The organism is Arthrobacter sp. P1_D12 (assembly GCF_056406175.1).
The window spans coordinates 1-56,215 of the sequence record NZ_JBFUAR010000004.1 but is presented as its reverse complement, the minus strand read 5'-3'; the positions used below and the strand labels follow the sequence as shown (position 1 = coordinate 56,215).

Here is a 56,215-nt window from a genome sequence, read left to right as displayed (position 1 = left end):
GCCAGGATGGACCTGGCCGCCTCCTTGGGCGGGACGTTGAGCTGGCCGGAGACAGCCGCCTTGTTCAGCATTTCCTCCATGAGGGCCTCGGCATCGGCGACGATGGCCGGGCGGCTCTCAGGGCGGATGTTGCCGAACATGACGAGGTACAGTTCCGGCTGTTTCAGCCCGAACTGGACATGGTTGTCCCACATCCTCCGGATGTCCTCCAGAGGCTGGCCAGAGGGCGCGAAGTCCCGTTCGCCCGCGACATATTCGTCGAAACCTGCTGCGACGACGGCGTCGAACAGCCCTTCTTTGTCACCAAAGTGGTGGTAGAGGGTCGGTGCCGTGACACCGGCCAGCTGCGTGATCTGGCGGGTCGAGACTGCGGATCCGCCGGAGTTGGCCAGCAGCTCGGCGGCCGCACGCAGCAGCCGGGCTTTGGGTGGTAGCTGGCCATCGATACTCATAACCGCTACCCTAGCACCTATAGCAACGCTATATGAACTGCATCACATACAATTTTTTCAGGTGCCGTGACCCGCCCGCTGCCGTAGCCGTCAGCCGCGGGCGCAAATGATCAGCAGGGTCGCTGCGGCACCTGGTTTACCGGCTTGATGGCCACTGGCCTACGACAGAATATGAGGACCTTCAGTGCAGAACTTCCCAGGAGTAGGCGTTAGCCCCGGCCGCATCATCGGCACCGTCCGGCAGATGCCCAAACCGATCAGCGAACCGCCTGCCGGAGAGCAGCTTCCCGCCGGCGTCACGGCGGAGGACGCGACGGCGGCGCTGAAGGCCGCGGCGAAATCCGTCCACGACGAACTGAAGGCCCGCTCCGAGACCGTCTCGGGCGACGGCAAGGCCGTTCTCGAGGCCACGGCCCTCATGGCCACTGACACCATGCTGCTCAAATCCGCCGCAAAACTGATCGGCCGCGGCACCTCCGGGCAGCGTGCAATCTGGGAAGCCGGCGCCTCGGTCTCGGAGATGCTGCACAACCTGGGCGGCTACATGGCCGAGCGCGCCACGGACGTCCTGGATGTCCGCTCCCGGATCGTGGCGGAACTGCGCGGAGTCTCCGCGCCGGGCATTCCCGTGTCCTCCACCCCGTTCATCCTCATCGCAGAGGACCTGGCCCCGGCCGATACCGCCACCCTGGATCCGGAAAAGGTCCTGGCCCTCGTCACCGCCGGCGGCGGCCCGCAGTCCCACACCGCGATCATCGCCCGGTCACTGGGTCTGCCCGCCGTGGTCGCCGCAGTCGGGGTCGACGAACTCGCCGACGGCACCGAGGTGTACGTGGACGGCGCGGCCGGGCTCATCACCGCGAACCCCGACGAGTCCCAGCGCGCGGCCGCAGCCCACTGGGCCGCCACCGCCTCACTGCTCGCCGCCTTCGACGGGACCGGCACGACGGCGGACGGCCACCTCGTGCCGCTCCTGGCCAACGTCGGCGGCGCCAAGGACGCCGTGGCCGCGGCCGGCCTGAACGCCCAGGGCGTGGGACTGTTCCGGACCGAATTCTGCTTCCTGGAGCGGGACACCGAACCGACCGTGGAGGAGCAGGCCGCCGCCTACCAGGGCGTCTTCGACGCCTTCCCGGGCAAGAAAGTGGTGCTCCGCACGCTCGACGCCGGCGCGGACAAGCCGCTGCCGTTCCTGACCGACGCCACCGAGCCCAACCCCGCCCTGGGCGTCCGCGGCTACCGGACCGATTTCACCACGCCGGGGGTCCTGGAGCGCCAGCTGCAGGCCATTGCCTTAGCGGAGAAAGCATCCGAGGCCGACGTCTGGGTGATGGCCCCGATGATTTCCACCGCTGAGGAAGCGGCCCGCTTTGCCTCGCTGTGCACTGCGGCAGGGATCAAGACGCCCGGCGTCATGGTGGAGGTCCCGTCGGCGGCGCTGACGGCCGAGGCCATCCTCCGCGAGGTTGGCTTCGCCAGCCTGGGCACCAATGACCTCACCCAGTACGCCATGGCAGCCGACCGCCAGCTCGGCCCGCTGGCCGCCCTGAACACCCCCTGGCAGCCGGCCGTACTGCGGCTCGTGGGCCTGACCGTGGAAGGTTCCGCGGCCGAGGGCCACAACAAGCCGGTGGGCGTGTGCGGTGAGGCCGCGGCGGACCCTGCCCTCGCCGTCGTCCTCACGGGGCTGGGCGTCACCACGCTGTCCATGACGGCGCGTTCCATCGCGGCCGTCGCCGCCGTGCTGAAGACCGTCACCCTGGCTGAAGCGCAGGAGCTGGCCAAGCTGGCCTTGTCCGCGCCGAGCGCTACGGAGGCCCGGGCGTGGGTGCGGGCAAAACTGCCGGTCCTGGAGGACCTTGGGCTGTAGCGGCTGCCGCTAGGATGCACTCATGGCACTGATAGCCCCCCGGGTGACGGCCGGCCTCCCGGCCGAGGATGCGCAGAACCTCAGGTACGCCCTCGACGGCAGCCACGACATTACGGTGTTCGTGGACGGCACCGTCCACCGGCTGCCGCCCGCGGCGCGGGACGCCGTCGTCGATCTGCTGGGCCGCTTCAGCCGCGGCGAGGCGGTGACGGTCAGCAGCGTCGAGGAAATGCTGACGACGTCCCGGGCCGCGGAGCTTGCGGGAATCTCGCACACATATCTGCGGAACATGACCGACCGCGGCGAGATCCCGGTGGAATACCGCGGAACGCACCGCCGGATCCGGCTGGCCGACATCATGGCGTGGCTTGAAACGCAGAAGAAGAATGGTGCGGGCGCCGGCACGCCGGCCGGCCAGGATGACGAGACTGCCGGTGCTTCATGAAGCAGTGATAAGGATCAAGCAACGATCCCTGTCCGGCGCGGAAGCACTGATATCCCGCGGGTTAAGCTTGGAATGTGGGTAAATTCAGAGGGTGGCACATCGTGGCAGGGATCGCCGCCATGCTGCTCGCTGGCATCTTCGGAACCGCGATGGGCCTGAACAACACCGCCACGTATTTGGCCAGCGGCGTCGCTTTCGTAGCGGTGTCGCTCTGGGTGGACAGCCGGATTTCCCGCCGCCGGAGTGCCGCCGGCATCGCCGGCCCCGGCCAGGACCTTGGCCAGGACGCTGGCCACGACGCGAAGCCGGCGCTCGACGCCGACACCTCCAAGCGCGAGGGCTAAGCGCGCCGCTAGATTCTGGGCCGGCCAGCCCAGCGCCGCGCCTTGAGCCCGGCATGCAGTTCCAGCCGCACCATTCCCTTCAACGGGTCCACGCCCAGCAGCTGGCGGATCCGGCCGAGCCGGTTGTAGATGCTGCTCCGGTGCAGGTGCAGTTTGGCCGCGACCTCCTGGACCGAGCCGTCGTTGTCGTAGAACAGCTCCAGCACGGGCAGCAGCTCGTGGTTGCGGTCATGGTCCTCGAGGAGGCGGAAATACACGGAACCCGCGTCTGCCCAGGCTCCCGCGCCGCCGCCGGCCGAGGCCAGGAGCTGGTAGACGCCGGTGGCCCGGCAGTCGACGAGCTCGCCCAGCTGGGGATCCACCGCCGCGGCCTGGGCCGCCTGCCGTGACTGCCGGTAGGCCTCGGCCAGTTCCCGCGGCTTGGCGAATCCCTCGGACGTGCCCAGGATGATCCGCCGGACCGTGCGCCCGGAGCGTTTGGCGAGTTCGAGCTGGTAGTGGACCAGCACCTGGGCGTGGTCGGCGCGTCCCGTGGATTCCTTGAAGAGCACCACCGCATGGGTCTCCGTGCCGGCGCTGAATAGTGCGGCGTCCACCCCGATGGTCGCCTGCAGCGCCGCGGAGCGGTGAATGAGCGTGTCGGCGATGGGATCCGAGCCCCCGGCCCAGCCATCCGCGTCCAGTACGGTCACCAGCTGCCAGGGCCCCTTGCCCTGGACCTCTTTCCAGCCCGCGACGGCCGCCGCCGCGTTGGCCTCCCCGGCGCACGCGGCCAGGAACTCCTGCTCGCGCCGGCGCCGGAACTCGGACTCCGCCGTGTTGGAATCCAGCAGCAGGGAGGACAGCTGCTCCAGCTCCGGCGCCACGTCCGGCAGCTGACCCAGGACGGTCGCGGCGCTGGGCTCCCCGGCGTCGAGCTGGACCCACAGGTACCCCACCCGGAAGCCCCGCACCAACAGCGGCACGCACACGCGCCCGAGCATGCCGAGGTCCGCGTTGGCCGGCACGACGACCGGCCGGACCGCCGTCGCGATCCCGTGGGAGAGCTGCCACGCGATGACATCCACGGGGACCCGCTTGCTGAGCAGGAAGTTCACCCGGACGCGGTCCGCGTGGGATTGGTTGGAGCTGTAGGCGAGGAGCAGACCGTCGAGGTCCTCGAGGGAGAGGCCGCGGCCCAGCCGCTGCGCCACCTGCTCCACGAGCTGCTCCACGTCCTGCTGCTGCATCCTGCCAGACTACTGCCCCCGCCCGCCGCACTGCGAATGCATCCGGGACGGACACGAGCCGACACCTGACGTCCGCGCCCTCGACAAATGTCTATTCCAGGTTTTGAAAAACCCCGGAATGACGCGGCGGGCGCCCGATGCCCGGCGGCGGCACCTGTCGCGTGCCTCACAGCGGGATTTATTCTGGAAGAACGAATCCCCCGCTCATCCAGGCCCACGAGGCCACCAGCTACTGGAGCTAACAAATGATCATCGGCGTACCCAAAGAGATCAAGAACAACGAGTTCCGCGTCGCCATCACGGCGGCCGGCGTCCATGAATTCCGCACCCACGGCCACGTCGTCCTCGTCGAGCGCGGCGCGGGCCGGGGCTCCGGCATCACGGATGAGGAATACGCGATCGCCGGCGCCGAGATCGTCGCCGAAGCCGACGACGTCTGGGGCCGCGCGGACATGGTGCTGAAGGTCAAGGAACCGGTCAAGGCCGAATACCACCGCTTCCGCAAGGGCCTGATCCTCTTCACTTACCTGCACCTGGCCGCCGAACCGGAACTGACCCAGGCACTGATCAACTCCGGCGTCACCGCCATCGCGTACGAGACCGTCCAGGAGGGCAGGTCCCTGCCGCTGCTGGCCCCGATGTCCGAGGTTGCCGGCCGGCTGTCCGTGCAGGTCGGCGCCACGTCCCTGATGGCCCCGGCAGGCGGCAAGGGTGTGCTGCTCGGCGGCGTCCCGGGCGTCCGTCCGGCCAAGGTCGTTGTTCTCGGCGCCGGTGTTGCCGGCACCAACGCAGCCGCCATGGCCCTGGGCCTGGGCGCCGACGTCACCATCCTGGACATCAACATCAACCGCCTGCGCGAACTGGACGCCCAGTACCAGGGCCGCCTGAAGACCGTCGCGTCCAACAAGTACGAGATCGAGAAGTCCGTGGTCGACGCCGACCTCGTGATCGGTTCGGTCCTGATCCCGGGCGCCAAGGCACCGAAGCTCGTCACCAACGAGCTCGTGTCCCGGATGAAGCCCGGCTCCGTGCTGGTGGACATCGCCGTGGACCAGGGCGGCTGCTTCGAGGACACGCACCCCACCACGCACCAGGAACCGACGTACAAGGTCCACAACACGATCTTCTACTGCGTCGCCAACATGCCCGGCGCCGTCCCGAACACCTCCACGTACGCGCTGACCAACGTCACCCTGCGCTACGCCGTCTCACTGGCGAACCTGGGCGTCAAGGCTGCGTTTGAGCGCGACGCCGCCCTGGCCGCCGGCCTGAACATCGCCGGCGGCAAGGTTGCCCACCGCTCGGTCTCCGAGGCGCACAACCTGCCCCTCATCGCCGACTGGCACGAGCTGGTCTCCGCGTAGCCAGCACCGTGTAACCAACACATCTCCGCGTAGCGGCACTTCATCGGCTGCTCGGCAACCGCCCTTTTGGACCCCCAGAACGGCAGTTGCAGAGCAGCCGATGGCTGTTTAAGCCCGCACCGTGCCGAGAACCTAGGCGAGGGACCGTGCCTGCTCGATCAGCTGCAGCACCTGGAGCGGGCCCGCGGGGTCGACGGGGACTGGCAGCGCCGAGCCGGCGCCGCCGTCGGCGATCTTGGCGGCCAGGATCCGGTAGAACTCGGGGTAGGCGCCGCGTTCGGTGGGCAGCCGGTCCAGGTGCCCGTCGCGCCCCAGCAGCCCGGCCCAGTCCGGATCTTCCACGCCGTAGTCGGCATCCAGCGGGCTTCCGCCGGCCAGGATGTACGGCTCCTGCGGGTCCACGCCGTGCTTGGTGAAACCGCCCTCGCTGCCCAGGATGCGGTAGCGCGGGCCCTGCTGGGCGCACAGCATGTTCATCCACAGGTGGCTGGTCACCCCGGAGCTGTGCCGCAGGACCACGAAAACGTCGTCGTCCGCCTTGGCTCCGGGCCGCCGGGCCGCCAGTTCCGCGTGAATGACCGTGGCCGGCCCAAAAAGCTGTACGGCCTGGTCCAGCAGGTGGGTGCCGAGGTCAAACAGCACCCCGCCGCCGTCGTCCGCCGTTGCGGCCGCCTTCCATGCTTTGGGGACGTCGGGCGACCACCGCTCGAAGCGGGACTCAAAGCGGCTCACGGTGCCGAAGGCTCCGGTGTCCATGAGGGCCTTAACGGTGAGGAAGTCGCCGTCCCAGCGCCGGTTCTGGAAAACCGTGAGCACCCGGCCCAGCCGCCCGGCCAGGTCGATGAGCTCCTGCCCCTCGGCGCTGCTGGCAGCGAAAGGCTTGTCGACGACGACGTCGAGTCCGGCTTCCAGCGCCGCTTTCGCGAGTGGGTAGTGGGTGGCGGGCGGCGTGCCGAGCACCAGCAGGTCCAGTTCGCCGGCGAGCTCCAGGATATCGGCCGGGGTGTCCACAATCCGGGCGCCGGGGTACCGGGCGGACGCGGCGGACTGCCGGCCGGCGTCGGACGTGGAGATCATGTCCAGGGAAAAGGCGGGGTCGGCGGCGAGCAAGGGCGCGTGGAAGACGCTGCCCGAGAGGCCAAAGCCGGCGACGGCCGTGCGGACAGGCCGGGTTGAATCGTTGCTCATGGTGCCAAGGCTACCGGCTGGGCATGCACCGGGGCGCCTGTCCATCAGGGCCTAATCGAACGAGGCCGGTGCCGCCCGGATGGTTCCGGGGGCACCGGCCTCGGCCGTGCTGCTTGTTAGTGCGTGGTGCTTGTCAGAACTAGCTCTTCTGCCAGCCGACGACGCTCCAGTCCGGGGTCTGGAACAGGGCTGCACCGTAGTTGGCCAGGCCGGTGCGGGCGAAGTAGATCTGCGGGCCGTTCATGATGACGCCCATCGAGAAGTACTTCTCCATGTGCTTCTTCTCGACGTCCATGGCGGCCTTGTTGCGCTGGGCGTCATCCTGGATGGACGCGAGGTCCTTGATGGCCTTGTCCAGTTCGGCGTCGCCGAGTTCGTTCTCGTTGGTCTTGGAATCGTAGAACTGCTTCACGCCGGAGGTGGCGTCGGCGCCTACCGTGTAGCCGCTGATGGTGAGCTGGAAGTCGCGGCTGCCAACCACCTTGCCGAAGTCGGCGTCACCGCGCTGGTCGATGCCAACGTCCATGCCGGCCGCCTGAAGCTGCTTCTGCAGCGTCTGCACGGTGGCGAGGCCGGTGGGGTCGTCACCGAAGTTGGTGATCTTGAACGACGCCGGGACGCCGTCCTTTTCCATGATGCCCTTGGCGTTGGCCTTGTAGCCGGCCTCGGTCAGGACCTTCTTGGCCGCGTCGGCGCCGGTTTCCTTGACCGGGTAGTTGTCCTGGTAGTACTTCGAGAACGGCATCAGCATCATCGAGCCCGAGCTGTTCTCTTCCCAGTTCAGTCCGCCAAAGCGGACGGCGCGGATGGCAGGACGGTCCACGGCGGTGAAAATTGCCTTGCGGACTGCGACGTCGGTGAGCGGGGCCTTGAGGGCGTTGAGGTTCAGGCCGCCAGCGAAGAGGCGCTGACCGCGGCGGACCTCGGAGTTCTTCGTGCCTTCGAGCTGCTTGTACTTCGTCAGCGTGCGGCCGTCGGCCATGTCGATCTCGCCGTTCTTGAAGGCGGCGATCTCGGCGCTGGCCTCCAGCTGGCGGAAGATCACCTTGTCCAGGACCGGCTTCTCGCCCCACCACTTGTCATTCGGCACGAGGGAGACAGTCTTCGCGGCGGAGTCAAACTTGTCGACCTTGAACGGGCCTGCCATCCACTCGGGGTGCAGTTCGCCCGTGAAGCCGGTGTTGAAGATTTCGGGAGTGTTCACAGTCTGCGGGATGAAGCCGCCGAACATGTCACTGAGCGGGTACACCGGCTGTGTGGTGGTGACAACGACTTCCTTGTCGCTGCTGCCCGCCTTGACGGAGTCGATGAACTCGTAGGCGCCGGAGCTGACGATGTCGATGTCCTTGTTCTGGCCATTGAGCATCTTCCACGTGTTCTCGAACGTGGCGGCGTTGATCGGGGTGCCGTCGTTGTAGGCGGCCTTCGGGTTGATCTTGATGGTGATGGTCTGCTTGCCACCTTTGACCTCGCTCTTGAAGTCTTCGCAGAAGTTCTTGTTGAGGTTAGCGGTGCCGTCGAAGTCCAGCTTCCAGCAGCCCACGTAGCCGGCCTCGTCGATCGGGTAGTGCAGTTCAGTGTTGTCCGCTGAGTTGCCCGCGTTGGAGAAGCCGTTGAAGTCCGGTCCGATGTTGCCCAGGGGCAGTGTTACGGTACCGCCCTGCTGCAGGTCGGCGGCCTTCTTGGCGTTGACGCTGACCAGCTTGCTCAGGTCGCCGGAGGCATCCTGTGCCTTGGCGCTCTGGGCGGTGGTTGAGGCGCCACCGCTGCCGCAAGCGGTCAGCGCGAGGGCCGCCACGACGGCCGTGAGGCCGCCGATCCTGGTCCGATTTTTCATGTGATCCCCTTCATTTTTTTCATGCGAGTGTGATGCGTGGGTTCTCGGGTGGTGTGCTGGTCCGGTGATTCAGTGGTTTTCGTGGACAACGACCATGTCCGCGTCCAGTTCGCCGTCCGGGTAGAAGCAGGCGAACTGCTGGTCGGTGGCGGACGCTTCGAGGGCCGGCTCCAGGGTCAGGCACTTCTCCTGCCTGGCCGGCGGCAGGGCCGCGAACACGGGACAGCGGGTGGCGAAGTTGCAGCCTGCCGGCGCTTCCAGCGGCGAGGGCAGGTCGCCCTGGAGGATGATCCGCTCGCGGGTCCGCTCCAGCTCCGGATCCGGTACCGGGATCGCGGAGAGCAGGGCACGGGTATAGGGATGGCGGGGGTTGTCGAAGACGGCATCGACGTCGCCGATCTCCACGATCTTGCCCAGGTACATGACGGCAACGCGGTTGGAGATGTGCCGGACCACGGAGAGGTCATGGGCCACCATGAGGTAGCTGAGGCCGAGTTCGGCACGGAGCTTGTCCAGGAGGTTGATGACGCCGGCCTGCACCGATACGTCGAGGGCGGAGACGGGCTCATCCAGGACCACCAGCCGGGGGTTCACCGCGAGGGCGCGGGCAATGCCGATGCGCTGGCGCTGGCCGCCGGAGAACTGGTTGGGGAACCGGTTGACGTGGTCCGCCTGCAGGCCCACCAGCTCCATGAGCTCCATGATCCGCTTCCGGATGGCAGCCTTGGGCATGCCCAGGTTTTCCATCGGCTCGGCCAGGACCTCGTAGACGGTGAAGCGCGGATCCAGTGCCCCGGTGGGATCCTGGAACACCATCTGCAGTTCCTTGCGCATGGCGCTCTTGGCCCGGGCGTCCGCGGCCTGCTTGTTGCTCAGCCCGCCGATCACCACCTCGCCGTCCTGGTCCTTGTGGAATTCCATGATTTCCAGCAGGGTGGTGGTCTTTCCGCAGCCCGACTCCCCCACGATCGAGAAGCACTCGCCCTCGCGGATATCGAAGCTCAGCCCGTCCACGGCCTTCACCGTGCCGATCCTGCGCTTGATCAGGGCGCCCTTCATCAGCGGAAAGTGCTTCCTGACGTCGCGGAGTTCCAGGACAGTCTTGCGTTCGTGCCGGGGAAGGCTGTCAAAGCGGGATACCGGCACGGCCGGGACGGCGAAGACCGTATGGACATCGACGTCGGCGAGGGCCTCGCTCTTGATGCACGCGGCGCTGTGCCCGGTGCCGGGCGCCACCGCCCGAAGGTCCGGTTCGCCGTCGAGGCAGGCCTCGCTGGCCAGCGGGCACCGCGGCGCGAACGAACAGCCTGTGGGCGGCTGAGTGAGGTTCGGGGGGATGCCGTCGATCGGCACCAGCGACGATTTTTCCGCGACGTCCACGCGCGGGACCGCACCGAGCAGGCCCATCGTGTAGGGCATCCGCGGGCTGTAGTAGATGTCATCGACGCTGCCGGTCTCCACCGGCCTGCCGGCGTACATCACCATGATGTCGTCCGCCATGCCGGCGACCACGCCGAGGTCGTGCGTGATCATGACGACGGCGGCGCCGGTCTCCTCCTGGGCGGCGTGGAGCACCTCGAGGACCTGCGCCTGGATCGTGACGTCCAGCGCCGTCGTCGGCTCATCGGCGATCAGAACCCGCGGGTTGTTGGCGATCGCGATGGCGATCATGACGCGCTGGCGCATGCCGCCGGAGAACTCGTGCGGGAAGGCCTTGAGCCGGTCCTTCGGGCTGGGGATGCCGACCAACCCCAGGAGTTCGACGGCGCGGGTCTCCTTGGCCTGCTTGCTCATGGTCGGGTTGTGGACGGTCAGGGCCTCGATGATCTGGGTGCCGACCGTGTAGACCGGGGTCAGGGAGGACAGCGGGTCCTGGAACACCATGGCGAGGTCGCTGCCGCGGTGGCGGCACATGGCCTTGTCGCTGAGCCCCAGGAGCTCCTTGCCCTGCAGCCGGACGGAACCGGTGATTTCCGCCGTCGGGGGCAGCAGGCCCATGATCGCCATGGACGTGACCGATTTGCCGGAGCCGGACTCGCCCACGATGCCCAGCGTCTTGCCGGGCATCACGTCGAAGTCGACGCCGCGGACCGCGTGCACCACGCCGTTTTCCGTGTTGAAGCGGACGTTGAGGTCCCGGACGGAGAGGACCGCGCTGGCGGGGGCGTGCAGCCCGGCGGCGTGGAGGCGCTCGGCGGTGCCTTGGGCGGTGTCCCGTGCAGTGGTGTTGCTGGTCATTTGCTCTTCTTCTGTTTCTTGCCGGTGGCGCCGCCGGTGGCGTTGCCGGTGGCGCTGCCAGTGGCCTTGCTCCTCTTGGCGCGGCCAACGGAGCTGGAGCTGGGGTCGAACGCGTCGCGGAGGCCGTCGTTCATCATGGCGAGCGAGCCGGTCAGCAGGAACATTACGATCAGGGGCGCCCAGAACATCCACGGAAAGGTGGAAACCTGGGAGGTCGACTGGCCGATCAGGACGCCCAGGCTCACGTCGGGGACCTTGATGCCGATGCCGATGAAGGAGAACGCGACCTCGGCGAGGATGGCGCCGGTGACGCCGCGGGTGACTTCCAGGACCAGCAGGGAGCCGATGTTCGGCACGAGGTGGCGCCAGACGATCCGGTGCGGCGGGATGCCCATGTACTGGGAGGCTTTGACGAAGTCACGCTGCATGAGGGAAAGCGACAGGGACCTGATGAGGCGTGCGGTCCCCATCCAGCTGAAGACCAGCAGCACGATGATGAGCAGCAGCCAGCTTGGGATGGTGTTCTTCAGGCCGTTGGCGCCGCCGCTCGTGGCCACCGCGACGACCAGCAGGGCGGGCATCATGATCAGGGCTTCGAGGATGAACAGCATGACCTTGTCCACCTTGCGGCCGAAGAACGCCATGGTGCAGCCGTAGACGGCGGCGATCAGCACCGAGACGAGGCCGACGACGACGCCGATCAGGATGGAGACCCTGGTGCCCTCGACGGTCAGGGCGTAGAGGTCGATCCCGGCCTGGGAGGTGCCCAGGAGGTGCTCCGCGGAGGGCGGCATGCCGATGTTGAAGGGGTCGATGGTCTCCTTGTCCCAGCTGCCGAAGAAGCCGCCGATGAAGGAGAAGAGGGTCAGGGCCAGGAAGATGGCGAGGCCGGCGACGGCTGTCCGGTTGCGCAGGAAGCGCCGCAGGATGATGCGCGACTTGCCGATCACGACCTCGTCGTCGCCGAACTTTCCTTCGTCCAGGACGGCGGCCGGGTCAATCGTGTTGAGGTTGGTCATGATTACTGCACCCGCACTCTCGGGTCCACGAGCGTGGTGGCGAAGTCGGCGAGGATCGCTCCGACCGCGAAGATGACGGAGCCGTAGGCGAGGGTCGCGGTGGCCGCGTTGACGTCCTGCAGGGCGATCGAGTCGATGGACCAGGACCCGACGCCGTGCCAGGCGAAGATTTTCTCGGCGAAGAAGCCGCCGGCGAAGATGGCCGGGATGGTGAACGCAATGCTCTGCGCCACGGGGATGAAGGACACCCGCAGGGCGTGCCGGCTGATGGCCTGGTTGCGGGTCAGGCCCTTGGCCCGCGCCGTCCTGACGAAGTCGGCGTTGACGTTGTCCAGCAGATACTGGCGCTGGGCGATCTGGTACGCGCCCCAGCCCACAATTGTGATGGCGAACGTGGGCACGGCGTAGTGGGCGAGCATGTCGACGAACTGGGCCCAGCCGTCGCCGTCCAGGCCCGGGGTGGAGATGCCGGTGACAAAGAAGACCCGCTCCCCGACCGACTCGTTGATGTTGATGGCGCCCAGCTGCACCAGGAAGTAGGCGATCGGGGCGGGGACGATGTACATGAGGTAGCTGTACGAGGTGATGGCCCGGTCCGAGGCCTTGTACTGGCGGGCTGCGGTGAAGACGCCGAGGGCGACGCCGATCACGAGGGTCAGGATGATCGAGGCCAGGAAGAGCCGGGTTGAGATCCAGACCCGGTCGCCGAACTCGGCGTTGATGAAGGCGCCGTTGGGGCTCCGTCCCCAGTCCCAGCGGGTGAGAATGGCGGTGAGCCAGTCGACGTAGCGCTCCCACGGGTTGAGGGTGGGATCGAGCCCCTTGAGCCGGAAGGAATTGACCACCTGCTCGGGCGTGGGCCGCGGAATCCGCTCCTGCTCCAGCAGCGCCGGCTGCAGCGTGCTCACGGCCAGGAGATAGCCGGCGCTGGTGGTCAGGAAGATCATGAAGACGTACGTGAGCGCGCGTTTGGCGAGATATCGAAGCATGGAGCGGCTAGTTCTGGATCGCCGTTGCCTGAGCAGATCCGGGCGTCACGGCTGCGGCCGCACGGGCGGGCCCGCTTGTGCCGGGGGCAAGATTATTCACAACGTCGATCCTTCCGTCGTCCCCATCCGGCAGCGGGTTCCGCGGCCGGTTCGGGAGTATGGGCCAGCTGGTTTCCGGCCGCCCGCATGCCTTGCGGCTGAGCCCTTGTGGGCTATGTTGCGGGTCACATTCCAGAGGAAGCTATCACATTAGCCGGGCTCCGCCGGGCTCTCACGGGCCGCGACACGGCGGCTTCGCTGCAGATCGTTATGAATAACTCCGTGGAATGGATTTGACCCACGGAACCGGCTGCGCCGCTAGGGACCGCACACTACGCGCGTGACAAGCTCCCGCCAGGTGTCCGCAAGGCGCTCCGGCGCAATCCCGTGCACGCCGACGGAGTGGAGCAACAGTTCCGGCTCCAGAGACGCCCCGAGGGCCGACGCCATGACCCACGGGTCCGCCGTCACGCCGGCTTCGCGCAGCAGCATCTCGAGATGACGGCGCCAGAGGACGGCCGGCGGGACATCGAACCTGTTGTAGACCGAGGCGTCGGCGGCCCGCGCGAGCTCCCCGAATTCCAGGATCCAGTCAATGCGGGCGGCGCCCACGGCGATCAGCCGCTCCAGGGGCGGCGCGCCGGGACCTACCGGGGGCGGACCGAACATGAACCGGCCCTGGAATTCGGCCTCGGCGTCGCTAAGGAGCGCCATCATCAGCCCGGCACGGCTGCCGAACCGCCGGAAGACCGTCCCTTTTCCAACTCCGGCGCGCTGCGCCAGCCGGTCCATGGTGAGAGCGTCGACGCTGGATTCCTCAACGATTTCCCGGGCGGCGCAGAGCAGGAGCTCCCTGTTGCGCATCGCGTCGCTGCGCGCTGATTCTGCGGCGGGCGCGGCGGGGCGCCCTGCCCCGGACTGGGCACCGGGACGGATCGGGATGAGGCTCACACCGCTGATTCTAGCGCCCCGGAAAGTGGCTCTGGAATATAACCGGACCGCAGTCCGTTTAGCATGGGTGAAGGCCCCCAAAGCCTCACGATCCACCAGCCGCCGGAATCACTCCGCGGCGTGATGCACAGGAGTACACATGTCCAAGAAGACCATCCTCACTCTCGTCGGCAGCCTTCGCGCCGGCTCCACCAACCTGCAGCTGGCCGAGGCCATCGCGCTCAACGCCCCGGAACAGGTGGACGTGGTCATTCACGAGAGCCTGGGCAACATCCCCTTCTACAACGAGGACATCGACGTCGAAGGCCAGGTGCCCGCGGCCGCCGCCGCCCTGCGGGCCGCCGCCAACGAGGCCGACACCATCCTGCTGGTGACGCCGGAGCATAACGGCACCGTCCCGGCATCGCTGAAGAACGCCATCGACTGGCTGTCCCGCCCCTTCGGCGCAGGCGCCCTGTCCGGCAAGCCCACCGCGGTTGTCGGAACCGCCTTTGGCCAGTTCGGCGGCGTATGGGCCCAGGACGAGGCCCGCAAGGCCGTCGGCATCGCCGGCGCCCAGGTCCTCGAAAACGTCAAGCTGGCAGTCCCGGGCTCGATGGTCCGCTTCGCCGAGGTCCACCCCAAGGACGACGCCGAAGTTGTCGAGCAGATCAAGGGCGTGTTCGACGCACTGGCCGAGGCTCCCGCTGCGGAAGCGGCGTAAGCTACCGCACCCCGCGCTCCGCGCCAGATACCTCCCGGGCCGCGCGGAGCATCCCGCCGATTTCAGCCCTGGCATTGTCTGGAAACAATCGTTTCCCCCAAGACAACACGGGTAGTATCCTTGGGTTTGTGACCCACGAAACACTTGATGCCGCCGCAGCAGTACTTCCGGCCGAGGCCATTGACGCAATCGAACGTGCGGCTACGTCCGCCCACCGCCACGAGATCCTGTTCTCGGAGCGCGCAGCAAATATCAAGCAGTCGGCGGTCCGGGATGTCTTCGACATCTCGATGCGCCCCGGCCTCGTCTCCCTCGCCGGGGGCAGCCCCTACCTGCAGTCCCTGCCGCTGGAACGCCTGGGCCAGACCGCCGCGAGGATCATCGCCGAGCAGGGGATGACCGCCCTGCAGTACGGCGGCGGCCAAGGCACTGAAGAGCTCCGCATCCAGATCTGCGAGGTCATGGCGGCCGAGGGGATCCTGGACGCCGACCCCGCGAACATCGTCATCACGGCCGGCTCGCAGTCCGCGCAGGATGTGGCCACCAAGGTTTTCTGCAATCCGGGCGACGTGGTCCTCGTCGAGGACCCCACCTATGTCGGGGCCCTCAACACCTTCGAGGCCTACCAGGTGGAGGTCGAAACGGTGCCGATGGACGGTGACGGCATCATCCCTGATCTGCTGGAGGCAAAGATCGCGGCCCTCCAGACCGCGGGCAAAAACGTCAAATTCCTCTACACCATTCCCAGCTTCAACAACCCGTCCGGCATCACCCTGTCCGCGGAACGCCGGCAATCCGTGGTGGATATATGCCGTCGCGCGAATATTCTGGTGCTGGAGGACAACCCCTACGGCCTGCTCCGCTTCGACGGCAAGCCGCTCACCCCCCTGCGGGCGGCCAACCCGGATGACGTCATCTACATGGGGTCCTTTTCCAAGATCTTCGCCCCGGGCCTGCGGATCGGCTGGGCCCTGGTCCCGGCCCACCTGCAGCGCAGGTACTACCTGGCGTCGGAGGCCGTCACCCTGTGCCCGCCGACGCTGAACCAGATGCTGGTGTCGGCCTATCTGCGCGACTACGACTGGCGCGGCCAGATCGAGACGTACCGTGGGCTGTACCAGGAACGCTGCGAGGCAATGCTGGCCGCCCTGGCAGAATACATGCCGGAGGGACTGACCTGGACGCGCCCCGAGGGCGGCTTCTTCGTGTGGGTCACGCTGCCCGACGGCGTGGATACTTACCCGCTGCTGAGGAAGGCCATCGACGCCGGCGTCGTCTTCATTCCGGGAGCGGCCTTTACGAACTCGGACGACTCGTCGAACAAGATCCGGCTGGCGTTCAGCGCGGTTCCGCCCGAATCGATCCGCGAGGGTGTGCGGCGGCTCGCGCCGGTCCTGCGGGAAGCCCTGACCGCCCTGTAGCGTGAACAGCGGCAGGATCCACGCGGGGCCTCGACTGGGGCGCGCTGGGGCCAGCTGATCGGCCAGGCACACTAAACAGCATTACTCGTTGAAAGAGGAGCGGTCCATGACCGGAATAATCGTTGTCGGCGTCGACGGCAGTGAAACTGCACTGCGGGCGGCGCACACCGCGCGCGACCTCGCAGTTTCCGTGGGGGCGACACTTCATGTGGTCAGCGCCTTTGACAGCGACAAGACACAGGTCTTCGGCAGCGGCAGTGACCAGTGGATCGTTTCCGACGCCGGCAACGCGGAAACGGTTGCGCGCTCGGTCGCGGAAGGCCTGCGCCGCCCGGACATCACCGTCACGTACGCGGCCGCGCGGGGCAAGCCGGCCGAGGCCCTGATCCGGGAAGCCGAACGGACCAGTGCTTTGATGATTGTGGTCGGCAACCGGCGCATGAGCGGAATCGGCCGGGTCTTGGGGAGCGTTGCGAACAGCGTGGCCCACAACGCCCCCTGTGACGTCTACATCGCCAAAACCGACGCCGACTGAGGCGCTACTGCTTCTTCGGTGCCGCTGCCGGCACGCCGGCTTGGCCGGTGTCTGAGCCTGCAGACCCAAGCATCCGCCGCAGGATTTTTCCTGAGGCGGATTTCGGCACGGCCTCGATGAACTCGACCTGTCGGACTTTCTTGAACGGCGCCACCCGGCCCGCCACGAAGTCCATGACGCCCGCCACGTCCAAGGCATCGCCGTCCGCGCCCGGCTGGCGGACCACGAACGCCTTGGGCACCTCCTGGCCGTCGGCGTCGAGGGAGCCGACCACCGCGGAGTCGGCGATGCCGGGGTGGGTGAGGAGCAGCGCCTCCAGTTCCGCCGGTGCGATCTGGTAGCCGTTGTACTTGATCAGTTCCTTGAGCCGGTCCACGACCGTCACCACCCCGTCCGCCCGCACCGTGGCGATGTCCCCCGTGCGCAGGAAGCCGTCCGCGTCCAGGGTGTCCGCGGTTTCCTGGGGCCGGTTGAGGTAGCCGAGCATCACGTTCGGCCCGCGGCACAACAGGTGCCCCGGCGCGCTGGTCCCTTCCGCGGGAACCGGGATCTCCTCCCCCGTGGCCGGGTCCACGAGGCGGCACTGCATGTTCGGCACCGTGTACCCCACGGAACTGACGGGGACCCTGAGCCCATCGCGACTTTGGCGCGGAATGAGGTGCGATACCGGGCTCATCTCGGTCATGCCGTAGCCCTGCAGGACCTGGCAGCCGAGGCGTTCGGCCAGGCGCTTGCCAAGTTCGCCGTCCAGCGGCGCCGCGCCGGAAAGGGTGGTGTGCACCGAGCCGAGGTCGTACTCGGCAACGAGCGGGTGCTTGGACAGCGCCACGGCCACGGGAGGCGCGATGAACAGGTAGCTGCACCGGTGGTCCTGGATGATCCGCAGGAACTCGGGCAGGTCGAACCGGGGCATGGTCACAAGCCTGGCCCGCTGGCGCAGCGCGAGGTTCAGCAGCACGGTCAGCCCGTAAATGTGAAAAAACGGGAGCAGCGCCAGGACCCGGTCTTCGGGGCCGACGTCGAGCAGACCCCTGGCCTGTTCCACGTTGGCGACGAGGTTTCGGTGGCTGAGCATGACCCCCTTCGGCCGGCCGGTGGTGCCGGAAGAGTAGGGCAGCACGGCCACATGCGTGGCGGGATCGAACGAGACGCGAGGTGCCGGTGCGCCCATTGCGAGCAAGTCGGCCAGCGAGGGGTGGCCGTCGGCGCCGTCGAGCACCACGAGCCGTGAGGCAGGGATCCCCGTCCTTTCGGCGGCCTCACGGGCGGCCGGAAGCAGCGCCGATACGGTGAAGAGCCAGTCCGCGCCGGCGTCGGTGAGCTGGGTGGCGATCTCGTCCGCCGTGTACTGGGCGTTGATGGTGGTGACCGTTGCGCCTGCCCGGAGCAGGCCGTGGAAGACGGTGGCAAAGGCGGGGACGTTGGGACACAGGAGGGCGGCCACGCCCTGCACGCCCAGGCCCTGGGCGGCGACGGCACCGGCGAGGGCGTCGATCTGCCCGCGCAGCGCCCGGTAGGTGGTCTCCGCACCGCTGGCGCCATCGACGACGGCGACCCGGTCCAGGTCCTCCTCTGCCAGAGCGCCGAAGAGATAGTCGTAAATGCCGAGGTTGGGAACATCGACGTCGGGGTACGGGCTTGAAAACACGCAACATCTCCTTTGATCCGCTTCCGCCCGGGCTGTCGGCGGCTGGTGCCACTCTAGTGCCGGGCGTAGCCGCGGGACAGGAGGGCGCGGACTTGGCTGTGTCCGGTCGTGGCCGTGTTCGGACTTGATGAGGATCACGCTCTGTCGTGGGCAGCCTCACCGCCCAGCGGGCCGCCCGGCGCGGACCGGCTCAGTAAAATGGGAGGTGCCCTGCGATGGTGCGGACGTCCGAGAACCCACCTACCAAGGGAGCCCCATGATCACTCTTCAGCGCCGCCAGCTGGTTGGCCACGACATCCTGCTGGCCCGGCACGGCAACCACATCAGCGCCATGCGCGTGGACCGCGGCGCCGGTCGCGTTGTCGCATTCCTGGACGACGGATCGACGGACAGCGCACCCAACCTGATTGCCCCGGGACTGCGCATGCCCGACACCGTGCGCAGCGTGTTGCGGGAGGACTGGAAGTTCCTGACGGGAATCAGCGCGTGCTGCGCGGGGCTCGCGGGTCTGATGTTTGCCGCCTCGGTCGCCCTCGCCGGCATGAGCGGCGATCCCGCGCTGGTCCAGATCCTGACCGCATACTCGGGAAACTGAGCGGCCCGGGCCAGGCTGCCCGCCACTGAGAAACCGCAACGCTGAGAAACCCCAACACTGACAAACCCCGCCGCTGAAAAGGTTCAGCGGCGGGGTTCTGCGGTTTCATGGCCGGTTTCGCCGGCTAGTCCAGCAGCAAGGCCGGCTCTTCCAGGATGGCGGCGACATCGGCCATGAAGCGGGCCGAAAGGTCGCCGTCCACCACGCGGTGGTCGAAGGAGCCGCCGAGGGTGGTGATCCAGCGCGGAATAACTTCGCCGTCCAGGACCCAGGGCTTTTGCTTGATGGTGCCGAACGCCACGATCGCGACCTCGCCCGGGTTGATGATCGGCGTTCCGGTGTCGATCCCGAGGGCGCCGATGTTGGTCACGGTGAGCGTGCCGCCGCGCATCTGGGCAGGCTGGGTCTTGCCGGCCCGCGCCGTCGTGGCGAGCTCGTTCAGGGCAAGGGCCAACTGCTTGAGCGAGAGGTCCTGGGCGTTCTTGATGTTCGGCACCATCAGCCCGCGGGGCGTGGCGGCGGCGATGCCCAGGTTCATGAAGTGCTTGACGTGGATCTCCGCGGAATCGCTGCCGTCCGGGTTGTCCACCCACGTTGCGTTGACACTCGGGTTTCGCGCCGCGGCCCAAATGACCGCCTTGGCCAGGATCAGCAGCGGGGAGACCTTGATGCCTTCGAAGTCGCGGGAGGCCTTGAGGCGCTTGACGAATTCCATGGTGCGGCTGGCATCGACGTCGACAAAGATGCTGACGTGCGGCGCGGCAAACGCGGATTCGACCATGGCCTTCGCGGTGGCTTTGCGGACTCCCTTGACCGGGATCCGCTCGATCCGCTGGTCCTGCGGGCGGCCGGACTTGCCCCAGAACGAGTCCGCCTTGTCCACCTCGGCGTCCCGCTGGGCCTGGTAGCTCACGAGGTCCTCGCGGGTCACTTCACCGCGGGCGCCGGTAGGCACGACGTCGGCCAGGTTGATCCCGAGGTCCCGGGCGATCTTGCGGACCGGCGGCTTGGCCAGCACCTTGCCGACCAGGCCGCTGATGGCACCGCCGAAGGTGGGGCGCGCCTCAACGGAGCCGGCGGGGCCTGTGGCCGCGTCGGCAGGACTGCTGGCCGCGTCCGGGTTGATCCATATGTCGTGGGCCTCCACCCCCGCCCGCTCCACCATCGGGGCGGCAGCGCCGGTGGCTGGCGCCGCGGACGGGGCTTCGTGGCCGGCGGCCGCAGGGGCGGAAATCCGCCGCCGGCGCTTGACGGCGTCTGCCTTGGGACCGGAGCCCACCAGCGGACCGCCGGCCGGACGCCCGGCTGGTTCGCCGGCGTCGGAGTCATCAGCCGGAAGCGTGCCGTACATGGGCGCGGCGGAAGCCTGTTCCTGGCCGGCAGCCTGCTCCTGTGCCACAGGCGCCGGGGCGGGTGCCGCGGCGGCAGGCGCCGGGGCGTCGACAGCGTCGCTCACGCTGATGATCGGCGTGCCGACATCCACCGTGACTCCCTCGGGCACCAGCAGTTCCGTGACGGTTCCGGCGAACGGTGAGGGCAGTTCCACCAGGGATTTGGCCGTCTCGATCTCGCACAAGACGTCGTTGACGGCCACGGTATCGCCGGCCTTGACTTTCCAGGCGACGATTTCGGCCTCCGTCAGCCCTTCGCCGACGTCGGGAAGGTTGAACTTGTTGAGCGTCATGGGTCCTCGTCAGTACGCCAGGGCGCGGTCCAGCGCCTCAAGGATGCGGTCGATGTCCGGCAGGTAGTCTTCTTCGACCTTGGCCACGGGATAGGGCATGTGGAATCCCCCGACGCGGATGACGGGGGCCTCCAGTGAATGGAACGCCCGCTCGCTGATCCGCGCGGCGATTTCGCCGCCGATGCCGCCGAACGTCGGGGCCTCATGAGCCACGACCAGCCGGCCGGTTTTCCGGACCGAGGCCGTGACGGTGTCGAAGTCGATCGGCGAGATCGAACGGAGATCGATCACCTCGACGCTGTGGCCGTCCTCGGCGGCGGCCTCGGCGGCGGCGAGGGCCACGGGCACCAGCGGGCCGTAGACGACGACCGTCGCGTCGGTGCCCTCGCGGAGCACATGCGCCTTGAAGGGGTCGGCGGACGCGCCCGGGGTCTCGGTGTCGACCTCACCCTTGAGCCAGTAGCGGCGCTTGGGCTCGAAGACGATGACGGGATCCTGGCAGTCGACGGCCTGCTGGATCATCCAGTAGGCATCGTGCGGATTGGAGGGGGTGATGATGCGCAGCCCGGCGGTGTGGGCGAACAGTGCCTCCGGCGATTCGGAGTGGTGTTCAATGGAGCCGATGCCGCCGCCATACGGGATCCGGATGACGACGGGAACGGTCAGGTTGCCGTTGCTGCGCGAGTGCATCTTGGCCAGCTGGGTGGTGATCTGGTTGAACCCCGGGAACACGAAACCGTCGAACTGGATCTCGCAGACCGGCTGGTAGCCGCGCAGGGAGAGGCCGATCGCGGTGCCGATAATGCCGGATTCGGCCAGCGGGGTATCCACCACGCGGTCGGCGCCGAATTCGGCGATCAGCCCGTCGGTGACGCGGTAGACGCCGCCAAGGGCCCCGATGTCCTCGCCCATCAGCAGCGAGCGGGGGTTGTTGTTCAACGTGGCCCGCAGGCCCTCATTGATGGCTTTCGCAATGGTCATGGTGGTCATCAGCGGGCCGCCCTGTCTGTCTGGACTGCATGTGCCTCATCGGCGGACGCCTCATCGGCGAACCCCGCGCTGTATTCCTCGAACCAGGCCAGTTCCTCGGCTACCAGTGGGTGGGCCTCCACATAGGTGTTGGCGAAGGCGGTCCGGATGTCCGGGGTTTCGAGGTCGTGGGTGGTCTTGCGGACATAGGCGGCGAGCTCGTCGCCGTCGGCCTTGACCTGCTCGAAGAAGCTGTCATCCGCGAGGCCCTGGGCCCGGAGATACTTCTCCAGCCGCGCCAGCGGGTCCTTGGCACGCCACAGGCTTTCTTCGGCGGATTCGCGGTATTTGGTGGGGTCATCGGCCGTGGTGTGCGCCCCGACCCGGTAGGTGAACGCCTCGATGAGTACAGGACCATGGCCCTCGCGGGCCCGCTCCAGCGCCCATTCCGTGACGGCGTGGACGGCGATCACGTCATTGCCGTCCACCCTGATGCCGGGGAAGCCGTAGCCTTTGGCGCGGTTGGCGAGCGGGATGCGGGTCTGCACGGAGCTTGGCACGGAGATGGCCCAGTGGTTGTTCTGGCAGAAGAAGACCACGGGCGCCTGGTAGGAAGCGGCGAACACCATGGATTCATGGACGTCCCCTTCGGAGCTGGCGCCGTCGCCGAAGTACACCATGACAGCGGCGTTCGGCTCCACGGCCTGTCCCGCTTCCACGCTGGCGACGGCGTTGGCGGCCGCCAGTTTCTGGTCCCGCTGGATGCCCATGGCGTACCCGACGGCGTGCGGGGTCTGGGCGGCCAGGACCAGCGTGTAGAGGTGGAAGTTCGTGTCCTTAGGGTTCCAGCCGCCGTTGGAGACGCCCCGGAACTGGCGCAGCAGCTCGGCCAGGTCCACGTTCCGCGTCAGGGCCACGCCGTGCTCGCGGTAGGTGGGGAAGATGTAGTCCTGCGGCTGGCTGGCCCGTCCGGAGCCGATCTGGGCGGCTTCCTGCCCGGTGAGCGGGACCCACAGGGCCAGCTGGCCCTGCCGCTGCAAAGCGGTGGCTTCCACGTCGAAGCGGCGGATCTTGGCCATATCCGCGTAGAAGCCGCGCAGGGTGTCCGGGTCCAGCTTCTCGGCGTATTTTGAGAAAACCGGGTCCGAGCCCAGGGTGCCGTCCGGGTCCAGCAACTGCACCATCGGCTCGGCCGGGGCACCTAGTTGGGCCTCGGCCTCCGCTTCGAGCTGGTCATCCATCCCGGTTCCGTCGAACTCGGTAGAGGGCAGATGTGTGGCGCCCATACCGTCTCCTTGCTTGCCGCATCCGAATGCGCCGCAATCGCTGGGATATATGCCGGACCAGGAATACATTCCAGGTCCGGCATATATTTTGGCTTACTGGTCCTTACTTTATCCGCACGGGGCGGCCTGAGCGCGCAGTGTTAAGCGCTAGGAACGCCGAGGCGGTTTTGTATAGATCGCACAGAGCTCCAGGAAACGGGTGTTGGCTTCCGTTTCGCCGATGCTTACCCTGACACCCTCGTTGCCGAAGGCCCGTACGGACAGCGCCCGTTCCGCCGCGAGGGCGGCAAATTCCGCGCTGTTTTCGCCCAGATTGAGCCAGACAAAGTTGCCCTGGGCCTCCGGGACGAACCACCCGAGCTCACGCAGTCCCGCCGTGACCCGGTCCCGTTCGTCCACCAGGCTTTGTACCCTTTCTACAACATCGGCGAAGTGCTCGAGCGACGTGACGGCCGCCGTTTCCGCGATCTGGGACACGGCGAAGGGGGTAGCACTGACGCGCAGGTGCTGCGTCAGTTCGGGCCGGGAGACGCTGTAGCCCACGCGGAGTCCGGCGAGGCCGTGCGCTTTTGAGAAGGTCCGCAGGACGACGACGTTGGGGTACTTGCGGTACATGGCGATGCCGTCCACGGCGTCGCCGGCGCGCACGAATTCCTGGTAGGCCTCGTCAATGACCACCACGACGTCGGCCGGAACGGCGTGGATGAAGCGCTCCGTTTCCTCGGCCGTCAGGATGGGTCCGGTGGGGTTGTTGGGCGTGCACAGCAGGATCATCCGGGTCCGCGCAGTCACCGCGGCGGCCATGGCGTCCAGGTCATGCCGCCCGTCGGATGTCAGCGGGATCCGGACGCTCTCGGCGCCGGCCAGTCCGACGCAGATTGGGTAGGCCTCGAACGAGCGCCAGGCGTAGATGACCTCGTCGGCCTTGCCGTCGTCGTTCTGGCCGGCGAAGGTGGTCAGCAGCTGGTTCAGGGCGCCCAGGCTGCCGGCGCCCGTGACGATGTCCTCGGCGGGCACATCCAGGAAGCGGGCGAGCGCTTCACGCAGCCTGCTGCTGAGCGGATCGGGGTAGCGGTTGAAATCGGTCTGCGCCGCGATGGCCTGCTGCACTGCAGGGATCGGGGGCAACGGGTTCTCGTTGGAGGACAGCTTGTAGCTGGTCAGGCCTTCCACGGGGACGGGGGGTTTTCCGGCCGCGTAGCGGGGGAGGAGGTCTACCACCGGACGGGGCCTGATGCCCCCGGCCGGATTCTCTGATGAAGTCATGCCAACTAGCCTACTTCGGGTCGCTGCCGCAGTTGCGGGAGCTGATTGCTGTCCGTAGGGGATAGCCGTTGCGGACATGGGGAATATGGTCCCTGCCGTCGCCGCCGGGCATATGACAGCATGGGGCCATGCGCTCAATCATCGTACGAGTCATCATCAACGGGCTGGCCCTTGCAATCGCCTGCTGGATCCTCACCGGGCTGGATATTTCCACCCAGAGTGACGGCACCATCAGCATCATCTTGGGCTACCTGTTCATCGGCCTGATCTTCGGCCTGGTCAATGCCTTAGTCAAGCCAATCGTCAGCCTCCTGTCGCTGCCGATCACTATCCTCACCCTGGGCCTGTTCACCGTGGTCATCAACGCGGCGATGCTCTACCTGACGTCCTGGATCAGCAGCTACACCACTGTGCACTTCACCATCGACTCGTTCTTCTGGACCGCCGTGTTTGCCGCCATCATCATCAGCCTGGTGTCCCTCGTGGCGAGCTTCCTTCCCGCCCTCGATCGCTAGGGGCGCCCGGGCTGCGCTGCGGTCCCGGAGGGGTTGCGGGGGTTGCCCGCGGTGCCGGCCGGGCCTCGCGCCGGAGCGAGAACCGGGTCACCGTCGCCGCCCCGCCGGTCCCCACCACTGCGGCCAGGGCGGCCGTGGAGTCCTGCAGGGTGTTGTCCCGGCTCGCGGAGACGAGCGCGGCCCCGTCGGCGTAATTCTCCAGCCGGTGCCCGGGACCCAGGCCGAAGTCCTGTGGTGGCGGCACCGCCAGCGGGTTGGTGAGGGTCACGGTCACCCGGTCCCTGGTGTCCGGGTTCGCCAGTCCGTCCGCCCCCGGCACCCAGTCCTGCTCATGTTCCAGGTGCAGGCTGCGGATCCCCGGCGCGGGGCTGATCCCGCCCACCGGGGAGCCCGCGGTCAGCACGAACTTGAGGTCATACTCGGCCAGGACAGCGCGGTCCTTGCTGAGATTCATCGCGTGGATCCCGCCCTGGCTGTAGCCGACGGCCACGAGCTGATCGCCGGCCTCGGCCCCGGCCTGCCGCAGCGCCTGCCTGATGGCCTGCGCCGTCGACGCCGAGTCATAGCCCAGGGCCTCGGCGATTCCGGCGGGGTCGAAGGGGTTGATTCCTTCCGGCAGGGCGCCCTGCTGGGTTCCGGGGATGATCACCACCCACGCGGGCCGGGATCCGCCGTCCACCTCGATAACCTCGATCCGGCCGCCCTGCTCTCCCACTGCCCCGGCCCGCCGCAGCAGCCCGGCCGGTGAGAGGTCGACGTCGGCCGTAAACCTCTCCCGGCCCACGATGCTGACGGGGCGGGGCTTGAGAAACACGAGCCCCGGCGCTTCCGAGGCGTCCCGCACCAGGCGGCGGATGTCAGTGGGCCCGGCCAGGGCGCTGGCTACGGCGGCCAGGGGCCAGGGCAGGCCAAGCAGCACGGCGAGATTCCGGGGCGCCATGGCGACCCAGCCTTCAACAGTGCCGCGCACCCCGGGCAGGGCGAAGGGCTCCGGTGCTGCGCCGTACTCGGAGCCGTGCAGTCCCATCCGCAGCAGCAGGGCATTCCGGGCTTCGGCATATTCATATTCGCCGTGACTGGCGCGGACGTCGTCGCCGATCCGCTGAAGCTGGGACCGGACGCGTCCGACGTCCCGGCCGGCCTCCCCCACAGCGATGATGGCGTTGCTGCCGCTGGTGTAGGAGTCGGACTGATAGGGAAAGAGTGCGCGCCGGACGGTGTCGGTCTCCACCTCAACCATTTGCAGCTGCCGGACCAGCCCGTCCAGTGCCGCGGCACCCGCCAGCAGCTCCTCGAACTGGAAGCTCACCCCGCCGATTCCGCCCCGGATGAGCAGGCTGCCGTCGCGCGGCGGCGCGGAAACCCCGGGGCTGCCGCCGGAGCCCGCCGGACTCGATTCGGCCATCAGGGTCCCATCCGGTCCGCGGGCTGCGCCACGTTCCGGGCGTGCCGGAGCACCACGGCAACAGCATCGAGCAGCGCGTCCCGGCTCCGGTGCAGCGCGGCCGCGTGCAGGGACAAGGCCACACGGTAGGCGCGGCCGGCCGGTGACTGCCACGACTGCAGCTCAAGGCGGGCGAGGGCGGAGAGCACCGCATCAGCCTCATCGGCGCACCGCGCAACGCGCGCAGCGAACTGCTGGACTTCATAACTGCGCGAAGCGCACTCGAGGGCGTCGGCGGCCGTCACGCCAAGAACCGCCATGTCCTGCACCGCCATGTCCTGCACCGCCACACTGCCCCCAGGTCCCGGTGGCATCCCGCTGCTGACCGGCCTCACCCCGGCCTCATCCCGGCCTCATCCCAGTGCCCTGCCTCATCCAGCTGCCCATGAACCGACGCTAGCGGGGCCGCCCGCGCCCGTGAAGAGAGCCGCCCGGCTATGTGGACAACGTCCCGGACCGCCAGGCACTGCCAGCCGGCCATGTCATCCGGCAATGTCACAAGGACGGGGGCGCTTAAGGCCCGGCGGCACTTCGTGAAAGAATCGCCATATGCCTGAAACTGCCGCCACAGCTGATACCCGCACGCCGTCCGGACGCCTGGCCCTCGCCGCGTCCGACCACCAGATCGCGCTCGGCCCGCTGGATGGCCGCTACCAGTCCGCCGTCGCACCGCTGGTCGACTACCTTTCCGAGGCCGCCCTGAACCGCGACCGCGTGGCCGTTGAGGTCGAGTGGCTGATCCACCTGACCGGCAACAGCGTCCTGCCCGGCGCCGGGCCGCTCACGGCGGAACAACAGGAGCAACTGCGTGCGATCGTCACCGAGTTCGACGCCGCCTCCGTCACCGAACTGGCCGAGATTGAGGCCGTTACGGTCCACGACGTCAAGGCCGTGGAGTACTACATCGGCCGCCGCCTGCCCGGCATCGGAATCGACCGGCTGACCGCCATGGTGCACTTCGGCTGCACCTCGGAAGACGTCAACAACCTCTCCTACGCCCTGGGCATCAAGGGGGCCGTGGAGGATGTGTGGCTGCCTGCGGCCCGCGCCCTCGTCGCCCAGATCAGCGCCATGGCCGGGGACAACCGCGCCGTGCCGATGCTCTCCCGCACGCACGGCCAGCCCGCCACGCCCACCACGCTGGGCAAGGAACTGGCCGTCATCGCGCACCGGCTCAACCGGCAGCTTGACCGGATCGCCCGCACCGAATACCTCGGCAAGATCAACGGCGCCACCGGCACCTACGCCGCCCACGTCGCCTCCGTCCCGGGCGCCGACTGGGAGCAGGTCGCCAAGGGCTTCGTCGAAGGCCTGGGCCTGACCTGGAACCCGCTGACCACCCAGATCGAAAGCCACGACTGGCAGGCCGAACTTTATGCCGACGTCGCGCGTTTCAACCGCATCCTGCACAACGTCTGCACCGACATCTGGAGCTACATCTCGATCGGGTACTTCGTGCAGATCCCGGTGGCAGGCGCCACGGGCTCCTCAACCATGCCGCACAAAGTGAACCCGATCCGTTTCGAAAACGCCGAGGCCAACCTTGAGATCTCCTCCGGCCTGCTGGACGTCCTCGGCTCCACCCTGGTCACCTCCCGCTGGCAGCGGGATCTCACCGACTCCTCCTCGCAGCGCAACATCGGTGTGGCGTTCGGCCACTCGCTGCTCGCCATCTCGAACGTTGCCAAGGGCCTGGACCGGCTCAAGGTTGCCGAGGACGTGCTGGCCGCGGACCTTGACACCAACTGGGAAGTCCTCGGCGAGGCCATCCAGATGGTCATGCGCGCCGAGGCCATCGCCGGCGTCGACGGCATGGAAAACCCGTACGAGCGGCTCAAGGACCTGACCCGCGGACAGCGTGTGGATGCCGCCCGGATGCAGGAATTCGTCCAGAGCCTCGGCCTGTCCGCCGACGCTGAAGCCCGCCTGCTGGCGCTGACCCCGGGCAAGTACACGGGCATCGCGGACCAGCTGGTGGACCACCTCAAATGAGGCTTCTGCTCATCCGGCACGGCCAGACGCCCGGCAATGTGCTGGGCCAGCTGGACACGGCGCACCCGGGTCCCGGGCTGACCGAACTCGGCCAGCGTCAGGCCGAGACGTTGTCCCGCGCCTTGGCGAATGAGCGGATCCTTGCCCTGTACGCCTCCACCCTGGTGCGGACGCAGATCACAGCGGCACCGCTCGCCCGGGTGCACGGGCTGGAAACCGAGGTGCTGGAGGGCCTTCACGAGATCGAGGCCGGGTCGCTGGAAAAGCGCACGGACCACGAATCGCACAAGCGGTACATCGGCACCATTTTTTCGTGGGCGGACGGCGAGCTGGACCGCCGGATGCCTGCCGGTCCAAGCGGCCGGGACTTCTTTGAGCGCTACGACGCCGCGATCGCCAAAATAGCGGGACGGACAAACGGGGCGGGGGGCTCAGGATCCGTGGCCGTGGTCAGCCACGGCGCAGCCATCCGGGTGTGGGCCGGCCTGCGGGCGGACAACATCGAACCGGACTTTGCCATCAGGCACGTGCTGGACAACACCGGAATCGTGGCGCTGGAAGGCGATCCCGCCAACGGCTGGGAACTCATCCACTGGGACGACAGTCCCGTGGGCGGACTGGCACTGGCGGATCCGACGGCGGAGGATCCCACCGGCCATCCGGCGTAGGGGTGCCGGTCCGTCCCCAGCGGGCGTACAGGCCGTCCCGGCGGGGCGTACCGGGTCTGGACTGCTCACGGGAACGCGGCGATGATGAAAACAGGCGTGGGGACAGGATGGTCGGCCGCTGCATGCGGTTGAGCCCGCGCAGTGGAGGCGCAGGGGCATGTCACGCAAATCGGTACACCGGGGGCATGCGCCCGGCCGCGTTTTCCCCGGCTTCGATGAACAGTTCCTCGCGGCGTACTACGAGCACGCTGCGCCGGAGGACCTCCAGGGCTACAGTCCCGAAAACCTGGAGCAGCGCGCCAGGTACCACGCGGAACTGGCGGACGGCCGTCCGGCAGGCACGGCGGCCGTCGACATCCTGAACGAAAGCGACGCCAGCGTCCTGCTGGTGGTTGCCGACGCCATCCCGCACCTGATCCATTCGCTTACTGCGGAGCTGGCCCGCCAAAACGAGTCCATTCGGTTACTGGTGCATCCCAATTTTCTGGTGCGGCGGGATCCCCGGACTGATCGGCTGGTGGAAGTACGGCATGGGTCCTCGCAGTCCGGACCGACGGGCCGAATTGCTGGTGTCCCGGGCGCCGCGGCGACCGGCACAGTCCAGGACCCGCCGGGGTGGAGATCCGAAACGTGGGTGGCGGCAGAGATAGGCCGCCTGCCGGGGACACGGGCCATCGCGGAGCTCACCGCCAACGTGCGGCGTGTCCTGGCGGACGTCCAGTTGGTCGCTGATGACACCCCAGCCATCCACGCCCGTCTCGCCCGCACCATCAACTCCCTGGACCTGCTGCCCGCCGGCACGGTTCCGACTCCGGAGCAGCTCGGTGAGCTCCTGGGCTGGCTGGACCGCGGCAACTTCATGTTTCTGGGATACAGCGAATATGAATACTCGACGGCGGAGGGCCCGGATGTTGCGTCGTTGCTGCCCGGCGCGGGGCTGGGCCTGCTCAGGGACGGGCGGCCGGAGGCCCGCCAGCCTGTTACGGGGCTACCTCATTCGCAGGTCCTCACCATCTCCATTTCGGATCTGAGATCATCCGTCCCCCGTCCGGCTTACTTGGATGAAATCCTCGTCCGGACCTTCGGTAGCGCCGGGAAGGCCACGGGAGAAGTCAGGTTTGTGGGCCTTTTCGCCCCGGGCGCCACGGGCCGGTCCGTGCGGCGCATCCCGCTCATCCGGGACAAGGTACGCGCCATCCAGGAGCGCTTCGGCTTCACCGAGGCCTCCCACCCTGGCAAGCAGCTCCTCACCGTCCTCGAGTCCTTCCCCCTGGACGAGCTGTTCCACCGGGACCTGGATGACCTTTCCGGGCTTGCCCGGGAGATTCTGCGCCTGCAGGCCCACCACCAGACACGGGTGTTCCTGCGCGCTGACAGCTACGGGCGCTTCATGACCGCGCTGGTGTTCCTCCCCCGGGCCAGGTACAGCACGGCCGTCCGCCTCCGGATTGAACACGAGCTTAAACAGGCTTTCGGGTCCTCCTCGCTCGAGTTCGAAGTCAGGCTTAGCGAATCCCCGATGGCCCGCGTGTTCTTCCGGATACTGTTGCCCGCCGGCGGGATGCCCGACGTCGATCCCGCTGAAGTGGAGCGGAGCATTGTCAGCGCAACGCGGACCTGGGCCCAGGGCCTGGACGAAGCACTCCGGGACAGGTTGCCGTCGGCGGAGGCCAGCCGGTTGTCGGCGCTGTGGTCCGCCGCCTTCCCGGCCAGCTACCGGGCTGATTTCGAGGTCGAGGACGCGGTCGAGGACATCACTACGTTTGAGCGGTTCGATCTCGACGGCACGGGCGGGCGACCGCTGAACGATCCTCAGCTGGCCGTTTATGTCCGCACCGATGCCTCCCCGACGCTGGCCGAAGACGCCCGGATCCGGCTTTACCTGACCACCGCCCACAGCCTGACGCGGATCCTGCCGTTCTTCCACAACCTCGGACTGGAGGTGCTGAACCAACGGCCCTTCGATGTGGTGCGCGGGAGGGACCGGGCCTTGTTCCTCTATGACCTTGGCGTCCGCTACCCGGCCGGCGTGGATCCGTCCCGCACCAGCGGGCTGCTGGGGGATGCCTTCGGAGCTGCCATGCGTGGGGACTCAGAATCGGACCGCTTTGACGGCCTCGTCCTCCGGGAGGGCATCGAATGGCGCCAGGCGGCAATCCTGCGCAGCTATGCCAAGTACCTGCAGCAATTGGGCACAACGACCTCCTACGGCTTCATGGCCGATACCCTGCTGGTCAATGTCCGGGCAACCCACGCGCTCCTGGCACTGTTCAGGGCCAAGTTCGATCCCGAGCTGGAGGCGGCACGCCGGTTCGGGGACACCGACGCGGCCCGGAGGGATCTGCTGGCGGCGATCGACGACATTCCCGTCCTCGACGCCGACCGGCTGCTGCGCACCTTCATGAACCTGGTGGAATCCACGCTCCGCACTAACTACTTCCAGGCGAAGCCCCACCTGAGTTTCAAACTGAACCCTTCCGCGATCGCGGGTGCCCCGCTTCCCCGTCCCAAATACGAAATCTGGGTGTACTCGCCCCGCGTGGAAGGCGTCCACCTGCGCTTCGGGGCACTGGCCAGGGGCGGGCTGCGCTGGTCCGACCGGAGCGAGGATTTCCGCACCGAGGTCCTTGGCCTGGTCAAGGCGCAGAACGTGAAGAACTCGGTGATAGTGCCAACCGGCGCCAAGGGCGGCTTCTATCCCAAACAGTTGCCGGACCCGGCCATAGACCGCGACGCCTGGCTGACGGAGGGCCTGGAATGCTACCGGACCTTCGTCCGCGGGCTGCTGGACATCACCGACAACCTGGTCACCACCGCCCACGGCGAAACAGTGGTGCCTCCGGCGCGACTGGTGCGGCACGACGTCGACGACTATTACCTCGTGGTGGCGGCGGACAAGGGAACAGCGTCATTTTCCGACGCTGCGAACGCGGTGGCCGCGGAGTACGGCTTCTGGCTGGGCGATGCCTTCGCGTCCGGCGGGACCGTGGGCTATGACCATAAGCAGATGGGCATCACGGCCCGCGGGGCCTGGGAATCGGTGAAACAGCATTTCCGCGAACTCGGAATGGACTGCCAGGTGGAGGACTTCACAGTTGCCGGCATCGGCGATATGGGCGGCGACGTCTTTGGGAACGGGATGCTCCTCTCCCGGCACATCCGGCTGGTGGCGGCTTTCGATCACCGCCACATCTTTCTTGACCCGGCGCCGGACGCGGGGGCCTCGTTCGAGGAACGGCGGCGGCTCTTTGCCCTCCCGCGCTCATCTTGGGCGGACTACGATCCAGCACTGATCAGCGAGGGTGGTGGTGTCCACTCCCGCCGGGCCAAGTCCATCAGCATCACGGACCAGGTCAGGAGCTCTCTGGGCCTGGAACCGGGAACCGTGTCCCTGCCGCCACACGCTCTGCTTCAGGCCATCCTCCGGGCGCCCGTGGACCTGCTGTACAACGGCGGCATCGGAACTTACATCAAGGCGTCATCAGAGGCCAACACCGGGGTTGGCGACAAGGCGAACGACCCCGTCAGGGTCAACGGCAATGAAGTGCGGGCGAAGATCATCGCCGAGGGCGGGAACCTCGGAATCACGCAGCTCGGGCGGATCGAGGCCGCCCTGTCCGGCGTCCTGCTCAATACCGACGCCATCGATAATTCAGCCGGCGTGGACTGCTCGGATCATGAAGTAAACATCAAGATCTTCGTGGACCGGATGATCGCGGCAGGAAAGATGCCGTCGCCGGAACGCGCCGGCTTCCTGCATTCCCTCACCGACGAGGTGGCCCGCCTTGTGCTGGCCAATAACGCGGACCAGAATGTCCTGCTCTTCAACGACCGGCACCTGGTGCGGGAATGGAGCCCGGGCTTCGAACGGACCATGGACTGGCTCGAGAACGCCACGGACCTTGACCGCAAGCTGGAGGGCCTGCCAAGCAACGAACAACTCAGGGAACGGCTGCGGTCAGGTGAGGGGCTGACCGCGCCGGAACTGTCGGTGCTGGCCGCCTACGCAAAGATCGAACTGGCAGCGGAGCTCAACGCCAGTGACCTTGCCGATGACCCGTGGTTCCGGCGCGTGCTCCGCGGCTATTTTCCACGCCAGCTGTCCGAACGCTTTGAAGCAGAGCTGGCGGACCACCCGCTGCGCCGCCAGATCGTGTGCACAGTGGTGGCCAACGACATGATCAATCTCGGCGGAATCACCTTCGCCTTCCGTGCCATCGAGGAAACCACTGCCACCGCCGCCGCTGTTGCCAGGGCCTTTGTGGTGGCGCGCGAGGCCTACGACCTGCCGTGGATCGTCACCCGGCTGGCCGCACTCCCCGCCGGATATCCCACCGAACACGTCGCCGAGGCGACGCTGCACATGCGCCGGATCCTCGACCGGGCCACGCGATGGTACGTGACGCACGACCATCGCGACCAGCCCGTGGCCGCGGCCTTGGACAGGATCATGCCCGCCCTGGAACTGCTGCGGACCCAAACATTGGACTACCTCCGCGGCTCCGACCTGGACCGCGCGGAAGACAGACTCGCGCACTGGGCCGCCGTGGGGATGCCCCGGGAGCTGGGCCTGCGCGCCTCGGACCTGTTGGAGAGTTTCGGGTTGCTGGACATCTCCCTGATCTACGAACAGGTGCGCGAACCCATCCCCACTATTGCTGACCTGTACTACGCGGTGTTCCAGCGCATTGGCGCCGCGAACCTGCTGCTCAGCATCACCGACCTGCCCCGGCAGAGCCGCTGGGAGTCTCTCGCGCGGGCAGCCCTGCGCGACGATGTGTATTCCGCCGTAGCCGACATGACCGTCTCGGTCATGGCGACAACCCAGGGCCTGAATGCCACCGACGCCGGCACATCCGATGCCGTGGAGCGCATCGTGGCCTGGGAACGCGGGCACCAGGAGCAGCTGGCACGGATCAAGGACACCTTCGCGGAAGTGACCAAACCGGGCCAGGTGGATATCGCCTCGATCTCCGTGGCGCTGAAACTCCTGCGGACACTGGTGCGCCGCTAGGCTGTGGCCGTCGCCGCGTCGACCCGGAAAGTCGAGCCGGAAGCCGCAACTGCACTGCCATCCATCCACAGTTCTCGCGACGCTTACCGGCAGGAAACACAGCCGAAACCGCTGGTGCCTAGCCTTGGACTGCATAACACTTCGGCGAATCGAGGCAGTGATGCAGACCAACCCGCGGCTCGACATCCGTCAGGTCACTTGGGCAAACCCCGTCGGAGCGGACCTGAGGGCAGCCCAACAGGCGGAACTCGAGGCCCGCTTCGGCCGGCCCGACCACGAACCCGGGCCGCCGCCGTCGGAAGCTGACACGGCGGTGTTCCTGGTGGCGCACGACAAGGCCTCGGGCCAGCCGGTGGGCTGCGGCGGCCTTCGCATGCTGGACGCCACCACCGCTGAAATCAAACGCCTCTACGTACTGCCCTACACCCGTGGCTCAGGGGTGGCGAGCTCCATCCTCGCGGCCCTCGAAGCCCACGCCCACGCGCTGGGAATCACCACCCTGACTGCGGAGGCCGGCTCGGTGCAGACCGACGGCCGGCAGTTCTACGAGAACTCGGGCTTCGTGTCTGTGCCGAACTTCGGGCCTTATGTCGGCCTGGTGCACTCGTACTGCTACGCGAAGCCGATCGATTCGCACAGCGCCGCGCACACCGCCATGGCGTGAGGCCGCGCGCCGCCCCGGGCCGGCTGCGTCACACAACGCCGCCGGTCACGGAGTCGGCTAACCTCGCACTATGGAATCGGCCGACATCACCTTCCGCACCCGCAAATGGGTGCGGCCCGAGGACCTCAACGCCAACGGCACCCTGTTCGGCGGGAGCCTGCTGAAGTGGATCGACGAGGAGGCGGCCATCTACGCTATCCTGCAGCTGGGCAACGGCCGGGCCGTCACCAAGTACATCTCCGAAATCAACTTCGTCAGCTCCGCGGTCCAGGGCGACCTGATCGAAATGGGCCTGACCGCGACCCGTTTCGGCCGGACATCGCTGACGATGCGGGCCGAAGTCCGGAACATGATCACGCGCCGCAGCATCCTCACCATTGATGAGATCGTCTTCGTGAACCTGAGCCCGTCCGGGAAGCCGGAGCCGCACGGCTATACCGAGATCACCTACGACCGGGACCGGATTCCGACGCACCATCTGACCGAGACCCTGGACCAGGACTAGCCAGGCCCAGCAGCGCGTCCCGCACAGGCTGGCCCCGCTCCGCCAGGGCCAGCCGCATCACGGCCGACGACGCCCACCGCAACGCCTGCGTGCGGAGATGGCGCGCCCGGTTGTAGGCGCTCAGCGCCTCGTCCACGGGCCGGGTATTGAGCAGCGCCGCGAGGGTCACGGCGTCGACCAGCGCCTCGCAGGCACCCCGGCCAAGGTTGGGTGTCATCGCGTGGGCGGCATCGCCGAGCAGTGCCACCCGGGCGCGGACATAGCGACCAAGCGGCGGCGTCGTCCAGATCCGCTGCACCAGGGTCGTTTCCGGTACCGCAGCGGCCAGGACGTCGCGGATGCCCGGGGCGTAGCCTGCGTAGCGGGCGCGGGTCTCCGCCAGGACCGCGGCGACGTCGAGGCTTCCCTGTCCCGCCCCGGGGCGGAACGCCGCGTACCAGTTGGTCCCGGCCGCCGCGGGACCAATCCCGAAGAGCTGCCCGCGGCCCCAGTATTCGCCCGTGAGCCCACGCCACAGCGATCCGGGAACCACGCCGCGGACCGCGAGGTAGCGGGTGGGCCGGGCACCGGAGCGGGCACCCCAGCAGCTGCGGCGCACCGCGCTGTGGACACCGTCGGCGCCCACCACGAGGCCGGCAGGACCAGGCCGGACGACGTCGAGGCGGCCGGACACCCGGCGCACGCTGCCCGGGACTGCACCGTCGAGGAGCCGGATGAGATCAACCCGGGAGACGCCGATCAGCCCCGTCGCCTGCGCTGATGTCCATGCCCTGCCGGAGGCCGCCCGGACGGTCATGCCGTCGATCACCGGGCTGGCCTCCCTGACGGCGTCCAGGATGCCCAAATCGCCCAGGGCGCGCTGGGCCGCGGGCCACATGGCCAAGGATGTCCCCACGGTCGGGAGCCCATACCGCTGTTCGGTGACGGTGACCTCGAAACGCGCGGGATCCAGCCGGGCTGCAAGAGCCAGCCCGGCGATGCCGCCACCGATGATGGAAACAGCCTGCGGGCGGGGCCGACCATGCGGTTCTTCGGTCAGGTCCAGAAGTCGTCTGCCTTGGCCGTGTCCTCGAAGAACTCCCGCCCTTCCGCGATCTGTCCGTCGCGGACCACGAACGTGATGACGGTCGGCATGTCCAGGGTTTTGCCGTTGGCTTCCCCGTGGGTTTGCTGGATCGCGACCGTGTGGTTTTCCCCGCCGACGATGTCCTCGACGTTGGCTTGGAAGTGACCTTGGGTGCGCGCTCCCAGTTCACCGAAGTACGCCAGGATCGCGTCGCGGCCCTGTTTGGTTCCGGATAGCACGCCGCTTCCGGCAACGTGCCAGACTGCGTCCTCCGCGAACAGGGCGCTGAGGGTCGCCATATCCCCTGCGTTGAAGGCCGTGTAACCCCGCCGGACCAGTTCAACATTCTCTGCGGTTCCCATGATCGGACACCTCTCCATCGTCCTTGTCGGGTCATGCTGGGACGGTTATAGGCTAGTCCTGGCCCCTAGGCCTGTCGATGGAAATATCAATCCCCTGCCGGGATTCCGGCCGGTGCTCTAGCGGGCGCCCGGCCAGCCGGTGTAGGCCTCCGCGAGGTAGGCGCTGCCGTGGCGGGAGGACACCACGGACTGGAGCTCGCCAAGCTGGCGGGCGCGGGAGAAATCATCGGCGCCGGCCGGGGTGTGCAGCATGGAAGTCATCCAGTAGGAGAACTGCTGGGCTTTCCACACCCTGTTCAGGGCGCGGTCGCTGTAGGCGTCCAGGAGCGCGGTGGAGCCGCTGGCATAGAAGCTGTCGAATCCCTCGAAGAGGACCTTGACGTCATGCAGCGCCAGGTTCAGGCCCTTGGCCCCGGTGGGCGGCACCGTGTGCGCGGCGTCCCCGGCGAGGAACAGGTTGCCGTGCCGCATGGGGGCGTGGACGAAGCTGCGGAATTTCAGGACCGTCTTGTCGATCACGGGCCCTTCCTTGACCTCGAAGCCGTTGCCGTTGACGCGGCTGCGGAAGGCGTCCCAGATGCGGTCCTCATCCCAGTTGTTGACGTCCTCGTTGGGGTCGCACTGGAAGTACATCCGCTGGACCATCTCCGTGCGCTGGCTGATCAGGGCGAAGCCGTTCTCCGAGTTGGCGTAGATCAGCTCGTCGGAGCTGCGCGGTGCCTCGGCCAGGATGCCGAACCAGGCGAAGGGGTACTCGTGGAAGTACCATTTGCGGTGCGCCTCGGGAATCTGGAACCGGCAGTGGCTGCGCGAGCCGTCCGCGCCGGCGATGAAGTCGGCCTGGACCTCGTACTCGACGCCGTCCGCATCGGTAAACCAGACCTTGGGCTTGGCTTCGATGTCGTGGATGGTGGTGTCAGTGACGCTGTAGCGGACATCGCCGCCGTCGGCCTTCCGGCGTGCTGCGAGGTCCAGGAACACGTCCGTCTGCGGGTACAGCCACACCGATTCCCCGACGAGGTCCTGGAAGTCGAGCCGGTGGCTTTCGCCGTTGAAACGCAGTTCGATTCCGTCGTGCCGGTCGCCGTCACGCAGCACTCGGTCGGAGACACCGCTGTCGACGAGCATGTTGACCGAGCCGTGCTCAAGGATGCCGGCACGGACCGTCTCGGAGATCTCCTGGTGGCTGCGGATCTCCAGGACGGTGGATTCGATGCCGGCCTTGGCCAGCAGGTGGGACAGCATGAGTCCGGCCGGGCCGGCGCCGATGATGGCTACCTGGGTGGTGATGACTTTTCGCTGTGCCATGTGCGTCTCGCTTCGTTGCGGGGTCCGGGCGGTCGGGGCCGGGGCCGTTTTCGTCTTCCGGCTAACAGTGTGCTCCCCCGAGGGTGATGCGCGTTACATGGATTCCGCTGAATGGAATGCGGGATTCTCGCGGGGCTCTCCCAGCCGCCGCCCGATCCCCCGCGCCGCCGTCTGGAGGGCCGGAACAAGCGCCTGCAGGCGCACCTCGCGAAGGGGAACAACGACGCCGAGGGCCGCCACGGCGTGCTTCCTGCGGTCCAGCACCGGAACCGCGATCCCCCACGTGTCAGGGTCCACGACGCCGGCCAGCTGGGCATAGCCCCGATGGGCGGCCTCGCCAAGGAGGGCGCGGAGATCCTCCAGGGGCAGCCGGCCGGTCGGATCACTGAATCCCTCGAGGTACTCGGCCTGGACGGGGCGGGGCTGGTTGGCCATGAGCACCAGCCCGGCGGAGGACACGTGCACAGGCATCCGGCCGGCCACCTGCGCCCGGTTGGCGACGGAGCCGCGGCGGGACAGCCGCTCCACAAAGAGCGCTTCCCGCCCGTCCAGCACGGCGAGGTTCACGTTTTGATGCAGCACCTGCTGGATGTCCTCCATGAACGGCAGGGCCGCCTGTCGGAGTTCGAGCGTGGGGGAATTGCGGTTGGCGAGCTCCCAGAGCCGCAGGCCCAGGCTGACGGAGCCGCCTGGGCCGACGTCGAGCAGGCCATGTCCGGCCAACTGTCGGACGAGCCTGTGCGCGGTGGTCAGGGGGAGCTCCGCCCTCGCGGCAAGCTCCGAGAGCGGCAGCGCCGTGACGCCTTCAGGGAACGCGGCAATCAACCGCAGGACCCGGTCCACCACCGAGTCGCCGGAGTTCGAATTGGCCACCATATCCCTTCCGTTGAATGGTTTTAAGTGTCCCATGCAACACGGTGCGGTGATACAACTCTCACAATGGAAAGAGGCCCCGCGAACACCGGCCGGGGCACGGAATCACCTAAACACTAGCGCTGAGGTAACAATGTCAACGTCGTCATTGGACAGGTCGTCGTCATCGGGAGAGAAATCACGGTGGCCCGTGTGGCTCTGCTGGCTGGCCATGGTGCTGGACGGCTTTGACCTGGTGGTGCTCGGCACGGTCATCCCGACCCTCATCAAGTCCCAGGAACTCGGCTTCGACGCCGTTGGGGCGACGTTCGCGGCAACCGTCTCCCTGGTGGGCGTGGGGCTCGGCGCGCTCTTCATCGCCCCGCTCTCGGACCGCTTCGGCCGGCGGAACCTGCTGGTGGCCTGCGTGGCGTGGTTCTCCCTCTTTACGATCGCCGTCGTCTTCGCACCCAACGTGGCGTGGTTCAGCACGTTCCGGCTGCTGGCGGGGCTCGGCCTGGGCGCCTGCCTGCCCGCCGCCCTGGCGTACATGAACGACTACGCACCCGCCGGAACGGCCGGAAAGTCCACCACCCGGACCATGACCGGGTACCACGTCGGCGCCGTGGCCACCGCGTTCCTGGCCCTCATGGTCATTCCAAGCTGGCGGACCATGTTCGTGGCCGGCGGCCTGGCCGGCTTCGCCCTGGTCCCCTTCCTTTGGTTCAAGCTTCCGGAGACCCTCCCGCCGGTCCACCACATCCCTGCGGCCGCCAAGTCCCCGGCGGGCGCTTCCCCGGCCGGCAGCCAGGCCCGCGCGCAGGCCGCGGCCGCGCCCGCGGAAGAACGCGCCAGCTTCCGGGATCTGGGCCGCAAGCCCTACCCGCTGATTGCGGCCGGTGTGGCTGTGGCGTCCTTCATGGGGTTGCTGCTGGTCTACGGCCTGAACACCTGGCTGCCGCAGCTCATGGCCTCCGCCGGCTACAGCCTGAACGCCGGCCTCGCCTTGCTCCTGGTCCTGAACGTGGGGGCCGTGGTGGGCCTGCTGATCGCCGGGGTCCTGGCCGACCGGCACGGGACCAAGAAGATCGTCCTGCTCTGGTTTGGCCTCTCCGCCGTGTTCCTGGCCGCGCTCAGCATCCAGATCCAGAACGAAGTGGTGCTCTATGCCGCCGTCTTCGTCACCGGTGTGTTCGTCTTCAGCTCCCAGGTTCTGGTCTACGCCTGGGTCACCCAGCTCTTCCCCGTCCGCCTGCGCGGCACCGCTTTGGGCTTTGCCGCCGGCGTGGGCCGGCTGGGGGCAATTATGGGCCCGGCCGTCACCGGCGCGCTGGTGGCCGCCGGCATCGCCTATCCGTGGGGCTTCTATGTTTTCGCCGCCGCCGCGGTCCTGGCGGTCCTCGCCCTCGCCTTTGTCCCGCAAACCGTCCCGGCAGTGTCCCGCGCCGGCGCCAGCGTCGGGCACTCGTAGCCGTGAGGCGCTCCTAGGAGAAGTGCTCCGGGGTCCGCGCCGCGCGGCGGCCCCCGAGTTTGCGCCACGTGCCAGGCGCCAGCACGACGGCGATGCCGACGGCGGCACCGATGATGGTCTCCACGATTCTGTCGCGGAGCAGGATGCCGGGCGGCACGGGTGCCACGAGAAGCGTGGAGATCAGCGCCAGCGGCGTGACGAAAACCTGCGCCAGCATGTACTGGCGCGCGATGAACATCTCGGCGCCGAACTGGCACGCGGCAATGACCAGCACCGTCTGCCAGGGCGTCGGCTGCAGGAGCAGGATGCCGGCGAGCAGCACCAGCCCCAGGGCTGTGCCCGCGATTCGTTGCAGGCCGCGGCTGACGCGGTGCCGGGTGGTGTGGCCCACCAGCGGAACGACGGCGGCCACCATCGCCCAGTAGTTGTGGCCAATGCCCAGCCATTCCCCGGCCAGGGTCCCCAGCGTTCCCGCCAGGCCCGCCGCCACGAGGTAACCCCAGCTTTCGTGCCACGCGGTGCGTTTCTCCCGCGGAGTGAGGGCCGCCGGTCTCGGATTTACCCACGGGGTCCGGTGGCTCCGGGCCACCCGCGAGGACAGGCCGAGCAGCAGGGAGAAAGCCACCGTGAGGACCGCCACCAGCATGGCCTGCCACAGCGGCGGCTGGTTGGGGATTGACGCGATGGCCGCGAACGCGAAGATGTGGAACAGCGAACCGGCGGGGCGCAGGCGCCACCAGGCGACAACCAGGGAGCATCCCCACGCGATCACGGTCGTGGCCACTACCAGGACCCAGGTGGTGCCTGCCGCCGACAGCCCGGCCAGGGCGTCCACCCGCGCGGTGAGGGCGGCCAGGAACATCACCAGCAGCATCAGCCCGCCGCCCCGGACCTGAAGGGTCAGGCGCCTGGCGTGCGGCTCGTTGCGGCCGTAGATGCCGGTGAAGGCGCCGAAGGAAGCGAAGATTGCCAGATCCAGGCGGTCCAGCAGCACCAGCGTGATCAGCGGAACAAAGACTCCCACGGCGCAGCGGAAGGCAACCTGGTGGTCCTTGTTGCCCGGCGCGATGGTGAACATCTCGGCGAACACTTTCACAGCGCCGGCCTTACAGCGAAAAAGCTCTTCATGGGCGGATTCTCACGGGTCGGGTTGCCTTTCGTTGCAGCCGGAGTGTTACGACGGCGGCGCTGGCATCCAAGGGGGAGTTTACGCCGGAACGGCGCGGCGGCGGCATCGGAATCCGTTGATCGGGATCGGCCGGCTGCACCGCGAAGTGGTAGCGTCTATCGGTTGAATCAAGCCCGCAACGCACACCGGAGGTTCCCCATGCTCAAAGGATTCAAGGATTTCATCCTGCGCGGCAACGTGATCGAACTGTCCATCGCCGTCGTGGTCGGCACCGCCTTCACCGCCCTGGTCAGCGCGTTCACCGCAAACATCGTCAACCCGATCCTCGCTGCCGCCGGCGGGGTCGAGACCCACGGCCTGGGCTTCTACGTCTGGCCTGGCAATGACAAAACCTTCGTCAACATCGGCGCCGTGGTGACGGCCTTCCTGACCTTCCTCATCACCGCCGCGGTGGTGTACTTCATTTTCGTGGCCCCCATGAACCGGATCAATCGAATGGTCAAGAACCGGCTCAAGGCAGCCGAGCCCGGGGAGAAACCGATCCCGGCCGACACCGCGCTGCTGGCCGAGATCCGCGACCTGCTGGCCAATCTGGCCGGCCCGGACTCCGCCGCCACCCGTGCCCGCGTCGGGGAACACCCGGACGGGAAGGCACACTCGTCCGAGCCGGCCGGAACCGCAAGCCGAACTCATGCCTGACCCCTCCTTGCCTGGCCCTCTGGCGGGCGGCCGGACCGGAGTGCTTTGATGTAGGGGCCCCGCCGCGCGAGCCTGGCTGCCAAGGAGGAACACCATGCCGGACCTTAACTGGAACCACGAGCTGGTGGACCAACTGGACTGGCATTTTGCCAACCAGGCCCGGCGGCGGCTGGACGGGTTGACTGACCACGAGTACTTTTGGGAGCCGGTACCGGGCTGGAATGTCCGCCGCAAAGACGCCTCAACACCCCCGGCCGCGCCGGGTTCGGGCGAATTCACCATAGATTTCAGCTACCCGGAGCCCGTTCCTGCTCCGGTGACAACCATTGCGTGGCGCCTGTGCCACATTCTGGTCGGCGTCCTCGGCGCACGCACGGCATCGCACTTTGGCGGCCCACCGGTGGACTACCAGAGCTTCGCCTACCCCGGCACCGCGGCCGGGGCGCTGGCCCAGCTGGACGAGTACTACGGCCGGTGGATCCACGGCGTGAAGGGCCTCCACGAATCGGGTTTGGCGGCACCCTGCGGGCCGGCCGAGGGCGCGTACGCCGATGCCCCCATGGCAGCACTGGTCCTGCACATCAACCGTGAGATGATCCACCACCTGGCCGAGGTCGCCCTGCTCCGCGACCTTTACGCCCACCGCCACCTGCTCCAGCGCGGCCCGGAGGGTGGACCGGGCCTGTAACAGCACCATCACCTGGTCTGGCCCGGTCCCGGTCCCGGTCCCGGCGCGAAACCGTCACCCGGCGGCAACCCGGCCGAAACAGCCGGCCGGAATCATGGGAGCATGACGCGCAACGCCGCAGGCAAAAACCCTGCCAAAACCACCGGCAAAGCCCAGTCCCCGGCCACCTCCGAGTTGAGCTGCGAAGTGTGCGGCCAGATGCCCGAACCGACCAAGGCACGGCTGACCCTGGCCAATGTCGCCGTGATGCTCCCGATCGAACTGCTGGTGCACGCGGCGGTGGTGGAAACCCACCTGCCATACGTTGCCAAGGTCCTGGTGCTGACCCTGACCGCGACCATCCTGGTGATCTGGGTGGCCGAACCCTCGGCGGCCCGGATGCTCAGGGGCTGGCTGCATGCCCCGGCCCTGCGGCACCGCAAACGGCTCGGCGCCGCACCCGCCCTGTGGCGGGCGCGGACCGTCCTGAAAGACAAGCCCGGGTCGCTGCAGAAACTGACGCAGGCCCTGGCCGCCCTGAACACGAACATCCTCAGCATTCATGTTCACCCCGTGGCCGGCGGTGTGCTGGACGAGTTTGTGCTCTCGGCCCCGGGCGAAGTCCGCGAAGCTGAGCTGCTCCGGGCGCTGCGGGCCGGCGGCGGAGCGGACCCGCACGTCTGGCCGACCACCGCCCTGGCCATGGCCGACGGGCAAACCGGCGCACTGAGCCTGGCCGCCCGGATCGCCGCCAGCCCGGAGGAGCTGCCGCTGGCGGTCGCGGAACTGCTGCGGGCACGGATCATCCCCGGACCGGCCGCCGGCAACACCGAGGTCCAACCCTCCACGGGCGGTGACGGGACGGTCCTGAAAATCCCCACGGCGTGGCACGGGCCCATCACGTTTTCCCGGCCCGGAGAGCCGTTTACGCCTGCCGAATCCGCCCGCGCACACCGTTTGGCCGAACTCGCGGAGATCCTGGCGCACCTGCCGGTGGCTCGGTCCAAGACGCAGCCTTAGGGCCAGCCTCTAGCGCACCGGAGCGGCAGGCGCGGGACGGCGGCTGCTATCGTCCCGTTCCCAACCGCCGGCTGGGGCGGACACCCGGCGTCCTGCAACCGCGAACCCCAGATACACTGCGGCGTTGACGGCGGAGAGCGGGCCGTGGATGGACTGTGCCACCTCCTTGAGCGTGCTGCGTGCGGTGCTGCGCCGCCCTTCCATGCCGTTTTGTTGAGCGTTGCCGCGGTAGACCCGGTTGAGCACGGCCAACTGGGCACGTGGGGTCCGCGGGGGTCGCACCACTACAGGTTCCACGTCGAGGACAGCTTTCTCCGACGGCGAGAAAAGCCGGTCCACGAAGAGGTCGTCGGCAATCACATTGGGGAACTCCGCAAACCGCTCATGGCCCTGCTCGGAGAGGCCATAGGCGCCCGCCGACCAGAGGCCGCTGCGTGCCGATGGCAGCCGCAGGCGCGTCCCGTAGTAGGCATGAATGAGTGGATGGGCTTCGTCCAGGTCGAATCGGACAGCCGGGCGCGCCGCCAAAAGACCCCCGGGAGCCAGGGCTGCCAGTACGTCCCGGACCGCAGCCGGGGTGATCTGGATGTCCGCATCCAGATACAGTCTCGGCCATACGGTGGCGGCGGCGTCGCCGGCGTTCAAGGCAGCGGACTTGGATGCCTGCCCCATCTCCAGCACGGTCACGCCGTCAAATCCGCGGGCAATCTCGGCGGTGTCGTCAACACAGCCGTTGCAGACCACGAACACGTCGATCACTCCGGCAGCCGCCAACGGAGCCAAAGGCTCCAACGTCCGGCCGATCACCTGGGACTCATTGTGAGCCGGGATGATCACGGCGCCGTGCGGAAAGTCGTCCACGGGCGCCTCCGTGGTGGGTCCGGGGAGGTCGGTCCAGAGGTGTTCGTTGAGCACGGTCCACAGCACACCCTTGCGGTCCGCCTTCCAGCACCGGAGAGCCTCGGACAGGACCACGGCGGCTTGGAAGGCAGACGCGTAGGCTGCCGAATGGTACTTGCGGACGTAGCGGATGGAGTTGACCGCAAGCAGAGCGTTCAATTCCGGCGACGCGCCGGACCCACCACCCACATGGGTCATGGTCGCGGCAGGTTCGTACCAGACGGTTTCCCCCAGCATCCGCAGCCGCCGGAAGAAATCGACCTCCTCCGAGTACAGGAAGTACGATTCGTCCCACGGCAACGCGTCTGCCACCGCGCGCCGCACCATGAGCGCAGCGCCCGTCGCCCACTGAACGGGGTGGGGGTGGGCGTAGCTTTCCGCGTCGAAGTCACTTGTGGCCAGCCACGCCGGCCGGTTGCCCGCGCGCCGCCCCAGGAACGCATCACCGATGGCGCGCGCAATGCTTGGTTCGCGGCGCAGGGTAGGGCTGAGCGCCCCACTGGGATCCCGCAGCCGTGGCACTACAGCGCCGGCCCGTGAGGCCTGCAGTCGAAGCTGCAATGTCTTCAGACTGCCTTCTTCTACGCGCAGGTCGGGGTTGAGTACCAGCACGGCCGCCGCGTCCCCGGCCCTCCGCACGGCGGCGTTGATGCCGCCGGAGTATCCGAGGTTGCCGCCGGTTGGGAATGCGATGACATCCGGGTGACGGCGGCGGACCAGCCCCAGCGTGCCGTCGCTGGAGGAGTTGTCCGCGACCAGCACGCGCAGGGTCAGATCACGCGTTTCCGTGCGCAGGCTGCTCAGCAGGCCGTTGATGTCCCGGGAACTGTTGTAGGTAACGACGACGACCGCAACGTCCGCCGATCCGTCCGGCCCGGTGAAGCGGCCCGGGGTCCGGTCTGCTGGCGCGCCGCCAGAGGGGTGCTCTGGGAAGGTGGACGGAAGCGTGCAGGACTGGGTCCGTAGCTTGAGGTACGCGGGAGGTCCGTCGACCAGGTAGCGCCCGGCCAAGCGCCGGGGTTCCAAGGCCAGCCGGAAGCCCCATTCCAGTCCGTGGTCGCTAACCCATTGGGGTGCGCGACTCACCCGGCCAGCCAGGAAATCGACTGCGGCGCCAAAGCCCAAGAGGACGCCCGCGCCGGTGAGCCCCGCGTACCGGTCCATCCAGAGCTCTTGGCGGGGCTTGCCCAGGCCGACAAATAGTATCTGCGCGCCGGCGTCGGCAATTCTGCCGGCGATCCGTCTCGACGCAACAGCGGAGGCAAGGTCGTCCCGGCATGGCGACCACATCCCCGCGACGCTGAGCCGCGGATGTTCCCGGGCGATTTTGGCCGCCAGAAGCCGGTGGCTCTCTTCGGACCCGCCAAGGAATCCCACCTGAAGGCCCCGTTCTTCCGCGCCAGCGAGCAGCGGAGCCGCGAGATCACTGCCGGCCAGGCGGGGCCAGTGGCGCCTGGTGAGCCTCCGGGACTGGGCAACAAGGGGTGCGCCGTCAAGCAGATAGAGCCAGTCCGCCGTGCTGGCGGGGTCCGCGTGCAGGGTCCCCGCCCAGCGCCCACCGGTCCCGAAATGATGGAGGTGGTCCAGATTCACTGACGCCACGGCCAGCGGGCGGTCACCGGGCCCGGCCGCCCTGTCCAGAATGACATCAAGGGCCGCCTCCGGATCCACCAGATCCACGGGAGTGCCACCCAAAACCACCTTGTCAGCCATAAATTTTCGCCCCTCAAGAGATCTTCTCGGGCTGTAGCTGCCCGTTGGATTCGGCGTACCGGCGCCCGGTAACCGGGCACAGCCAGCTTCCGCCGTCGTCCTGCTTCAACGGATGCCCGGCCTCACCCACCCAGCCCATCTGCCGTGCGGGTACGCCGGCAACCACCGCGAAAGCCGGCACATCCTTGGTCACGACGGCGCCCGCCGCCACGGTGGCCCACTCGCCGATGCAGACGGGGGCGATACATACGGCCCGGGCGCCGATGGAGGCACCTTCGCCGATGGTGACACCTACGGCCACCCAATCATCGGTGCCCTTGAGCGCGCCATCGGGCGTGATGGCCCTCGGGTGCAGATCATTGGTCAGCACTGCCGCAGGACCGACGAAAACGCCGTTAGCCAGGCGTGCCGGCTCATAGACCAGCGCATAGTTTTGCAGCTTGCACTTATCCCCCACCTGCACCCCGGGTCCGACGTACGCGCCCCGGCCGATGTTGCAGTTCTTGCCCAAGACCGCGCCCTCACGGATCTGGGAGAGATGCCAGATCCGGGTGCCCTCACCGATGCTGGCAGTTTCGGCCACGTCTGCAGAATCGGCCACCGTTGTCATGTCGCTCGTGCCTTTGGGGGTTCCCGGACTGGGCTTGAGCTGAACATTGCGTGCCGGTGGCCGTGTTCGTGCAAGCCTGATCACCAGGGCGCCCAGCAACGCGCCGAGGGCGTTACTCGTGACGTCCCGGAAGCTGGCCTGGCGCTGGCTGAGCAGCAGATACTGGACAGCTTCGATCGCCACGGAGGTGAATAGACCCGCCAGGGCGGCCAGCCACCACCGGTGCACGGGCAGCAAAAGAGCGAGGAAGAGGCCCAGCGGGATGAAGAGGATGACATTGGCCGTGGCCTCCACGGCACCATAGGTAATTTCCGCCGTCAGTGCGTTCTCGTGCAACGCCGAGAAGAGTTCATCCAGGAAGCCGGACAGTGGCCGGTCCACCGGTGTGGGCCAGAACCCGATGCAGCCGAGGGCTGCCAGGTAGAGGGTCAGCAGCACGAGGGTTCCGTGGCGCGCATTGGGGTTAAGGTTCTGCGATGAACTCTCCTGATCCGCGGCTGCGGTGCGCGTTCCCATGGGACTATGCCACCGTCCCGCTCGGAATTCCGGCCCGTAGAACCCGTGCCGGCACGCCCACCCAAGTCTGGTCGTCCGGCACGTCGGCCAGGACGGCCGCGCCCATGCCGATGGTGGCGGCCGCCCCTACCGAGGCGCCTTCCCGCACACTCGCGTTCATGCCGAGGTAGGCCCCGCGCCCGATCCTGACCCCGCCGCCCAGTGACACCCCGGCCGCGAACGTGGCGAAGTCCTCCACGACGTCGTCGTGAGTCAGCGTCACGCCGGGCATGACCACCACGTGCTCACCCAGGGTGACCCCGGCGGTCAGGGTGACATGGCCCAGTAAGACGCTCCCGCGGCCAATCGCGCATCCGTCCGGGATCCGGACCAACGAGTCGACGACGGTGGCGTACCTGCTGTCCGAGAGTCCTAGTGCGGCCAGCCGGTCCACGATCCGGGCGCGCCCGGCGCCGGAACCGACGCAGACCACCACGCCGGCTCCCGGATAGTTGAGGGCATCGCTCGCCGGGCCCAGGATGCGGACGCCGTCCACGATGGCCCCCGTCTTGCCGGCGTCGTCGTCAAGGATTCCGATGACATCGGACCGTCCGCTCTCCCGGACGGCGGCGAGGACTTCACGCGCGAGGCCGCTCGCGGCGATGAGGAGCAACTCATCCATGGTTCCGCCCGCCGGCGCTCCGAAGGGATTGGACCACCCGGAACTGCTCGTCCGGAGTCAGCTGATGGTAGACGGGAAGAATCAGCGTGTTGTCGGTGAGCCGTTCCGTCACGGACAAATCGGCGTCGCCGGTGTCCAGCCCGGCGTAGGCCGGCTGCCGGTGCGCGGCCATAATGCCGCGCCGGGCCGAGATGCCCTCGTCGGCGAGATGGGCCAGCAGTTCCTCCCTGCCCATCCCGAAGTCCGGCAGGACTTCGAGCCAGAACGACTGGAAATTGCTCGTGCCATAGGCGGGGTCCTGGCTGAACCGCAGGCCTTCGACGTCGGCCAGGGCAACACGATAACCCGCGACGATTCCGCGCCTGCGGGCGACGGCTTCCTGGAGCCGGCCCAGCTGTACCAGCCCAACGGCCGCCTGCAGATCCGTCATCCGATAGTTGAAGCCGATCTCCAGATACTCCTCGGCCGGCGCCAGCCGCGCGGCATGCCGATCGTTCGCGGAAATGCTCATGGAATGTTCACGCAACTGGCGGGCACGGGACGCCCATTCCGGGTTGCTGGTGGTCAGCATGCCGCCTTCGCCCGTGGTCAGGATCTTGCGGGGATGGAAGGACCATGCGGCGAGCTCGGCCCCTGCCCCAACCGGACGCCCCCGGTACGTGGACCCAGCGCCGCAGGCCGAATCCTCGATCACCGTGATGCCCTGCGGGTCGCACAGCTCACGTATGGGATCCAGGTCAACGGGCAGCCCGCCCTGGTCCACGACGATCACGGCACGGGTAGCCGGTGTGAGCGCCGCAGCGATGGTCCGTGCTGACACGTTCCCGGTGTCGGCTTCGACATCGGCAAACACCGGCCGGGCGGCAACATAGGTGGCGGCGTTGGCGGTAGCGATGAAGGAGAAGGAGGGAACAACGACATCGTCGCCAGGCCCGACGCCGGCCACTTTCAACGCCAGGTGCAGCGCGGTGGTGCAGTTGGACACGGCGACGGCGTGCCCGGCATGCTGCGAGACGGCAAAAGCGTCCTCGAACCTGGCCACCCGGGGCCCCTGCGCCACCCAGCCGGACGCGATCACCTCGGCAACGGCCTCGGCTTCCTCATCCCCAAGCCACGGCTTCATGACGTTGATCCGGGTCAGCGCCTGCCCTTGGAGCTGGTCGTGGTCGATGGTCATCGCACACCGCCCACCCTGGCGGCGGCGATTTCGTCGCGGAGCGGACGCCACCAGGTGACAAGTTCGCGCAGACCCTCCTCAAGCCCGGTTTCGGCGGTAAAACCGAGATCGCGTGCGGCCGCCGATGTATCCGCCAGCCGCCGCACGATGCCATTGACGGCGCGGTCCGGGCCGTGCTCCACTTCCAGCTCCGAATCCATCGCCCGCAATAGGGCTTCGGCCAGTTGCAGGAGGCTCGTTTCGGCGCCGCTGGCCACGTTGTACACACCCTCGCGGACGTCGCTCCCGGCCGCCAGGATGTTGGCCCGGGCGATGTCCCTGGTGTGGACGAAATCCATGGTTTGGCGGCCGTCCCCGAAAATAAGCGGGGGGTGGCCGTCCGCGATCCGCTCCATCCAGCGCACCAGCACCTCGGTGTACAGGCCGTGCACATCCATCCGCGGCCCGTAAACGTTGAAATAGCGCAGCAGCACGTAGTCCAACCCGGTCATGGCGCGGAAGCTGCGGGCCATGCCCTCGTTGAAGGACTTCGCCGCACCATAGAAGGTGTCGTTGTTGTGATGGTGATGTCGTTCTGTGGTCGGAAACTCCTCCGCCATGCCATAGACCGAGGCGCTGGAAGCCGCGATGAGCTTGTTGACGCGGTGGGCGGCCGCGGCCTCCAGGACGTTGAACGTGCCGTCGACCAGCACCTCCAGGGCAAGCCGGGGCTCTTCCGCGCACTGGGTGATGCGGATGGCCGCCTGGTGGAAGACGATATCTCTGCCCCGAGTGAGGTCATGGACGAGGTCCCGGTCACGCAGGTCGCCTTCGACCAGATGCACCCGGCCGCTTTCCATGGCGTCATCGAGATTGGCCCGGCGTCCGCGGACCAGGTTATCGAGGACGTCGATCCGCCCGGCCCCCGCAGCGAGCAAATGATCAACAAGTGTGGACCCGATGGTTCCGGCTCCGCCGGTTACCAGGACCGTGGCCCCCTGCAGTGTGCTCATCGTCTTCCTTCCGGCTGAAGTTCGTTTCCTGTTACGGCGCTGGGCCGCCCGTCCGCGCTGAGGCTGTTGCTGACCGCCTCCAGCACCGAAAGTACGCGGAGGCCGGCGGCCCCGCTGGTCCGCGCCGGCCGTCGCTGCCAGATGCTGCTGGCGAATTCCGCCACCATCTGGCCGAGGGCTTCATGTTCGGGCAGGGCCGGGGACCAAGTGTCCCCAAGCCGGTAAGAAATCGCCGATGCCTTTTTTTCTGCCGCGGACCGGGACTGCGCGTCCAAGCTGACCCCGCGGTCGTAGACGCTGAGCCGCTGCTGGGGGTTCAAATCGTCCCAGACGAGGGTGCGGCGGGAGCCGCCGACCACCAGTTGCCTGATCTTGGTGGGGCTCAGCCAGTTCACGTGGACGTGGGCCATGCCGCCGCCGGCCAGCGCGAAGGTCAGGTGGCCCACGCAGGCGTTTCCGGTACCCAGGGGATCCGCGCCGTGGGCCGAAACTTCGACCGGCGTCAGGCCGCCGGGAAGGATGAAGTCAAGGATGGACAAGTCGTGCGGGGCAAGATCCCAGAAGACGTCCACGTCCGGCTGGACGAGGCCAAGATTGATCCGAACCGAGTCGATAAACAGGATGTCGCCCAAGGAACCGTCGTTGATCAGTTCCCGGATTTTCAGGACGGCCGGAGTGTAGCAATACGTGTGGTCGGCCATCAGGACAAGGCCGCGGCGCTCAGCTTCCTCGACCATTTCGAGGCCCTTGGCACGCCCGTCCGCCAGCGGCTTTTCAACCAGCACATGCTTTCCGGCACGAAGTGCCGTCAGGGCGATGGCGTGGTGGGTGTGGGCCGGGGTCGCGATGGCGACGGCGTCGACGTCGACCGTGTCCAAGAGCTCCTCGACAGACCCGCACACCGCGACGTCTCCATGGGCGGCAGCCAGCCTGGCGGCCCGGACACGGTCCATGTCCACGATTGCCGCCAGCTCCCAGTCGTGGGCCGCCTTGAAATTGCGGGCCAGATTCGGTCCCCAGTATCCTGCGCCGATGACGGCGACCGGCAAAGGGGCCGGAGAGGCCATGAGCTCAGAACCTACGGCTGGAATCGCCACAGCCAACCCCCAGTTTGCGAGACGGCGGCATCGGTATGATGCCACTGCCTATCCAAGCCGGTACCCGGGCTACCCGTCACGAGTGCCTATTACTTGGCTTTTGCGAACGACTATTCAGTGATGCGTCCGGGTACTACTCGGTTCGTCCCGGACGCACCCCGAGGTCTACCCACGGTGGAAAGCCGCCCACAACTGCCGCTGGCGGGGTCAGATGCCTGTCATCCGGATGGTGAGGGCATCCTGCTCGACCGTGACCTTGAGGTGCTTGGCCTTGCCGAGCGGGTCGCCGTCGAGCTGGAAGTCCTGCTCGTGGGCGAGTTCGATCTCGGCTGACTTTCCAGCGAAATATTCCACCGACGCGTTCTTGGCGTTCCTCCGGCCGAAGACGCCAGCCAGCACATCCAGCCAGCCGAACCGGCCGATGGGGGCCAAAATCACGACGTCCAGGATGCCGTCGTCGATCTTGGCGTCGGGAAAGATCTCCACGCCCCCCATGATCTTGCCGCAGTTACCCACCATCACGCTGCGGATGCGGCGCCGTACCGGGTGCTCGCCGTCCATGCTGATTTTCGCCCTGATGGGCTTGCCCGGCAGGTGCCGGATGCCCGCCTCAACGTACGCGAGCCAGCCCACGCGGTCCTTGAGTTCGTCGACGGTGTTGGCCATGATCGCAGCGTCGTAGCCAAGTCCGGCCATCACCAGGAAGGTGGATTCCGTCTCGGCGTGGTCCAGCGTGGCCTTCACCACGTCCACCTTGGTGTCCGTGCCGCTCAGGACGTCGTAGCTGGCCGCCACGGGGTCGGTGATGTCGATGCCCAGATTGCGGGCCAGCAAGTTCCCGGTCCCCAGGGGCACCAGGCCCATCGGCGTTCCGGTGCCTGCGAGGACTTCCGCCACGCAGCGGACCGTTCCGTCGCCGCCTGCGGCGATTACGACGTCGACTCCGGCCTCCAGCGCCTCGCGGGCCTGGCCCAGCCCGGTGTCCTCCTTCGTGGTTTCCAGCCACAGCGGCTCCGCCCAGCCCTGCGTCTCGCACAGGCGGAAGAAGGAGGCGCGGAAGCTGTCGCCGGGAGACTTCATGGGGTTGATAACCACGGCGGCGCGCCGGGACGCTGTATTGTCCCCGGTTTCCAGGGTCTCCGACGTCGCGGTGCTGTTCTCTGTCATGGCGTCCTTAGGGGCAATTCGGCGGAGGGTTCCCGAACTAAAATCCTAGCCGCAGTGCCCGCGTAACCTGCGCAGGGCCGGCGCGAATCGTGGACGTGCGCTCCGCAGTCTCATTAGACTGGGTTCGTGATGTGCCGGACGCTGCGCTCCGGACGCCGAAAGCGGGGGCAGATGACTGAAACAGAGAATTACTCAGCGACGGCAGAATCATCCAGCGTCGATCCGCACGACTGGGGCCGGGCGATGGCACTGGCGCTCACACGGCTGGCCGAGCAGATCGCGCCCGGAGGCAGCGAAGACATCCATGCCCTGTTGGTGGGCAGGGACCTGCACTTGAAAATCGGTGACGAACCCGGTGGCGTGACGATCACGGTTTCAACAGAGCCCATCCCGGATCCCGCTGCCTGACGGTTCTCTTCCCGGGACGTACACCTTCCCAGACGTACTTCTTTCCAGACGTACCGACTGAAACGCTGTTCACCGGCCCGAGGTCAGGTCCTCGGAGATGATTTCCGCGGTGGCCAGCGCCGCCTCACGCACGGCCTTGAGGTAGGCGTCCGGATCGGGCTGCGCAGACACCGTCTGGGCCTGCAGCGAGACGTTGATGGCCGCCACCACTTTCGGTCCGTCGTGGACGGGCGCCGCAATGGACATCAGGCCCAGCTCCAGCTCCTGGTTCAGCAGGCACCAGCCCTGGGCGCGAACAGTATCCAGCTCCGCCAGGAGGGCGGCCCGCGTTCCGATGGCTCCGGGAGTCAGGGGCCGGATCTCGGCGGCCGCGAGGTATTCTTCCAGCTTCGGCGGCGGGAGGGCCGCGAGCAGCACCCTGCCCATCGAGGTGGCGTAGGCGGGGAAGCGGGTGCCCACCGTGATGCCGACCGTCATGATCCGCCGGGTGGACACCCGGGCGATGTAGGCGATGTCGGTGCCTTCGAGCACCGCGGCCGACGTCGACTCCCCCAGTTCGAGGGAGAGCTCTTCGAGGTGCGGCTGGGCGAGCTGCGGCAGGGAGAGCCCGGACAGGTAGGCGTAGCCGAGCTGCAGCACTTTGGCAGTCAGGGCGAAGATCTTGCCGTCCGTGCGGACATAGCCCAGCTCCGCGAGCGTGTGCAGGAACCGCCGGGCGGTGGCCCGGGTCAGCTCGGTCCGGGCCGCCACCTCGGTCAGCGTCATCTTAGGGTGTTCCGTGTCGAAGGCACGGATCACTGCGAGCCCGCGCGCCAGCGACTGCACGTACTGGTCGCTGGCCGCGGGCGCGCCGCCGCTCTTGGCTGGCTCAGTCATTTTCCGCCTCTCGGTCCCGCATCACTTTAGCGGTGCCCACAGCTTGTCCGGCCGCAGGCCTGTCAGCTTGGGTCCGCCGCCCGGAGCGGCATCGGGACCATGGCCTGGAGTTCCTCGAGCGTGCAGCCGAAGGTCTCCCGCACCTGGACGCCGTCGGGTCCGGTCAGGAAGACGGCCTTGTCGGTGTAGACGCGGGTCACGCAGCCGATCCCGGTGAGCGGGTACGTGCAGGTCTCCACGAGTTTGGACACGCCGTCGCGGGTCAGGAGCGTCATCATGACGAAGACGTCCTTGGCGCCGGTGGCGAGGTCCATGGCGCCGCCGACGGCGGGGATCGCGTCCGGGGCCCCGGTGTGCCAGTTGGCGAGGTCGCCGGTGGCGGAAACCTGGAAGGCGCCCAGGACGCAGATGTCCAGGTGTCCGCCGCGCATGATCGCGAAGGAGTCAGCGTGGTGGAAGTAGGACGCCCCCGGCAGTTCGGTCACGGGGATCTTCCCTGCGTTGATGAGGTCGCCGTCGATCTGGTCCCCGGTGGCCTCCGGGCCCATGCCGAGCATGCCGTTCTCGGTGTGGAGCGTGATGTTCTGCTCCGGCTCGAGGTAGTTCGAGACCAGGGTGGGCTGGCCGATGCCGAGGTTCACGAACGATCCGGGGACGATGTCGCGGGCCACGAGGCGGGCGAGATCGTCCCGGCCCAGCGGCTTGCCGGACGTCTGGAGATCAGCCTGGTTGCCGGTCCGCAGACTCTGGTCATTGGTTGGGATGCTCATCTCAGGCCACCTTCACAATGCTGTTGACGTAGATGCCGGGGGTCACGATGTTTTCCGGGTCCAGGCCGCCGGTCGGGACGATCCCGGACACCTGGGCGATGGTGTGTTTCGCGGCGGCGGCCATGATGGGGCCGAAGTTCCGCGCGGTTTTACGGTAGACCAGATTGCCCCGGCCGTCCGCTGTGAGGGCCTTGATCAGGGCGACGTCGGCGTGGATGGGGGTCTCGAACACCTGCCACTTGCCGTCCAGGAAGCGGGTTTCCTTGCCTTCGGCGAGCATGGTGCCGTAGCCGGTGGGCGTGAAGAAACCGCCGATCCCGGCGCCGGCGGCACGGATCCGCTCTGCGAGGTTTCCCTGCGGGACCAGTTCGAGCTCAACCTCGCCGGCGCGGTACCTGGCGTCGAAATGCCAGGAATCGGACTGCCGCGGGAAGGAGCAGATCATCTTCTTCACCCGGCCTTCCTTGATCAGCAGGGCCAGGCCCTGGTCGCCCTGGCCGGCGTTGTTGTTCACCACGGTCAGGCCGGTGGCGCCGCACTCCAGCAGCGCGTCGATGAGCTCGAACGGCTGCCCGGCGTTGCCGAAGCCGCCGATCATCACGGTGGAGCCGTCCTTGATGCCGGCGACGGCCTCGCCGACGGTGTCGATGAAATTCAGCATCTCTCTTTGCCCTGTCCTTTATGCCGCATCGCGGGAAGTTACGTTTTCGAGCACGACGGCGAGGCCCTGGCCGACGCCGATGCAGATCGCGGCGACACCCCAGCGCTGCCCGGAGGCCTGCAGGGACCGGGCCAGGGTGCCCAGGATCCGGCCGCCGGAGGCGCCGAGCGGGTGGCCCATGGCGATCGCGCCGCCGTGCCGGTTCACGATGGAGGGGTCGATGCCCCAGGCGTTGATGCAGGCCAGGGACTGCGCGGCGAACGCCTCGTTCAGTTCGACGGCGCCGACCTGGTCCCAGCCGATGCCGGCCTTGGCGAGGGCCTTGTTCGCGGCCTCGACCGGGGCGTAGCCGAAGTACTGGGGATCGTTGGCGTGCGCGCCGCGCCCGGCKATCCGGGCCAAAGGCTCCAGGCCCAGGATCCCGGCGGCCTTTTCACTGCCCAGCCACGCCGCGGACGCGCCGTCGGAGAGCGGGGACGCGTTCCCGGCCGTGACGGTGCCGTTCCCGGTSCGGAACACGGTCTTGAGCCCGGCGAGCTTCTCCGCCGAGGACCCGGGACGGATGCCCTCGTCGCGGACCAGGTCCGTGCCCGGGACCGGGACGACGAGGTTGTCGTAGAASCCCTCGTCCCAGGCCGCGGCGGCGAGGTTGTGGGAGSCGGCGGAGAACTCGTCCTGCGCCTGCCGGGTCACGCCGTACTTCTCCSSSAGCCGTTCGGTGGCCTCGCCCAGGGAGATGGTCCAGTCCTGCGGCATGGCCCGGTTCACCAGCCGCCAGCCCARCGTGGTGGAGGCCAGGGTCAGGTCCCCGGCCGGGTAGGGCTTCTCGGTCTTGGGCAGCACCCACGGGGCCCGGGACATCGATTCGGCGCCGCCGATCAGCATCAGCTCGGCGTCGCCGGTGTTGATCTGGCGGGAGGCGATGATCGCCGCGTCCAGGGAGGACCCGCAGAGCCGGTTGACCGTGGTGCCCGGRATCGAGACSGGCAGCCCGGCCAGCAGGGTGCCCATCCGGGCGACGTTGCGGTTCTCCTCCCCCGCGCCGTTCGCGTTGCCGAACACCASCTCATCGATCCGCTCCACGTCGAGGGCCGGGGCGCGCTTCACGGATTCCCGGATCACGTGCGCGGCAAGGTCATCCGGGCGGACCCCGGCGAGGCCGGCACCGAACTTCCCGAACGGCGTCCTCACAGCGTCATAGATAAATGCCTGATTCATG

Annotated in this window: 50 protein-coding genes and 1 pseudogene (1 of these 51 cut by a window edge); 19 read left to right on the top strand and 32 right to left on the bottom strand. The window is 67.7% G+C overall.

Annotated elements, in window-relative coordinates; all coding sequences use genetic code 11:
- Positions 1–452: the 5' portion of a TetR/AcrR family transcriptional regulator gene (locus AC1DZV_RS03820; protein WP_028277575.1), read on the bottom strand. The gene continues 277 nt to the left of window position 1, outside the view; the window shows 452 of its 729 coding nt (coding positions 1–452); its start codon is at positions 450–452; its stop codon lies off the left edge, out of view.
- 184 nt (positions 453–636) lie between these two features.
- Between AC1DZV_RS03820 and ptsP the strand changes: the two genes are divergently transcribed.
- The 3 genes from ptsP (at position 637) to AC1DZV_RS03805 (ending at position 3,111) form a co-directional block, all read left to right on the top strand.
- A complete protein-coding gene (ptsP, locus tag AC1DZV_RS03815; RefSeq protein ID WP_476953000.1) occupies positions 637–2,322 on the top strand; it encodes a phosphoenolpyruvate--protein phosphotransferase in 1,686 nt (561 codons plus the stop codon).
- Between the two features lie 22 nt (positions 2,323–2,344).
- Positions 2,345–2,767 (top strand): helix-turn-helix domain-containing protein, encoded by a 423-nt coding sequence (locus tag AC1DZV_RS03810; protein WP_476952999.1) that lies wholly within the window; start codon positions 2,345–2,347, stop codon positions 2,765–2,767.
- 74 nt (positions 2,768–2,841) lie between these two features.
- Complete coding sequence (locus AC1DZV_RS03805) at positions 2,842–3,111, top strand: hypothetical protein (protein ID WP_476952998.1); 270 nt, start codon at positions 2,842–2,844, stop codon at positions 3,109–3,111.
- Between the two features lie 8 nt (positions 3,112–3,119).
- On the opposite strand, the gene AC1DZV_RS03800 is transcribed toward AC1DZV_RS03805, so the two are convergent.
- Positions 3,120–4,340, bottom strand: coding sequence for a PucR family transcriptional regulator (locus AC1DZV_RS03800; RefSeq protein WP_476952997.1), 1,221 nt, complete (start codon positions 4,338–4,340; stop codon positions 3,120–3,122).
- A 245-nt stretch (positions 4,341–4,585) separates the two neighbouring features.
- Here AC1DZV_RS03800 and ald point away from each other — a divergent pair, with 245 nt between their 5' ends.
- Positions 4,586–5,704, top strand: coding sequence for an alanine dehydrogenase (gene ald, locus AC1DZV_RS03795; protein WP_476952996.1), 1,119 nt, complete (start codon positions 4,586–4,588; stop codon positions 5,702–5,704).
- Between the two features lie 132 nt (positions 5,705–5,836).
- On the opposite strand, the gene AC1DZV_RS03790 is transcribed toward ald, so the two are convergent.
- The 6 genes from AC1DZV_RS03790 to AC1DZV_RS03765 all read right to left on the bottom strand — a co-directional run bounded on the left by AC1DZV_RS03790 (position 5,837) and on the right by AC1DZV_RS03765 (position 13,965).
- A complete protein-coding gene (locus tag AC1DZV_RS03790; protein WP_476951620.1) occupies positions 5,837–6,892 on the bottom strand; it encodes a Gfo/Idh/MocA family protein in 1,056 nt (351 codons plus the stop codon).
- 139 nt (positions 6,893–7,031) lie between these two features.
- A complete protein-coding gene (locus AC1DZV_RS03785; RefSeq protein ID WP_476951621.1) occupies positions 7,032–8,729 on the bottom strand; it encodes an ABC transporter family substrate-binding protein in 1,698 nt (565 codons plus the stop codon).
- Between the two features lie 69 nt (positions 8,730–8,798).
- The gene (locus AC1DZV_RS03780; protein ID WP_476952995.1) at positions 8,799–10,967 is read right to left on the bottom strand and encodes a dipeptide ABC transporter ATP-binding protein; all 2,169 of its coding nucleotides are present in this window, start codon (positions 10,965–10,967) and stop codon (positions 8,799–8,801) included.
- Positions 10,964–11,986, bottom strand: a complete 1,023-nt coding sequence (locus tag AC1DZV_RS03775) for an ABC transporter permease (RefSeq protein WP_476951623.1) — start codon at positions 11,984–11,986, stop codon at positions 10,964–10,966. The genes AC1DZV_RS03780 and AC1DZV_RS03775 overlap by 4 nt, the downstream gene beginning before the upstream one ends.
- Before the next feature lie 2 nt (positions 11,987–11,988).
- Positions 11,989–12,975 carry an ABC transporter permease gene (locus AC1DZV_RS03770; protein ID WP_028277582.1) on the bottom strand — a complete coding sequence of 329 codons (987 nt, stop codon included), beginning with the start codon at positions 12,973–12,975 and terminating at the stop codon, positions 11,989–11,991.
- Between the two features lie 357 nt (positions 12,976–13,332).
- Entirely contained in the window at positions 13,333–13,965 is a 633-nt protein-coding gene (locus tag AC1DZV_RS03765; protein WP_476951624.1) for a TetR/AcrR family transcriptional regulator, read from the bottom strand.
- Positions 13,966–14,104: 139 nt separating this feature from the next.
- On the opposite strand from AC1DZV_RS03765, the gene AC1DZV_RS03760 reads away from it, so the two are divergent.
- The 3 genes from AC1DZV_RS03760 (at position 14,105) to AC1DZV_RS03750 (ending at position 16,624) form a co-directional block, all read left to right on the top strand.
- On the top strand, positions 14,105–14,668 hold the full coding sequence (locus AC1DZV_RS03760; RefSeq protein WP_018775397.1) for an NAD(P)H-dependent oxidoreductase: 564 nt from the start codon (positions 14,105–14,107) through the stop codon (positions 14,666–14,668).
- Between the two features lie 128 nt (positions 14,669–14,796).
- The gene (locus tag AC1DZV_RS03755; RefSeq protein WP_476952994.1) at positions 14,797–16,089 is read left to right on the top strand and encodes an aminotransferase-like domain-containing protein; all 1,293 of its coding nucleotides are present in this window, start codon (positions 14,797–14,799) and stop codon (positions 16,087–16,089) included.
- A gap of 106 nt (positions 16,090–16,195) precedes the next feature.
- Positions 16,196–16,624: a universal stress protein gene (locus tag AC1DZV_RS03750; RefSeq protein WP_223914942.1), complete on the top strand. Its 429-nt coding sequence runs from the start codon at positions 16,196–16,198 to the stop codon at positions 16,622–16,624.
- A gap of 4 nt (positions 16,625–16,628) precedes the next feature.
- Here the strand turns inward: AC1DZV_RS03750 and AC1DZV_RS03745 are convergent, their stop codons facing one another.
- The gene (locus AC1DZV_RS03745; RefSeq protein ID WP_476952993.1) at positions 16,629–18,272 is read right to left on the bottom strand and encodes an AMP-binding protein; all 1,644 of its coding nucleotides are present in this window, start codon (positions 18,270–18,272) and stop codon (positions 16,629–16,631) included.
- 256 nt (positions 18,273–18,528) lie between these two features.
- Here AC1DZV_RS03745 and AC1DZV_RS03740 point away from each other — a divergent pair, with 256 nt between their 5' ends.
- On the top strand, positions 18,529–18,867 hold the full coding sequence (locus tag AC1DZV_RS03740) for a hypothetical protein (RefSeq protein ID WP_028277587.1): 339 nt from the start codon (positions 18,529–18,531) through the stop codon (positions 18,865–18,867).
- A 124-nt stretch (positions 18,868–18,991) separates the two neighbouring features.
- On the opposite strand, the gene AC1DZV_RS03735 is transcribed toward AC1DZV_RS03740, so the two are convergent.
- The 4 genes from AC1DZV_RS03735 to AC1DZV_RS03720 form a co-directional block, all read right to left on the bottom strand.
- Positions 18,992–20,551: a dihydrolipoamide acetyltransferase family protein gene (locus tag AC1DZV_RS03735; protein ID WP_476952992.1), complete on the bottom strand. Its 1,560-nt coding sequence runs from the start codon at positions 20,549–20,551 to the stop codon at positions 18,992–18,994.
- Positions 20,552–20,560: 9 nt separating this feature from the next.
- Complete coding sequence (locus tag AC1DZV_RS03730) at positions 20,561–21,541, bottom strand: alpha-ketoacid dehydrogenase subunit beta (RefSeq protein ID WP_243178076.1); 981 nt, start codon at positions 21,539–21,541, stop codon at positions 20,561–20,563.
- Entirely contained in the window at positions 21,541–22,806 is a 1,266-nt protein-coding gene (gene pdhA / locus AC1DZV_RS03725) for a pyruvate dehydrogenase (acetyl-transferring) E1 component subunit alpha (RefSeq protein WP_476951629.1), read from the bottom strand. Before pdhA ends, AC1DZV_RS03730 begins: the two co-directional genes overlap by 1 nt.
- Positions 22,807–22,953: 147 nt before the next feature.
- Positions 22,954–24,072 carry a histidinol-phosphate transaminase gene (locus AC1DZV_RS03720; protein WP_223914937.1) on the bottom strand — a complete coding sequence of 373 codons (1,119 nt, stop codon included), beginning with the start codon at positions 24,070–24,072 and terminating at the stop codon, positions 22,954–22,956.
- Positions 24,073–24,200: 128 nt separating this feature from the next.
- Here AC1DZV_RS03720 and AC1DZV_RS03715 point away from each other — a divergent pair, with 128 nt between their 5' ends.
- Positions 24,201–24,587: a phage holin family protein gene (locus AC1DZV_RS03715; protein WP_476952991.1), complete on the top strand. Its 387-nt coding sequence runs from the start codon at positions 24,201–24,203 to the stop codon at positions 24,585–24,587.
- Here AC1DZV_RS03715 and AC1DZV_RS03710 read toward each other — a convergent pair.
- Positions 24,538–25,992, bottom strand: coding sequence for a hypothetical protein (locus tag AC1DZV_RS03710; RefSeq protein ID WP_476952990.1), 1,455 nt, complete (start codon positions 25,990–25,992; stop codon positions 24,538–24,540). The genes AC1DZV_RS03715 and AC1DZV_RS03710 overlap by 50 nt on opposite strands.
- A complete protein-coding gene (locus AC1DZV_RS03705; protein WP_476952989.1) occupies positions 25,992–26,306 on the bottom strand; it encodes a hypothetical protein in 315 nt (104 codons plus the stop codon). Before AC1DZV_RS03705 ends, AC1DZV_RS03710 begins: the two co-directional genes overlap by 1 nt.
- A gap of 274 nt (positions 26,307–26,580) precedes the next feature.
- Here AC1DZV_RS03705 and purB point away from each other — a divergent pair, with 274 nt between their 5' ends.
- The 5 genes from purB to AC1DZV_RS03680 all read left to right on the top strand — a co-directional run bounded on the left by purB (position 26,581) and on the right by AC1DZV_RS03680 (position 34,874).
- Positions 26,581–28,023 carry an adenylosuccinate lyase gene (purB, locus tag AC1DZV_RS03700; RefSeq protein ID WP_476952988.1) on the top strand — a complete coding sequence of 481 codons (1,443 nt, stop codon included), beginning with the start codon at positions 26,581–26,583 and terminating at the stop codon, positions 28,021–28,023.
- Positions 28,020–28,691 carry a histidine phosphatase family protein gene (locus tag AC1DZV_RS03695; protein ID WP_476951633.1) on the top strand — a complete coding sequence of 224 codons (672 nt, stop codon included), beginning with the start codon at positions 28,020–28,022 and terminating at the stop codon, positions 28,689–28,691. The genes purB and AC1DZV_RS03695 overlap by 4 nt, the downstream gene beginning before the upstream one ends.
- Positions 28,692–28,848: 157 nt before the next feature.
- Positions 28,849–33,705, top strand: coding sequence for an NAD-glutamate dehydrogenase (locus AC1DZV_RS03690; protein ID WP_476952987.1), 4,857 nt, complete (start codon positions 28,849–28,851; stop codon positions 33,703–33,705).
- Positions 33,706–33,865: 160 nt separating this feature from the next.
- Complete coding sequence (locus AC1DZV_RS03685) at positions 33,866–34,369, top strand: GNAT family N-acetyltransferase (RefSeq protein WP_476952986.1); 504 nt, start codon at positions 33,866–33,868, stop codon at positions 34,367–34,369.
- A 70-nt stretch (positions 34,370–34,439) separates the two neighbouring features.
- Positions 34,440–34,874 carry an acyl-CoA thioesterase gene (locus AC1DZV_RS03680; protein WP_079555099.1) on the top strand — a complete coding sequence of 145 codons (435 nt, stop codon included), beginning with the start codon at positions 34,440–34,442 and terminating at the stop codon, positions 34,872–34,874.
- On the opposite strand, the gene AC1DZV_RS03675 is transcribed toward AC1DZV_RS03680, so the two are convergent.
- From AC1DZV_RS03675 to AC1DZV_RS03660, 4 genes are all read right to left on the bottom strand, one after another.
- Positions 34,813–35,865, bottom strand: a complete 1,053-nt coding sequence (locus AC1DZV_RS03675) for an FAD-dependent monooxygenase (protein ID WP_476953065.1) — start codon at positions 35,863–35,865, stop codon at positions 34,813–34,815. The genes AC1DZV_RS03680 and AC1DZV_RS03675 overlap by 62 nt on opposite strands.
- A gap of 44 nt (positions 35,866–35,909) precedes the next feature.
- Positions 35,910–36,302, bottom strand: coding sequence for a nuclear transport factor 2 family protein (locus AC1DZV_RS03670; RefSeq protein WP_476952985.1), 393 nt, complete (start codon positions 36,300–36,302; stop codon positions 35,910–35,912).
- Positions 36,303–36,419: 117 nt separating this feature from the next.
- Positions 36,420–37,610, bottom strand: a complete 1,191-nt coding sequence (locus AC1DZV_RS03665; protein ID WP_476952984.1) for a 4-hydroxybenzoate 3-monooxygenase — start codon at positions 37,608–37,610, stop codon at positions 36,420–36,422.
- A 93-nt stretch (positions 37,611–37,703) separates the two neighbouring features.
- Positions 37,704–38,483: an IclR family transcriptional regulator gene (locus AC1DZV_RS03660; protein ID WP_476951694.1), complete on the bottom strand. Its 780-nt coding sequence runs from the start codon at positions 38,481–38,483 to the stop codon at positions 37,704–37,706.
- Between the two features lie 211 nt (positions 38,484–38,694).
- On the opposite strand from AC1DZV_RS03660, the gene AC1DZV_RS03655 reads away from it, so the two are divergent.
- A complete protein-coding gene (locus AC1DZV_RS03655) occupies positions 38,695–39,933 on the top strand; it encodes an MFS transporter (protein ID WP_476952402.1) in 1,239 nt (412 codons plus the stop codon).
- Between the two features lie 13 nt (positions 39,934–39,946).
- Here the strand turns inward: AC1DZV_RS03655 and AC1DZV_RS03650 are convergent, their stop codons facing one another.
- A complete protein-coding gene (locus AC1DZV_RS03650) occupies positions 39,947–41,029 on the bottom strand; it encodes an FUSC family protein (RefSeq protein ID WP_476951639.1) in 1,083 nt (360 codons plus the stop codon).
- Positions 41,030–41,260: 231 nt separating this feature from the next.
- On the opposite strand from AC1DZV_RS03650, the gene mscL reads away from it, so the two are divergent.
- From mscL to AC1DZV_RS03635, 3 genes are all read left to right on the top strand, one after another.
- Positions 41,261–41,761 carry a large conductance mechanosensitive channel protein MscL gene (gene mscL / locus AC1DZV_RS03645; RefSeq protein ID WP_476952983.1) on the top strand — a complete coding sequence of 167 codons (501 nt, stop codon included), beginning with the start codon at positions 41,261–41,263 and terminating at the stop codon, positions 41,759–41,761.
- 94 nt (positions 41,762–41,855) lie between these two features.
- Positions 41,856–42,449, top strand: coding sequence for a DinB family protein (locus AC1DZV_RS03640; RefSeq protein ID WP_476952982.1), 594 nt, complete (start codon positions 41,856–41,858; stop codon positions 42,447–42,449).
- Positions 42,450–42,551: 102 nt separating this feature from the next.
- Positions 42,552–43,448, top strand: a complete 897-nt coding sequence (locus tag AC1DZV_RS03635) for an ACT domain-containing protein (protein WP_476952981.1) — start codon at positions 42,552–42,554, stop codon at positions 43,446–43,448.
- A gap of 9 nt (positions 43,449–43,457) precedes the next feature.
- Here the strand turns inward: AC1DZV_RS03635 and AC1DZV_RS03630 are convergent, their stop codons facing one another.
- From AC1DZV_RS03630 to AC1DZV_RS03595, 8 genes and pseudogenes are all read right to left on the bottom strand, one after another.
- Positions 43,458–46,061 carry a WecB/TagA/CpsF family glycosyltransferase gene (locus AC1DZV_RS03630; protein WP_476952980.1) on the bottom strand — a complete coding sequence of 868 codons (2,604 nt, stop codon included), beginning with the start codon at positions 46,059–46,061 and terminating at the stop codon, positions 43,458–43,460.
- A gap of 13 nt (positions 46,062–46,074) precedes the next feature.
- A complete protein-coding gene (locus AC1DZV_RS03625) occupies positions 46,075–46,671 on the bottom strand; it encodes an acyltransferase (protein ID WP_476951695.1) in 597 nt (198 codons plus the stop codon).
- Between the two features lie 81 nt (positions 46,672–46,752).
- Positions 46,753–47,187 (bottom strand): annotated as a pseudogene (locus AC1DZV_RS03620) (VanZ family protein); the annotation flags it as partial.
- A 4-nt stretch (positions 47,188–47,191) separates the two neighbouring features.
- On the bottom strand, positions 47,192–47,848 hold the full coding sequence (locus tag AC1DZV_RS03615) for a NeuD/PglB/VioB family sugar acetyltransferase (protein WP_476952979.1): 657 nt from the start codon (positions 47,846–47,848) through the stop codon (positions 47,192–47,194).
- Positions 47,841–49,025: a DegT/DnrJ/EryC1/StrS family aminotransferase gene (locus AC1DZV_RS03610; protein ID WP_476951645.1), complete on the bottom strand. Its 1,185-nt coding sequence runs from the start codon at positions 49,023–49,025 to the stop codon at positions 47,841–47,843. The genes AC1DZV_RS03615 and AC1DZV_RS03610 overlap by 8 nt, the downstream gene beginning before the upstream one ends.
- The gene (locus AC1DZV_RS03605; RefSeq protein ID WP_476951646.1) at positions 49,022–50,017 is read right to left on the bottom strand and encodes an NAD-dependent epimerase/dehydratase family protein; all 996 of its coding nucleotides are present in this window, start codon (positions 50,015–50,017) and stop codon (positions 49,022–49,024) included. The genes AC1DZV_RS03610 and AC1DZV_RS03605 overlap by 4 nt, the downstream gene beginning before the upstream one ends.
- Positions 50,014–51,084: a Gfo/Idh/MocA family protein gene (locus AC1DZV_RS03600; protein WP_476951647.1), complete on the bottom strand. Its 1,071-nt coding sequence runs from the start codon at positions 51,082–51,084 to the stop codon at positions 50,014–50,016. Before AC1DZV_RS03600 ends, AC1DZV_RS03605 begins: the two co-directional genes overlap by 4 nt.
- A gap of 237 nt (positions 51,085–51,321) precedes the next feature.
- Positions 51,322–52,281, bottom strand: a complete 960-nt coding sequence (locus AC1DZV_RS03595; RefSeq protein ID WP_476951648.1) for a diacylglycerol/lipid kinase family protein — start codon at positions 52,279–52,281, stop codon at positions 51,322–51,324.
- Positions 52,282–52,452: 171 nt separating this feature from the next.
- Here AC1DZV_RS03595 and AC1DZV_RS03590 point away from each other — a divergent pair, with 171 nt between their 5' ends.
- Positions 52,453–52,689 carry a hypothetical protein gene (locus AC1DZV_RS03590; protein WP_476851420.1) on the top strand — a complete coding sequence of 79 codons (237 nt, stop codon included), beginning with the start codon at positions 52,453–52,455 and terminating at the stop codon, positions 52,687–52,689.
- A gap of 69 nt (positions 52,690–52,758) precedes the next feature.
- Here AC1DZV_RS03590 and AC1DZV_RS03585 read toward each other — a convergent pair whose 3' ends face one another.
- From AC1DZV_RS03585 to AC1DZV_RS03570, 4 genes are all read right to left on the bottom strand, one after another.
- Positions 52,759–53,565 carry an IclR family transcriptional regulator domain-containing protein gene (locus tag AC1DZV_RS03585; RefSeq protein ID WP_476951649.1) on the bottom strand — a complete coding sequence of 269 codons (807 nt, stop codon included), beginning with the start codon at positions 53,563–53,565 and terminating at the stop codon, positions 52,759–52,761.
- 62 nt (positions 53,566–53,627) lie between these two features.
- Positions 53,628–54,335, bottom strand: a complete 708-nt coding sequence (locus AC1DZV_RS03580; RefSeq protein ID WP_230007404.1) for a 3-oxoacid CoA-transferase subunit B — start codon at positions 54,333–54,335, stop codon at positions 53,628–53,630.
- Position 54,336: 1 nt separating this feature from the next.
- On the bottom strand, positions 54,337–54,996 hold the full coding sequence (locus AC1DZV_RS03575) for a 3-oxoacid CoA-transferase subunit A (RefSeq protein WP_476851417.1): 660 nt from the start codon (positions 54,994–54,996) through the stop codon (positions 54,337–54,339).
- 18 nt (positions 54,997–55,014) lie between these two features.
- Positions 55,015–56,214, bottom strand: coding sequence for a thiolase family protein (locus tag AC1DZV_RS03570; RefSeq protein WP_476952978.1), 1,200 nt, complete (start codon positions 56,212–56,214; stop codon positions 55,015–55,017).
- Between the last annotated feature and the right edge of the window lies 1 nt (position 56,215).

What these genes read in the sequence shown, in the direction of transcription:
- AC1DZV_RS03615 (WP_476952979.1), bottom strand. Translation starts at nt 47,848, where the DNA reads ATGGATGAGTTGCTCCTCATCGCCGCGAGCGGCCTCGCGCGTGAAGTC.
- AC1DZV_RS03685 (WP_476952986.1), top strand. Translation starts at nt 33,866, where the DNA reads ATGCAGACCAACCCGCGGCTCGACATCCGTCAGGTCACTTGGGCAAAC.
- AC1DZV_RS03630 (WP_476952980.1), bottom strand. Translation starts at nt 46,061, where the DNA reads ATGGCTGACAAGGTGGTTTTGGGTGGCACTCCCGTGGATCTGGTGGAT.
- AC1DZV_RS03640 (WP_476952982.1), top strand. Translation starts at nt 41,856, where the DNA reads ATGCCGGACCTTAACTGGAACCACGAGCTGGTGGACCAACTGGACTGG.
- AC1DZV_RS03800 (WP_476952997.1), bottom strand. Translation starts at nt 4,340, where the DNA reads ATGCAGCAGCAGGACGTGGAGCAGCTCGTGGAGCAGGTGGCGCAGCGG.
- AC1DZV_RS03585 (WP_476951649.1), bottom strand. Translation starts at nt 53,565, where the DNA reads ATGACTGAGCCAGCCAAGAGCGGCGGCGCGCCCGCGGCCAGCGACCAG.
- AC1DZV_RS03715 (WP_476952991.1), top strand. Translation starts at nt 24,201, where the DNA reads ATGCGCTCAATCATCGTACGAGTCATCATCAACGGGCTGGCCCTTGCA.
- AC1DZV_RS03735 (WP_476952992.1), bottom strand. Translation starts at nt 20,551, where the DNA reads ATGACGCTCAACAAGTTCAACCTTCCCGACGTCGGCGAAGGGCTGACG.
- AC1DZV_RS03595 (WP_476951648.1), bottom strand. Translation starts at nt 52,281, where the DNA reads ATGACAGAGAACAGCACCGCGACGTCGGAGACCCTGGAAACCGGGGAC.
- purB (WP_476952988.1), top strand. Translation starts at nt 26,581, where the DNA reads ATGCCTGAAACTGCCGCCACAGCTGATACCCGCACGCCGTCCGGACGC.
- AC1DZV_RS03655 (WP_476952402.1), top strand. Translation starts at nt 38,695, where the DNA reads ATGGTGCTGGACGGCTTTGACCTGGTGGTGCTCGGCACGGTCATCCCG.
- AC1DZV_RS03705 (WP_476952989.1), bottom strand. Translation starts at nt 26,306, where the DNA reads ATGGCGGTGCAGGACATGGCGGTTCTTGGCGTGACGGCCGCCGACGCC.
- AC1DZV_RS03750 (WP_223914942.1), top strand. Translation starts at nt 16,196, where the DNA reads ATGACCGGAATAATCGTTGTCGGCGTCGACGGCAGTGAAACTGCACTG.
- AC1DZV_RS03720 (WP_223914937.1), bottom strand. Translation starts at nt 24,072, where the DNA reads ATGACTTCATCAGAGAATCCGGCCGGGGGCATCAGGCCCCGTCCGGTG.
- AC1DZV_RS03695 (WP_476951633.1), top strand. Translation starts at nt 28,020, where the DNA reads ATGAGGCTTCTGCTCATCCGGCACGGCCAGACGCCCGGCAATGTGCTG.
- AC1DZV_RS03590 (WP_476851420.1), top strand. Translation starts at nt 52,453, where the DNA reads ATGACTGAAACAGAGAATTACTCAGCGACGGCAGAATCATCCAGCGTC.
- AC1DZV_RS03605 (WP_476951646.1), bottom strand. Translation starts at nt 50,017, where the DNA reads ATGAGCACACTGCAGGGGGCCACGGTCCTGGTAACCGGCGGAGCCGGA.
- AC1DZV_RS03635 (WP_476952981.1), top strand. Translation starts at nt 42,552, where the DNA reads ATGACGCGCAACGCCGCAGGCAAAAACCCTGCCAAAACCACCGGCAAA.
- AC1DZV_RS03610 (WP_476951645.1), bottom strand. Translation starts at nt 49,025, where the DNA reads ATGACCATCGACCACGACCAGCTCCAAGGGCAGGCGCTGACCCGGATC.
- AC1DZV_RS03575 (WP_476851417.1), bottom strand. Translation starts at nt 54,996, where the DNA reads ATGCTGAATTTCATCGACACCGTCGGCGAGGCCGTCGCCGGCATCAAG.
- AC1DZV_RS03580 (WP_230007404.1), bottom strand. Translation starts at nt 54,335, where the DNA reads ATGAGCATCCCAACCAATGACCAGAGTCTGCGGACCGGCAACCAGGCT.
- AC1DZV_RS03775 (WP_476951623.1), bottom strand. Translation starts at nt 11,986, where the DNA reads ATGACCAACCTCAACACGATTGACCCGGCCGCCGTCCTGGACGAAGGA.
- ald (WP_476952996.1), top strand. Translation starts at nt 4,586, where the DNA reads ATGATCATCGGCGTACCCAAAGAGATCAAGAACAACGAGTTCCGCGTC.
- mscL (WP_476952983.1), top strand. Translation starts at nt 41,261, where the DNA reads ATGCTCAAAGGATTCAAGGATTTCATCCTGCGCGGCAACGTGATCGAA.
- AC1DZV_RS03760 (WP_018775397.1), top strand. Translation starts at nt 14,105, where the DNA reads ATGTCCAAGAAGACCATCCTCACTCTCGTCGGCAGCCTTCGCGCCGGC.
- AC1DZV_RS03780 (WP_476952995.1), bottom strand. Translation starts at nt 10,967, where the DNA reads ATGACCAGCAACACCACTGCACGGGACACCGCCCAAGGCACCGCCGAG.
- AC1DZV_RS03770 (WP_028277582.1), bottom strand. Translation starts at nt 12,975, where the DNA reads ATGCTTCGATATCTCGCCAAACGCGCGCTCACGTACGTCTTCATGATC.
- AC1DZV_RS03690 (WP_476952987.1), top strand. Translation starts at nt 28,849, where the DNA reads ATGTCACGCAAATCGGTACACCGGGGGCATGCGCCCGGCCGCGTTTTC.
- AC1DZV_RS03710 (WP_476952990.1), bottom strand. Translation starts at nt 25,992, where the DNA reads ATGGCCGAATCGAGTCCGGCGGGCTCCGGCGGCAGCCCCGGGGTTTCC.
- AC1DZV_RS03665 (WP_476952984.1), bottom strand. Translation starts at nt 37,610, where the DNA reads ATGGCACAGCGAAAAGTCATCACCACCCAGGTAGCCATCATCGGCGCC.
- AC1DZV_RS03810 (WP_476952999.1), top strand. Translation starts at nt 2,345, where the DNA reads ATGGCACTGATAGCCCCCCGGGTGACGGCCGGCCTCCCGGCCGAGGAT.
- AC1DZV_RS03680 (WP_079555099.1), top strand. Translation starts at nt 34,440, where the DNA reads ATGGAATCGGCCGACATCACCTTCCGCACCCGCAAATGGGTGCGGCCC.
- AC1DZV_RS03785 (WP_476951621.1), bottom strand. Translation starts at nt 8,729, where the DNA reads ATGAAAAATCGGACCAGGATCGGCGGCCTCACGGCCGTCGTGGCGGCC.
- AC1DZV_RS03625 (WP_476951695.1), bottom strand. Translation starts at nt 46,671, where the DNA reads ATGACAACGGTGGCCGATTCTGCAGACGTGGCCGAAACTGCCAGCATC.
- AC1DZV_RS03740 (WP_028277587.1), top strand. Translation starts at nt 18,529, where the DNA reads ATGATCACTCTTCAGCGCCGCCAGCTGGTTGGCCACGACATCCTGCTG.
- AC1DZV_RS03670 (WP_476952985.1), bottom strand. Translation starts at nt 36,302, where the DNA reads ATGGGAACCGCAGAGAATGTTGAACTGGTCCGGCGGGGTTACACGGCC.
- AC1DZV_RS03600 (WP_476951647.1), bottom strand. Translation starts at nt 51,084, where the DNA reads ATGGCCTCTCCGGCCCCTTTGCCGGTCGCCGTCATCGGCGCAGGATAC.
- pdhA (WP_476951629.1), bottom strand. Translation starts at nt 22,806, where the DNA reads ATGGGCGCCACACATCTGCCCTCTACCGAGTTCGACGGAACCGGGATG.
- AC1DZV_RS03790 (WP_476951620.1), bottom strand. Translation starts at nt 6,892, where the DNA reads ATGAGCAACGATTCAACCCGGCCTGTCCGCACGGCCGTCGCCGGCTTT.
- AC1DZV_RS03730 (WP_243178076.1), bottom strand. Translation starts at nt 21,541, where the DNA reads ATGACCACCATGACCATTGCGAAAGCCATCAATGAGGGCCTGCGGGCC.